The organism is Paraburkholderia aspalathi (assembly GCF_905220735.1).
Classification (GTDB): Bacteria; Pseudomonadota; Gammaproteobacteria; order Burkholderiales; family Burkholderiaceae; genus Paraburkholderia; species Paraburkholderia aspalathi.
Genome location: NZ_CAJNBA010000014.1, coordinates 1 through 56,714 on the forward strand (window position 1 = coordinate 1; position 56,714 = coordinate 56,714).

The window sequence follows — 56,714 nt, forward strand, 5'->3', positions numbered from 1 at the left end:
GGTCAGCCGCCGGCACGATGCGAAGCTTCACTTTTTTAAATATTCCCCTTTCCGGGTGTCCAGGTTTACTTGACCACTACACACTTACTTTCTTTGCCGCCGCAAAGAAAGTAAGCAAAGAAAGCGGCTAGAAGCCCCTGCTAAGCGGGTCCCGCAGCTCGCTCAGGGTAGTGGTGCATCTGGAATCTGTGTTCGTGCCCGGCACGTGCTTGTGACAAGGGCGTCATACTTCCGGCGGCGCTCCGCGCGCCGAAGAGCCGCTCGTAAAACCACCCGTCACGTTTTGACGCCAACGCCTCTCCACCGGGCCGTGACTCGTCATTGCATCACCACCGCAGCCGCACCCGCGCAGTGTCCCTGATTGCGGGGCACCGTCAAATCATTCGAGGTACGGGTTCCGGGTGAATGCATGAGCGCCTCGCCGAGGCGAAGCCGACGGCTCCCACAAACCAAAACCGAAGCCCATGGTTTCCCCTGCATACCCGTCCGCGACGCACGTAGTGCGGAGTGGGAGCTGATGACTCCTTTGTCACTAGCGCGGAATGTACGAGAACACGGATTCCAGTCGCACCACTACCCGCAGCAGACAACGGTGCCCACTTAGCAGGGGCTTCTAGCCGCTTTCTTTGCTTATCTTTCTTTGCGGCGGCAAAGAAAGTAAGTGCCGCCCCGCACAGGGGCAACGCTAATAGACCACTAACAATTCAAGGAAAGGCCAAAGCCCCAGGAACACGGACAATAAGCGCCGAGCAGGCAATCCCCCGCCCGAACGGGCTTAAGCAAACGTATCGACCAACCCAACAGTCCGCCGAACGGCAACATTAGCAACACTAGAGTCAGAATCCGAACCACCGGCGCCGCCTGCATAACCCCCAGCACCGCGCGCCCCAGAGCGCCCCGAATCTGCGCTCTGCTGCTGCCCGCCCTGCCGGGCAAACCCATCGCTAACACTAGCGCTCCCCAACCCGATACCGTTGGACTCCATCGCCTCGCGAAGCTTCGGCAACGCCGCCTCGACGGCCTCACGAACCTGCTGGTGCTGCGAAACAAACAACGCATGTGCATGGTTATCGGCAACCTGCAACACAACCTGTAGCGGCCCCAGATCCTTCGGATTCAAAGTCAGCTCAGCACTCTGCGAATGTGCATTCGACAAAAACACCACCTTCTGACTCAATGCATCTTCCCAATCCGTCGTGCCCACCTGCGGTGACAACGTATTCGCCGCTTCGGCAGCACCGGCACTACCCGTCGTCTGCACGGCCGCCGTCGTACTCGCGGCGCTCGCCGCTGCCTGGCCCGCCGCCAGCGCCGCCGTCGCGGCATCGGACGCACTCTTGAAGGACGCCAGATCGTCAGCTTGCGCACCGCCGGCCGCAGCCGTCGCGCTCAGCGCGTCAGCCGCTGCCTTTGCTGCCGTAGAGGGATCCGCCATCGTTGTGGCCGCCGTCGTCAATGCAGTCTTGCTCGCGTTCGATCCCTTGCCATCGCCGAACAAACCGGCCGCCAGTGTCTTGCCATCCGCCGTTCCGTTGAGTCCGTTGCTCGCGTCAGCACCCAAACCGTTCGCCGCCGTCGCCGCATTCGCCGCCGCGCCGCTCGCCAGTGCCTGCTGCGGAACCACGCCCTGGCCGCTCGCCAGCGCGGCAAGCGCCGCCTGCAAGGCGTCCTGCGCCGACTTCGAATCAGTCGCGCCCGTCTTCTTGCCCGTGGTGGTGCCCGTCGTCGGGTCCGTGCCCGTGCCGGGCAGCGCGGTCGCGGCGTCAGTCAGCGCCGTGGCGGGATCTGCGGTCGTCGGGTCGGTCGCGCTATTCGCGTTGGCCTGCGCTTGAGCCTGTGCCTGGGCAGCCGCAGCCGCTGCTGCCGTGGCGGCGTCGGTCTGCGTGGTCGTGTTGCCGGATTTCGCCGGCGTCGTGTTGGTCTGGTCGGTCGAGCTCTGCTGCGTATTGGCAGACGAAGTGGACGATGAGCTGGATGAGGAAGCGCTCGTCGAGCTGCTGTTGTCCGTGTTGCTGCTCGCGGCATCCTGGCTCTTCGTCGACGGATCGGGCGGCGGCGCGTCATGCACGCTCGACGAATCTGCCGAAGACGACGAATCGGACGCCGACGAAGAGGGCGGCGGAGAGAACGACGGAGTCGGCGGCGTGCTTGCGATCTGCGCGGCCGCGCTGTTTTGCAGGTCGATGCTCTGCTGCAAGGTTTGCGAGAACGGCTTGGCGTTCGCCGCAGCGGCCATCGCCGCGTTGGTGGATGTGCTGCTGGCCGAGCCGAGCAGTGAGCCGATCTGTGAAAGAAGCGACATAGGGAATCCTGTCAATCCGTCAAACGGGGTGTTCTGTCAATCGAGGCTGTGCCCGGGCGCATCAGACGCCTTCGACACGCATCCTCAGAATGCGGGCGGCGTGTTCGTCTGCATCGCGCTGATCACGCCGCGCCATCGTTTTCGCTTCGGCGGCTTCGCCGCGCGCCTGCAGCACTTCATACGAGCCGAGCTTCTGCTTCTGGCGTTGCCAGTCGGGCTTGGCAGCCTCGACGCGCGCATTGGCCGTCACCAGCAGATTGCGCTGCTGTTCGATGGCGGCGTCGAGCGTGTCGATGAATGCCTGGAAATTGCGCATGTTGCCGGCGGGCATGCCAGTCTGAGCGGTCGCCGTGAAACGCGCGTGATATTCGTCGCGGTACTGCACGAGCGAGTCGAGCTGCGACTGCACGTCGTTGCGTTCGCGCTGCGCGCGGCCCAGGCGTTGTGCGGCGGCGTCCACATCGTCCTGGGCGAGGCCGATGAGCGTCTTGATCGGAAAGTGTTTCGCCATCGTCAGCCTCCTTGGGCAAACAGAGCGTCCAGCATTTCGAGACTTGGTTCAAAGTTCGCGCATTCGCGAAAACCCTGCTGCAAAAAGGCTTCCATCCGCGGATACAGCGCAATCGCCCGGTCCAGCAGCGCGTCGCGCCCGCTCGAATAGGCGCCGACGTTGATCAGATCGCGGTTGCGCTGATAGCGCGACAGCATCTGCTTGAACATACGCGTCTTCTCGAGATGGTTATCGTCGATCAGCGCGGTCATTGCCCGGCTAATCGAGGCTTCGATGTCGATCGCCGGATAGTGGCCGGCCTCGGCGAGCGAGCGCGACAGCACGATGTGGCCGTCGAGAATCGCGCGTGCGGAGTCGGCGATCGGGTCCTGCTGGTCGTCGCCTTCGGTCAGCACGGTGTAGAACGCGGTGATCGAACCGCCGCCCGCCGGGCCGTTGCCGGTCCGTTCGACGAGCGCCGGCAGCTTGGCGAACACCGAAGGCGGATACCCCTTGGTGGCAGGCGGCTCGCCCACGGCGAGTGCGATCTCGCGCTGTGCCATCGCGTAGCGGGTCAGCGAATCCATCAGCAGCAGCACGTGCTTGCCCTGATCGCGGAAATATTCGGCGAGCGAGGTCGAGTACGACGCGGCCTGCATCCGCAGGAGCGGCGAGACGTCGGCGGGCGCGGCGATCACCACCGAGCGCGCGAGGCCTTCCTCGCCGAGAATCTGTTCGATGAATTCCTTCACTTCGCGGCCGCGTTCGCCGATCAGGCCGATCACGATCACCTCCGCGCTGGTGTAGCGCGCCATCGTGCCGAGCAGCACCGATTTACCGACGCCCGAACCGGCGAACAGGCCCATGCGCTGGCCGCGGCCCACGGTCAGGAGTGCGTTGATCGCGCGCACGCCGACGTCGAGCACCTTGTGAATCGGCTCGCGGTTCAGCGGGTTGATGACCGGTGAGGAGAGCGGCGCATCGGCATGCGCGCCGAGTGGGCCGAGGCCGTCGAGCGGGCGGCCCGATGCATCCAGCACGCGGCCGAGCAGTTCCCAGCCGACCGGCAGGCGCTTCGCGCCCGCCATCGGATCGGCGATCGGCGCGCTTTCGAGCGGATACACGCGTGCGCCGGGCAAGAGGCCGATCACTTCGGTGGTCGGCATCAGAAACAGTTTGTCGCCTGAGAAGCCGACCACTTCGGCTTCGGCCATCGCCAGCGAACTGCCGAATGGCAGCTCGATCATCACTTCGGCGCCCACCGACAGGCGCAGACCGACCGCTTCGAGCACCAGGCCGGCGGCGCGCGTCAAACGTCCGCAGGCGCGCATCGGCTTGGCGATTGCGTTGCGGGCGCGTAGCGCGTCGAGCCGGCCGCGCCAGGCTTGCATGTGCGGATTGCTGTCGAGGGCGGGATCGTACGGGGCAGGGGCGGGAGGGGGTGAAACGGGACTCGAAGAAACGGCGGATTCGCGGCTCGCCGCCGCGCCCTTCGCAGGGTGCCCGGCGTTAGGGTGCCCGTGAGCGGGATCGCGTAGCGCGGCGTCGATGGCCGCGACGGCAGCCGCAGCGGGCGTCACCGTGGCCGGTACATCCGCCAGCGCCTCGGCGCCGAACGACGCCAGCGCCAACTCACGTTCGAGCGGTGTCAGATCGCTGGCGCGGATCTCTTCGAGTGTCGGCTTCACCATGTGCTCACCTTGCCGAGTGCGGCGGCGACGCGCTCCCAGCGCGTGTCGATGCCGGCGTCGACTTCACCGGTGCCGGCTTGCGCGCGGCAGCCGCCGCGTTCGACCGACGGATCGGTACGCACGGTCCAGCCACGCGTTTGCAGTTCTTCCATCAGATAGGCTTCGACGACCGGCAGGTCGGCGGGGCTGACGATCAGCGCCGGCGCGCCGACCAGTGCCGGTTCGGTGGCCAGCACCTCGCGGGCGGCGGCAATCAGCGCGGTCGGATCGTGCTGCACATGCTGGCGCACCACCTGTTGGGCGATGTCGAGCGCCAATGCGACCAGCGTTTCCGAGATCGCGCCTTGCGTGCCGTCGAGCGCTGCCTTGAAGGTTTCGGCGAGCGCGGCGAGGCGTGCCGCTTCTTCACGTGCTTCGCTTTGACCCTGCTCGAAACCCTGTGCGTGGCCTTGCTCATAACCGGCCTGATAGCCGAGCGCCTGCCCGGCCACGTGACCCGTCGCGATGCCCTGTGCATGCGCGGCGTCGCGCAGACGTTCGAGTTCGGCTTCGAATGCACCGTCGTCGACTTCGGGTGCGGGCGGCGCCGGCGGCACCGGATCGAACGAGGCCATCTCCCAGCGCTGGTAGGCCGAGAGGCGCTCCTTCGCTGCGGAGTTCTGATCAGACATACGCATCTTCCGCCTTGCCGCCTAGAACGATCTGGCCGCTTTCCGCCAGATTGCGCACGATCTGCAGGATGCGGCGTTGCTGCGTCTCGACTTCGGAGACGCGGACCGGGCCGCGCGCATCGAGGTCTTCGGCGAGCAGTTCGGCAGCACGCTGCGACATGTTCGACAAGAACTTCTGGCGCAGCGCGGGCGGCGCGCCCTTCAGCGAGATGATCAACGCCTCGGACTCGACTTCCTTCAGCAACAGCTGGATCGCGCGGTCTTCCAGATCGAGCAGGTTCTCGAACACAAACATCTGATCAATGATCTTCTGCGCGAGTTCCGCGTCGTATTGACGAACATTCTCGATGACGCCTTCTTCATGGTTGCTCGACATGAAGTTGAGAATTTCGGCCGCCGTGCGGATGCCGCCCATCGGGCTGCGCTTGAGGTTGTCGCTGCCGGACAGGAGGCCCGTCAGCACGTCGTCGAGTTCGCGCAGCGCGGCCGGCTGGATGCCGTCGAGCGTGGCGATCCGCAGCAGCACGTCGTTACGCAGCCGCTCGGTGAAGCAGGCGACGATTTCCGAAGCCTGATCGCGGTCCAGGTGAACGAGAATGGTCGCGATGATCTGCGGGTGCTCGTTCTTGATGAGCTCGGCCACCGCCGCGGAGTCCATCCACTTGAGGCCTTCGATACCGCTGGTATCGCTGCCCTGCAGAATCCGGTCGATGATCGCACCGGCCTTGTCGTCGCCGAGCGCCTTGGTCAGCACCGAGCGGATGTAGTCGCTCGAATCGAGCGAGAGAGCGGTGTGCTTCTCGGCCTCACGCACGAACTCCTGCAGGACCTCGTCGATCTGCTCGCGCGTGATGTTCTTCAGCGCGGCCATTGTCACGCCAATCTTCTGGACCTCACGCGGCCCGAGGAATTTGAACACCTGCGCGGCTTCTTCCTCGCCGATCGACATCAGCAGGAGCGCGCTCTTCATTACGCCTTCAGCGCTCATCGGACACCCAGTTTTTCACGACGGTTGCAACAATCTTCGGATCCTGGCGCGCGATGTTGCGCGCGAATTCCAGATTCCGTTCGTATTTGTGTTTCGAGTTTTCCAGCGCGAGCAATTCGTTGTCGCTTTCCAGTTCGGCGACGGTCGGCGCACCCGCACGCTCGGCGGCGGGGATGCCGTCCAGCAGCACCGGCTCGTCCGGCGACGGCAGCGCCGCGGCGGCAACCGGCTCCGGCGGCGGGAAAGCGCGGCGCAGCGCCGGCTTCACCATCACGAAGTAGAGGAACAGGGCGACTGCGGCGATGCCGAGGTAGGTCGCGATCTGCTTGGCAAGCGCGATCATGTCCGGCGTGCGCCACCACGGCAGATCGGCGTCCGGGTCGACGTCGGCGGTGAACGGGCTGTTGACCAGGTTGACGGAGTCGCCGCGCGCCTGATCGAAGCCCATCGCGTCTTTCACCAGCTGAGTGACCTGCGCGAGCTTGTCGGCAGTGACCGGTTGCATCGTCGCGTGGCCCTTGGCGTCCACCACCCGCAGATAGTTGACCACCACCGCCACCGACAGACGCTTGATGCCGCCCATCGGCTGCTCCAGATGCTGCACGGTCTTGTTCAGTTCGTAGTTGGTGGTCGAATCCTTGCGGTCGCTGACCGGCGTCGTGGTCACGCCGCTCGCGCCGTTGCTCGCCGTGATCGGCGCGGAGGCCGGTTGCGGCGGCTGGTTCGACAGCGCGCCCGGCACGCCGGAGGCCCCGGCTTGCGACATTTCGGTCGCGGTGCTCGTTTGCTGGCTGCGGATCGCCGACTGCTGCGGGTTGCCGTTCGGGCCGTAGTTTTCCGAGGTCTGCTCGGTGTGCGAGAAGTCGATGTCGGCGCTGACCTGCGAGTGCGCGTTGCCGGAACCGAACAGGGGCGACAGGATCGCGTCGATGCGTTGCTGCGTGTTGCGCTCGATCTGCTGGCGGTACTTGAGTTGCGAGGCGTCCAGACCGCTGCCGGTGGACGGCTGCGTGAGCAGGTTGCCGTCCTGGTCGAGGATGGTCACGCCCTTCACCGGCATATCCGGCACCGCCGAGGACACCATATGGGTGATCGCCAGCACCTGGCCTTCGTCGAGTGCGCGGCCCGGGTAGAGGTTGACCAGCACGGAAGCCGACGGCGCTTCCTTGTCGCGCACGAACACGGAAGGCTTCGGAATGGCCAGATGCACACGCGCCGACTTCACCGAGGAAATCGACTCGACCGTGCGTTCCAGTTCACCTTCGAGCGAACGCTGGTAATTGATCTGCTCGGCGAACTGGCTGATGCCGAACTTCTGGTTGTCCATCAGTTCGAAGCCGACCGAGCCGCTCTTGGGCAGGCCCTGCGAAGCCAGACGCAGACGCATTTCATGCACCTGCTCGGCCGGCACGAGGATCGCACCGCCGGCGTCGGAGAACTTATAGGGGATGTTGGCCGCCTGCAGCGCGGTGATGATGGCGCCGCCGTCGCGGTCCGACAGGTTGCTGTAGAGCACCTTGTAGTCCGGTGCGCGCGACCACAGGAACAGACCCGCGACGATAGCGACCAGCAGCGCGACCGCGAAAATCAGCGGCGCGCGCGGGTTGCCGCGCATTTGCGCGAGGCCTGACAGACGCTGGCCGAAGTTGCCGCCCAGGTTGCCCCCAAGGCCGCCGAGGTCCGCGGCACCGCCGGCCTGGCCGGTGCCGGCAGCACCGGCGCCGGGCTGCGCGCCGGCGAGGCCCATGCGGGCGTCGGGGTTGATCAAAGAGTTGGCTGACGAATCCATGCGTCGGGTATCTCCGGGATGCCTTTGCGTTCTGCCGCTTCTGCGCGCCGAGGGTCGGCGGGCGTGCGGACAGAGACTTTCACCATTGAAATTATCCGCAGCGCGGCTCAACCCGATTGCTTGAATAGAGCCGGGTTTCCCCCCTAGTTTCGGGGCTTTCCCGGATGACCCACTGCTATGCTTTCGTTCAGATCGGTACGGTTTCTGGCATCCCGGTCGTCAATCCCTGGAGAGAACATGACTTTGCCCGTGAACGCGCTCTCGTCGGCGCTGCAACAGATGCAGTCGATGGCGGCGCAAGCGGCCGGCGGCAACACCCCGGTGGCCGAGCAGTCCGGCGCGGCGACGGCCGGCGGTTTCGCCTCGGCGCTGAAGGCCTCGTTGGACAAGATCAGCGGCGATCAGACCAAGGCGGCCGGCGAATCGCAGGCGTTCGAGCTCGGCGCGTCGAATGTCTCGCTGAACGACGTGATGGTCGACTCGCAGAAGGCCAACATCGGCTTCCAGTTCGGTCTGCAGGTGCGCAACAAACTGGTGTCGGCCTATAACGACATCATGCAGATGTCGGTGTAAGTGCGGCTCGGGCGGCAGGGCTGTTCCGCCCGCCCGAACGCATGCGCCCAGATGCAACGCTGTGTGGTTTCACGGCAGGACAGCCGGCCCGGCGCGCCCACGAGGCGCTTCGTGGCGGGCGGCCTTGCCACGCTCAGCGCGATATCGCCCCTTTCGGCCCCTTAATCCCCCTTACAACGGCCTAAAGCTTTCCCGCTGCCTATCCGATAACCAGATACAGGCAGAAATCCGGGTGCGGCAACGTGCACGGATGGGGTGCCGCGACCAACCGAAGTGCAAGAGAGGAGGAGCGCCGATGTTTTCCCCAGGACACTCTGGAGCCAATGCGTACGCGCGCGTCGGCGTCGAGACAGGGGTGATGGGCGCGAGTCCGCATCGTCTGATCGTGATGTTGTATCAGGGCGCCCGGCAGGCGATTGCGCAAGCGCGCATGCATGTGCAGCAAGGCAATGTGTCGGCGCGTGGTGAGGCGATCGGCAAGGCGATTCAGATCGTCGAAAGCGGGCTGCAACTATCGCTGAACCTTGAGGTGGGCGGCGAGATTGCAGAGCGGTTGGACGCGCTATATAGCTATATGTCGCGCCGGCTGCTCGAAGCCAATATAAAACAGAGCGAGGCGATGCTGGTCGAAGTCGACGGCCTGCTGGCGACACTCGAAGAGGCATGGATCGGGATCGCCCCGGAGATCGCGCGGATGGCAGCCCAGCCGGCCGCGGAAAGCATGAGATGACATCGAACGCAGAATATTTCGCCCGCTACGAGGCGATTGCAGCGATTTCCCGCCGCATGCTGACAGCTGCCCGGCGAGCCCTGTGGAATGATCTGGTCCACTTGCAGGAGGAATATCGGAATCTGGTGGACGCGTTGAAAGACGCGGAAGCCGGGGTCAGACTGGACGATGCGGAGCGCCTGCGCAAATACGCGCTGATCCGTCAGATTCTGGCCGACGACGCTGCGATCCGCGATCTGGCGAATCCGCGTATGGCCAATCTGTCGGCGCTGTTCGCCGGACGGCCGACTCGTGTGCTCAAGGAACTGTACGGGGCACGCTGAGTTTGCCCGCGAGCAAGGCGCTGCTTGAGTCCGCCTGACTGGATTTGAGCGCGTTGCTGCCAATGTGACCAAGGAATCGGTATGAACGGAATCGACGCGGTCGTCACTTCGCTGCTCGCGAACCGGGTCGACAGTCTGCTCAATCTCGCGCCGGGTAGTGCGACCGCCTCGCAGACCGGTGCGGCGGGCGTCGATACCGAGATTCTCAATACCACCCCCGTCGCGCCCCCCGCGCCAGCGCCGGCTTCCGCGCAAACCGCGCTGTCTGCCGTTGCGCTCACGCTTAATGCGATTGTGAATTCCGGCGGCGAGGCGACTCCGGCGGTGCTCGGCCAGTTGCCGATCTGGCCGGCCGCGCCGGCGCTCGACGTCGAAGGCGACGGCTTGTCGCTCTTCGATACGACAGCCACGCCTGCTGCTTCATCTGCCAATCCGAATACCGCTGCTACCACCGGTACCGCCGGTACCGCGGCCACCGCCAATGTGGCGGCGGCTCAGGTGCCGGTCGCCGCGCTCGCGGCCGCACTTCAACAGACGGTCGGCGATAGCGGCCTGTTCTACGAATCCCATCTCGCGCAATGGCTGGCCGGGCAGCGGCCGCCCGCGGCCCTCGCCAGCGAGGCGCAAAACAAGCTGGTGGCCGCCGCCGCGCAATTGCCGCTCGACTGGGCGAGCGACGCCGATCCGGCTTCTTCCTCGAACACGACAACCCGGCAGGGCACGGGCGCCGCGCCCAACGGTCCGGGCAACGGCGCGCCGGAAGGCAACGCGGCCGCCCGCGCGATGCCGTCGATCCAGACCGCGCAGGCCGCGCGCTTCGTGGCCGGCGAGGTGCTGGCAAGTTCTCTGTCCGACCTGAACGGCCAGCCGGCGCACGCGAGCGCGCACAGCGCCGCGGCGCAGCTGGCCGACGACGGGTCGTCGCAAAGCTCGCAATCGATGGCGGCCGCGGTTCATCCCGCGACCGTTCCTCTGGTGCGTCAGCAGCTCGATCTGCTTGCTACCGGGCAGTTTCGCTGGACCGGCGAAGCGTGGCCTGGCGCCAAGCTCGACTGGACCATCGAACAGGAAGGCGACGAATGGGACCGCAGCGGCGGCGGCACGGCGAGCGAGGACGGCCAGCCGTGGCGTACGCGGCTGACGCTGTCGCTGCCCACGCTCGGCACTGTGGATGCGGACCTGACGCTGACCGGCATGCGGCTGGTCGCGCGCGTGCAGGCGAGTCCTGCCGGCGCGGCGCGGCTGGCGGCGCAGGGTGAGAACTTTCGTCAGCGGCTCGCGGCAGCGGGTATCGAACTGAACGGATTGACGATTCGCGAGATCGGCGGCGGCATACCAGCTACCGCGGCGGGTGCTGCTGGTGCGTCGGCGGCCGGGCAGGCAGCGGCGTCTGCTTATGCGCGTTCGGCGTCGGCTGCCGCAGCGGCCGCAGCGACCGACAAAGTGTCGGCGGGGCGCCGCACGGCGCGTGCCGCACGCCCGGGAGCCGCGCCGGTCGACGATTTCGATTGGGATATGTGATGAGCCGCAAACATCGCCGCAGTGCGGCCGCGCTCGTCTACGACGCACAAGGCAACGATCCCGCACCACGCGTGATCGCCAAGGGCTACGGCATGCTGGCCGAGATGATCGTGCAGCGCGCCAAGGAAGCCGGCCTGTATGTGCACGAGGCGCCGGAAATGGTCTCGTTGCTGATGCAGGTCGACCTCGATACACGGATTCCGCCGCAGCTTTATCAGGCGGTGGCCGAGTTGCTCGCGTGGCTGCATCGGCTGGAAAGCGGGGCCGAGCATGCGCCCGAGAGCGGCGTGGCCGCCGCGCAGGACGTCACGGATGTCGTCGCTACGGATATTGCGGACGCTTCGGGTGGGGCGCCCAGGCGCTGAGTGCTGAACGCGGGCCGCTTACTTCGCGGCCGTCGTCGCAGTACGCTGCCCCACGGATGGCCGTCCCGTCAAAACCTCATCATCAGCTTCAGCAGCGCATTCACCCGCTTGCCGTACGGCGGCGAGATCCATCCGCGCGCGTTCAGCCGCGCCTGCGTCAGCACCGGCTTCATCTTCGAGAAGGTCACGAAGCCTTCGTAACCGTGATACGCACCCATGCCGCTCGCACCGACGCCGCCGAACGGCAGGCTTTCGCACGCCAGATGCATCAGCGTTTCGTTGATCGCCATGCCGCCCGCGATGGTGTCGCGCGTGACGCGGTCGATGGTCGCACTGTCGTCGGCGTAGAGGTACAGCGCGAGCGGGCGGGGACGCGTGTTGATCCACGTGATCGCATCGTCGAGCGTGTCATAGGGGATGATCGGCAACAGCGGGCCGAAAATCTCCTCCTGCATCAGCGCGCTTTCATCCGGCGCATTCGTCACGGCGATCAGCGGAAAGCGGCGGCTTGCCTCATCGGGCGTGCTGTCGGTGAGCGTGTGCAGTTGCGCGCCGGCGGCCTGCGCTTCGTCGGCGAGACGTTGCAGCCGAGCGAAATGCCGCTCCGAGATGATCGATGTGTAGTCGAGGTTGCGCGCAAAGTCGGGGTACATCGTCGCCATCCGCGCGCGTGCCCGTTCGATGAACGCCTGCTCCTTGCCGCGCGGCACCAGCACATAGTCCGGCGCGACGCAGGTCTGGCCTGCGTTGAGCGTCTTGCCGGCGACGAGGTTATCCACGGCGTTGTCGAAGCGTGCGTGCTGACCGATGATCGCCGGCGACTTGCCGCCGAGTTCGAGCGTGACCGGTGTGAGATGTTCGGCGGCGGCGCGCATCACTTCATGGCCGACCTTGGTCGAGCCGGTGAATAGCAGATGGTCGAACGGTTGCGCGCTAAACGCGGCGGCCAATGCAGCATCGCCGTTCACTACGGCGACGTGGTCGCGCGAGAAGGTCTGACCGATCAGCTGTTCGAATAGCGCCGAGGTGCGCGGCGTCAACTCGGACATCTTGATGATGGCGCGGTTGCCGGCCGTCAGTGCGCTGATCAGCGGGCCGACTGCGAGCAGCACCGGATAATTCCACGGCACGATGATGCCGACCACGCCGAGCGGTTGCGGCACCACTTTCGCGCGCGCCGGCATCAGCCATTTGTTGGTGCTGCGACGTTGCGCTTTCATCCACCGTTTGCCGTGTCTGAGCGCGGCGTCGATCTCACCCTTGATCAGCAGGAATTCGGCGAGCAGCACTTCCTGTTTCGCGCGATTGCCGAAGTCGGCGTTCATCGCGGCGGCGAGTGCGTCGCGGTTGTCGAGCATGACTTTGCGCAGCGCTTTCAGATGGCCGGCGCGCGCATCCCATGACGGATACGGCGCGCGCAAATACGCATGGCGTTGATCGCGCAGCAGCGCTTCGAGCGCGACGACTTCTGGCAAATCGTTCTTCATGTGTGTCCACTCCCTGATGGATAACGTGCGCGTTGGGTCGCGCTTATTGGTGTGTTGTGCTGTTCAAGCGGGAAATGCCCGCTCGATGATCGCGGCGTGATCGAACGTCGCCGGCAGCGTGCCGTACACGCGGCCGCTCTCGCCGCAGCCGTCGGCGAGACGCGTTGCGATGAAGGCGTCGGCGACTTCCGGCGGCGCGTGCTTCACCAGCAAGGTGGCCTGCGCGATCAGCACGATCTGCTGCGCGATCCGTCGCGCGGAGGCTTCGCGATGTTCGGCGGGCCCGTTGAGCGTGGCGGCGAGCTTGCCGAGCGCGGCGCTCAGAGCCGGGTGCCCTTGCGCATCCGCTTGCCACGCTGCGAACAGGGCCTGCGCCGCTTCGGGCTCGCGTTCCATGGCGCGCAGCACGTCGAGGCACATCACGTTGCCCGAGCCTTCCCAGATCGAATTCACGGGCGCTTCACGATAGAAGCGCGCCATCGGACCGGTTTCGACATAACCGTTGCCGCCCCACACTTCCATCGCCTCGCCGGTGAATTCCAGCGCGCGCTTGCAGACCCAGTACTTCGCCGCCGGCGTGACGATCCGGCGCCACGCGCGCTCGGCGGGCGCGGTCGACGATGCATCCGTCGACGCTTCGAAAGCGCGTGCTAGTCGCATGAACAGCACCGTCGCGGCTTCCGATTCCAGCGCCAGGTCGGCGAGCACATTGCGCATCAGCGGCTGATCGGCCAGTTGCCGGCCGAAGGCGCTGCGATGCCGTGCATGGTGGATCGCCTGCACCAGCGCCGCACGCATCAGGGCCGCGCTGCCGATCACGCAATCGAGCCGCGTGTAGTTCGCCATTTCGATGATGGTCGGCACGCCGCGGCCTTCGTCGCCGATCATGATGCCGAACGCGTCGAAGAATTCGACTTCGCTGCTGGCGTTCGAGCGGTTGCCGAGCTTGTCTTTCAGGCGCTGGATCTGCACGGCGTTCTTACTGCCGTCCGGCGCGAAACGCGGCACGTAGAAACACGACAGGCCTTCGTGATCGTCGGTGCGGGCGAGTACCAGATGCGCGTCGCATTGCGGCGCGGAGAAAAACCATTTGTGGCCGACAAGGCGATATTCGGCGCCACGGCCGCTGCCGCGCGTGGCATAGGCACGGGTCTGGTTGCTGCGCACGTCCGAGCCGCCTTGTTTCTCGGTCATGCCCATGCCGATCATCGCCGAGGTTTTTTGCGTGAGCGGAAGGTCGCGTGGATCGTGTTCGCGGGCGTAGAGCTTGTCGCGCAGTGTCTCGAACAAAGCCGGTTCGCGTTGCAATACCGGAATGCTCGCGAAGGTCATCGTCAGCGGGCAGAGGGAGCCGGATTCGAGTTGTGCGTGCAGGAAGTAGCCGGCGCAACGCGCGACCATGGCGCCGCTCTGCGGGTCCGAAAACGGCAACGCGTGCAGGCCTTCGCGGCGCAACAGCGACAGCAGCGTGTGCCACGAAGGGTGAAACTCCAGTGCGTCGATGCGTTCGCCGCGCGGGCTGTGCGTGACAAGTTCGGGCGTGTGGCGGTTCGCCAGTTCGGCAAGCGCGAGTGTCTCCGGCGTGGTGAGCGCTGCGCCGTGCCGTAGCAGCGCCTCGCGATGCCACGCGGCGCCGTCGCGTTCGAGGGCGGCGGACAACGCCACGTCGCTCGCAAACAGGTTGTAATCCGTGAGCGGAGGCGCCTGATTTGTCACGTCGTGAGTGTGGCCGAAGCTGTGCCGTTCCATCTGCTGTCTCCGTTCGCCGGATGTCCGCCGATCGTTGATCGACGCTGTGCTGTTTTATCGTGGCGTGTCGTACCGCACGCTTTGAGGACGGCGCACCGGGCGCCGTGTTTGAATGCCCTGCGCGGCGGCCTGACGGGCGCACGCGCGCCTTTCATCATAGGGTCGCGGGAGGGCTTTCGTTTAGAGGGATCGCTCTGACACGAACCCGCCGTCGCAACCGAACGCTCCCTACAATGCCGATAAAACACACGTAGACAAGTGTGTACTAGACAGGGTCCGCGAGCAACGCGGCCCCAATTGGAGGAGCGGATGCAATACGACTACATCATCGTCGGTGCGGGCTCAGGCGGCTGCTCGCTCGCGAGCCGTCTCGCGGATAGCTGCCCGGACGCCACGATTGCCCTGATCGAAGCCGGTCCGCATACGGACCGCAATCTGTTCGTGAACATGCCGGTGGGGGTGGCGGCCGTCGTGCCGCACAAACTCAAAACCAACTACGGCTATCTGACGACGCCTCAGCCGGGGCTCGCCGGCCGCCAGGGCTATCAGCCGCGTGGGCGCGGCTTCGGCGGATCGAGCGCGATCAACGCGATGATCTACACGCGCGGCCATCCGCTCGATTACGACGAATGGGCGCAGCTCGGCTGCGAAGGCTGGTCGTGGGCCGACGTGCTGCCGTATTTTCGGCGCGCGGAGGGCAACGAGCGCGGCGCTGACGCATGGCATGGCGCGGACGGCCCGCTGACAGTGTCCGATCTGCGCTATCGCAATCCGTTTTCGAAGCGTTTCGTGCAGGCCGCGATCGAAGCCGGTTACAAATCGAACAGCGACTTCAACGGCGCGGACCAGGAAGGCATCGGCTTCTATCAGGTGACGCAGCGCGACGGACGGCGCTGCAGTGTTGCGCGCGCCTATATCTATGACCGCGCGCGCCCCAATCTGCACACGATCGCCGATGCGACGGTGCTGCGCGTGACCTTCGACGGCAAGCGCGCGAGCGGCGTCGAGATCGTGCGCGGCGGCCGTACCGAAACGCTGGAAGCGCGTGCGGAAGTGGTGCTGGCCGCGGGCGCGTTCAATTCACCGCAACTGCTGATGTGCTCGGGCATCGGGCCGGCGGCGCATCTGCAGTCGCTCGGCATCGCCGTGCTGCACGATGCACCCGAGGTCGGCCAGAACCTGATCGACCACGTCGACTTCACGATCAACAAACGGGTGTCGTCGATCGAGCCGACCGGCTTTTCGATTCGCGGCATTGCGCGGATGCTGCCGCAGTTCGTGACCTTCATGCGGCATGGGAAGGGCATGCTGTCGAGCAATGTCGCGGAAGCGGGCGGCTTTCTGAAGAGCCGGCCGACTCTCGATCGCCCGGACCTGCAACTGCATTTCTGCGCGGCGATTGTCGATGACCACAACCGCCACATGCACTGGGGCCACGGTTATTCGCTGCACGTGTGCGTGCTGCGACCGCATAGCCGCGGCACGGTGACGCTCGCGAGCGCCGACGCGCGTACCGCGCCGGTGATCGATCCGCGTTTTTTCAGCGACTCGCGCGATCTCGACCTGCTGGTGGAAGGCGCTCAGATGGCGCGGCGCATTCTCGACGCGCCGTCGCTCGCGCTGCATGGCGGCAAGGAGCTGTACACGCATGTCGGTCAGACCGAGGAGGAATTGCGCCGGACCATCGCCGAGCATGCCGACACGATCTACCACCCGGTGGCAACGTGCCGGATGGGTGGCGACGCGCAATCGGTGGTCGATCCGCAATTGCGCGTGCGCGGCGTGACGGGGCTGCGGATCGTCGATGCCTCCGTGATGCCGACGCTGATCGGCGGCAACACGAATTCGCCCACGGTGATGATCGGTGAGCGCGCGGCCGAACTGATCGCGGCGAGCCGGCGTGAAGGGCAAACGGCGCCGGCGATGAAGTCGACCGGCGTCACCGGCGTGGCGGCTTGATCGGACATCAACTTTCTTAATCTTGGTCGCAAATATAAGAATATTTTGGCGAACGTCGGCTAATTCGTCATAAATTGTGCCGCTTCGTTTATGAGATTTCCACAAACCTATAATCGCGCCGCGAAAAAGGACGCGTCAGGTGATGCGTTCGGGAAATCAAGGAAGCGAAGCGATGAGTATCAATGTGATTCAGCTGATTCAGTCCGCGTTGACGGACGGTGTCGTGCGACAGATGGCGGCCCGCTTCGGGCTGCCGCCGGACGCGACCCAGAAGGTGCTTGCAACAACCGGCCCGGCGCTGGTGGCCGGTCTGATGCAGAAGGGCGCGACGCTCGATGGCGCGCGTTCGCTGTTCGCAACGATTCTCTTGCCTGAGGTGAACGGCCACATCGCCGAGCAGTTGCCGCAACTGCTCGGTACCACTACCGGCGTGAGCCAGCTGGAAGGCGTGGGGCGGCAATTGCTCGAGCGCGCATTCGATCGCCGCGTCGACACGCTCAGCGACGAGGTGGCCACCCAAACCGGCGTCCCGGCGCATGCAACGCACGCCATGACGGGCATCGTCGGCGCTACGTTGCTGGGTTTGCTGAAGCGGCATTTTCTCGAAGGTCAGGGCAATGTCGGCCAGTTGCCGACGCTGCTCGGCCATCAACTGCCGGCCATTGCGCCGTACCTGAACGATCGTCTGATGGCCGGCCTTGGGCTGAGCGGACTCGGCGCGTTCACCGGCAATATTCTGTCGCAGCTGAAAGCGGTCTCGGCGCACATCGATCATCCGACGCCTGCTGCCAAACCCGTGGCCGAAGCCATGTCGAGCATCCGCGTGCCGGCCGACGCGGTGGTGCGCGAAGAACGCCGTCCGCGCAAGTGGGTGTGGTGGCTGCTCGCGGCGATTGCCGCGGTGCTGGCTTTCCTGTTCCTGCGTGGTTGCCATGGCGAGAAACGAGGCGAACAAAGCGGTGAGCGCAGTAGTGCGGAAGCCGCGGCAACCGTGCAGCCCGCTTCCGCACTGGCTGGGGCTTCGGCCGCCGCGCCCGCGGCCGCTGATGTCGCTGCTTCGACGCCTGCCGCCAGTGCCGTCGCAGCAAGCGCCGCCAGCGACACGCAGCAACCTGCCGCCGCGCCCGCGCCGACCAAAGACAGCCAACTCAGCTTCACAGTCGACCCCGCCGGCAAGCCGACGCTCACCGCCACGGTTGGCAGCGAAGCCGAAAAGACCCAACTAATCGACGCGCTGACAAAGCACTTCGGCGCTGACCGTTTCGTCGCGAACGTCACCGTCGATCAGGACACCAAGCAAGCCGACTGGCTCGTTCATCTGGACGGCCTGCTGCCGCTGATGGCATTGCCGGGCGCCGAGGTGAAAGTGGGTGGCGTGCACATCGAACTGAGCGGCAGCGCGGCAAACGCGAAGCTCGGCTGGCTCGACAAACTCAAATCTCTGTTCGGCGCCTCGTATCAGATCGGTTCGTTCAACGTCGAACAGGCGGTCGCCAACGCAACGGAAAACTTCCGCAGCGCGATCAAGGGCCTCCTCGCGCCGGATAGTTCGTGCGTGACAGCAGACGTGGTCAAGGTGCTGAACCTGCAGGTGATCAACTTCGCAAGCGCCGGTGCTCGCGTGCCGGCCTCGGCGCTGGAAGATCTGAATCAGTCGGCGCAAGTGTTGAATGCCTGCGCGCGCGACGGCAAGACGGCCAAGCTCGAAGTAGCCGGCTATTCGGACAATGTCGGCGGTGCACAAGGCAATCTGCAACTGTCGAAGAAGCGCGCCGAAGCGGTTCGCGCGTATCTCGTGAAGACGGGTGTGCCGGCGGATTCGCTGGTCGCGCAAGGTTATGGCGATGCCAATCCGGTCGCGAGCAACGACACGGCGAGCGGCCGTTTTGCCAATCGCCGCATCGAGTTTGTCGCGCAGCAGTAATGATGGGGCTTAGTGAACCTTGGAGATAACCCGCTGAGATGCACCCTCGACAGGCTTCTGAGGTGGACTTTTGAGCCAAGCCGTCAAGGTCGGCTTAGCTAGGAAGGCATGCCGCCCGGTTCACACCGGGCCGCATGTCGTCACTTAGCCGGTCGCGTTTCCGACGGTGGTGTCTGAATGGGCGCAGTGATGCCGGACACGCCGATGCCCGGCCCCAGCATGAAATCGTCACCGGCCTGGCCCGGCAGCGTCTCGCGCGCCACCTCCAGCCACGCGCGCGCCGCGTGTGACAGGTAGCCATTGCGGCGCCAGCCGATTGCCATTTCCCACGGAATCTCCGGTTCCACCACGGGTCGGCAGGTGAACTGCGCCGCGTCGAGCCGCCGGCAGTACGGCGCCGGCAACAGCGCGATACCGACACCGGCCAGCACCAGCGCGGCCATGAAATCCCAGTGGCCGCTGCGCCCGACGATGGTCGGCGCAAAGCCGGCGGTGCGGCACGCGTTCAGCACGACGTCGTTGAGCGCGAGGCTCTCGCCGTAAAACACGAATGGCTCGTTGGCGAGCTCGACGAGCGGCACTTCGTGCAGATCGTCCCAGCGCGAGCCGGTGCGGGCGACCAGCCACAGCAATTGCCGGGTCATCGGCAGCACCTCGATGTTTTCCGGGTCGACCGGCTGTAACACGCCGCCTAATTCCAGCTCGCCGTGGATCAGTGCGGTCTCGATCGCGCGCGAACCCTGCTCGAACAGCTTCAGCTCGATTTTTGGGTAGCGCTGGCGGAAGGCGGCGATGGCCGGCGTGAACAGCGAGCCGCCCATCGGCGGAATGCCGATGGTCAGCTCGCCGCGGCCGAGCGTGTCGAGGTCATTCAACTCGGCCTGCAACTGCGCGTGCGCGGCCAGCACATCCTGACCGCGCTGATAGACGATCCGGCCGGCGTCGGTCAGCACCATCTGGCGCCCGTCGCGTAGCAGCAGCGGCGAGCCGATTTCGTCTTCCAGCGACTTGACCATCTTGCTGATGGTCGGCTGCGTGACGAACATCTGCTCGGCGGCGACGGTGAAGCTCTGTTGACGGACCACTTCGACGAAGTACCGCAGCGCGCGTAGTTCCACGATCTCAGGCTCCAGAATTCCAATTTGGAATGACCCGAGCGATTGTAAGTCATCGTATTTATGTTGAGGGGCAGGCGAATGGCGTTTCGTGTCGACGCCGTTTGCGCGCAGTGCGTTGGTCGGCACGGCCGCGCACGCCGCTTTTCCAGGATGGACCCGACGGGAAGCGGGCTACCATCGACGGTTCTCTACCGTTTGGCCCGCAGCGCCCGTTTCAATTCATGACGTCCATTTCGATCATCATTCCCTGCTACAACGGCGCGGCGACGCTCGGCCGTGCGCTCCAAAGTTGCCTGATTCAGCCGGAACCCGCGCAGATCATTGTGGTGGACGACGGCTCGACCGATGCATCCGCCGACGTGGTCGCTCATTACGGGCGTCTCGACGCACGTGTGTGCTTGCTGCAGATGCCGTACAACGGCGGCCCGGCTCGGGCGCGCAACTGGGGCGCGATGCATGCGGCTCACTCTCTGCTCGCTTTCCTCGACGCCGACGACGAATACCTGCCCGGCGCGCTGGCCGCCGCGAGCGCGTTTCTTACGCAGAACCCGAATGAAGTGTCCGTGCGACTCGACGTCGAGTACACGGATTTTCCGGCTGAGCTCACCGGGCATGGTGACTTCGCCCAGCACGCCGCGACGCTTAGCAATACGGTACCGAGCAGCCTGATCATCCGCCGCGCGGTGTATGCCGCGCTTGGCGGATTTCCGATGGACGACGCGTTCCGCCGCATCGGTGGCGAAGACGGCGCGTTTTCATGGGCTCTGCGCGACATTTTCGGCAACAGGCGCCTGGATGACGCGAAACGCGTGCGTATGCATTACCACGCGGGCATTCACGCCGAACGCTATTTCCGTATCGTTCTTGGTTTGCAGACACCGGATCCCGCCGACGTGGCCGACGCGTTCCGTTTTTCGAGGCAGTTTCTCGAAACCGCCCGCGCGGGCATCGAGCAGTTGCGCACGGCCAGCGTCGCTACCGTGCCAGCCGCCTCTGCCCTCCCGAATCACGCCGCGTAATCACCCACCCGGCACCACCCCGAAGCCATCTCGATTTGCTACAATCGCCGTTCGTCTTCGAGGAGCGTTGCGACGGGTACCGCGAATCAGCATATTCGCTGGCCGCCCGCCAGGCTCGGAGGCTTCAATCGGAGGGCCAGGATGCGCATTGCGCTCCCATCCACCGCATCGAACCGCGCTCACGTCAAATTTCTAGTCAATTTTTTAGAAAGGAGGGCGTGATGAACGCCGCAGTTCTCGATTCAAAGCAAGATTTCCTCGTCGCCGATATGTCGCTTGCAGCCTGGGGCCGCAAGGAACTGAATATCGCTGAAACCGAAATGCCCGGCCTCATGCAGACGCGCGAGGAATACAAGAGCTCGCAGCCGCTGAAGGGCGCGCGTATCGCGGGTTCGCTGCACATGACGATTCAAACCGGCGTGCTGATCGAAACCCTGACGGCACTCGGCGCGGACGTGCGCTGGGCATCGTGCAACATCTTCTCGACGCAGGATCATGCAGCCGCCGCGATTGCGCAAGGCGGCGTGCCGGTGTTCGCGTTCAAGGGCGAGTCGCTCGACGAATACTGGGAATTCTCGCACCGCATTTTCGAATGGCCGAATGGCGAATTCGCCAACATGATCCTCGACGACGGCGGCGACGCCACGTTGCTGCTGATCCTCGGCTCGAAGGCTGAGAAAGACCGTTCGGTGATCTCGAAGCCGGAAAACGAAGAAGAAGTCGCGCTGTACAAGTCGATCGCCAAGCATCTCGACGCCGATCCGGTGTGGTACTCCACGCGTCTCGTGCACATCAAGGGCGTGACCGAAGAAACCACGACCGGCGTGCACCGTCTGTATCAGATGGAAAAGGAAGGGCGCCTGCCGTTCCCGGCCATCAACGTGAACGATTCGGTCACGAAGTCGAAATTCGACAACCTGTATGGCTGCCGCGAGTCGCTGGTCGACGGTATCAAGCGCGCAACCGACGTGATGATCGCGGGCAAGATCGCGGTCGTGGCGGGTTATGGCGACGTGGGCAAGGGCTGCGCGCAATCGCTGCGCGGTCTCGGCGCGACGGTGTGGGTCACGGAAATCGATCCGATCTGCGCGTTGCAGGCAGCGATGGAAGGCTATCGCGTCGTGACGATGGAATACGCGGCGGACAAGGCCGACATCTTCGTGACGGCAACGGGCAATTTCCACGTGATCGGCCACGATCATATGGCTGCCATGCGCAACAACGCGATTGTCTGCAACATCGGTCACTTCGATTCGGAAATCGACGTTGCCTCGACGCGCAAGTACCAGTGGGAAAACATCAAGCCGCAAGTCGACCACATCATTTTCCCGGACGGCAAGCGCGTCATCCTGCTGGCTGAAGGGCGTCTGGTGAATCTGGGTTGCGCAACGGGCCATCCGTCGTTCGTGATGTCGGCATCGTTTACGAACCAGACGATCGCGCAGATCGAACTGTTCGTGCACGGCGACAAGTATGAAAACAAGGTCTACGTGTTGCCGAAGCACCTTGATGAAAAGGTGGCGCGTCTGCATCTGGGCCGTATCGGCGCGGAACTGACGGTGCTGTCGGACTATCAGGCTAGCTATATCAGCGTCGACAAGAACGGTCCGTTCAAGCCGAACCACTACCGCTACTAAGTAGCATCAAGCGCGCGGGCGGTTTTAAAGCATGACAGTTTGACGACGAGGCGGCGCGTAAGGCGCCGCTTTGTTCGCCATGCTCGCCCGTTTCCGTTCAAACGGACACCCTGCCAAAGGAGCTCTACATGACCGTGCTGCTGACCTGGCTGATCAACGCGCTTGCGCTCCTGATCATCACCTACCTCGTACCGTCGATTCATATCCGTAGTTTCGGCACCGCCTTGATCGTCGCGGTGGTGCTCGGATTGATCAATACGATCCTGCGTCCGGTGCTGATCCTGTTGACGCTGCCCGTCACGATCGTCACGCTCGGACTCTTCATTCTGGTGGTCAATGCGCTGTGCTTCTGGCTGTGCGCGTCGCTGCTGAAGGGATTCGAGGTGTCGGGTTTCTGGTCGGCCTTCTTCGGCTCGATTCTGTACAGCATCGTTTCCTGGCTGCTGTCCGCGCTTATTTTCGGCAACCGCAGTCTCGGTTGATCTACTGAATCATGAACCCGATCGAACTTTCATTCGAATTCTTCCCGCCGAAAACGCAGGAAGGCGTCGACAAGCTGCGCGCCACCCGCGGGCAGCTTGCGTCGCTCAAGCCCAAGTTCGTGTCTGTCACGTTCGGCGCCGGCGGCTCGACGCAACAGGGCACGCTCGACACCGTCGTCGAAATGGCGAAGGAAGGGCTCGAAGCGGCGCCCCACGTCTCCTGCATCGGCTCCTCGAAAGAGAGCCTGCGCGCGATCCTCAACGAGTACCGCGCGCATGGCATCCGCCATATCGTCGCGCTGCGCGGCGATCTGCCGTCCGGCATGGGCGAAGTCGGCGAACTGCGTTACGCGTCGGAACTGGTGAGCTTTATCCGCGCCGAATTCGGCGACTGGTTCTGGATCGAGGTGGCCGGCTATCCGGAGTACCACCCGCAGTCGCGCTCGCCGCGTCACGATCTGGAAAACTTCGCCCACAAGGTGAAGGCCGGCGCCAATTCGGCGATCACGCAGTACTTCTTCAACGCGGATGCGTACTTCCGCTTCGTCGACGACGCGCGGAAGCTCGGCGTCGACGTGCCGATCGTGCCGGGCATCATGCCGATCACGAACTTCTCGCAGCTGATGCGTTTCTCCGAGATGTGCGGTGCGGAAGTGCCGCGTTGGGTCGCGCGCCGTCTGGAAAGCTTCGGCGATGACCGCGAGTCGATTCGCGCCTTTGGGCTGGACGTGGTGACCGACCTGTGCGGGCGTCTCATCGAGGCGAAGGTGCCGGGCCTGCACTTCTACACGCTCAATGGCGCCGCGGCGACCAAGGCGATCTGCGAACGGCTGGGCGCTTAAACTTTAGGCGCCGTTGTCCAGAAACCGCGCGGCTTACCTGCCGCGCGTTTTTTTTATGTGGGTGAAATCCGACGCGGCCGCGCCTCGCGCCTGAAATGTGCCCGCGCATTCTGTGCCTTACGTTGCACCGGCGTGCAGTGCAGTGCAGCGCCAGCGGCGCGGGCAATCCGAGCTCCGCGTCAGGCATCACATCCTGCTGCGACGCAACAAACATGCCCATTGGGGCGTTTCTTGCGAAGCGTAAGCCCGCATTGAACCCGATTTTTGCACTGTCTATGATCGAAGCGCAGCTGACTTGGCTGCTGTGCGGAGAACGTGATGACAGTATCCCGATTGCTGTTTGCAGTTCGCCATACCTGTTTGCCAGTCTTGAGCGCCTGTGCGGTGCTGGCTGCCGGCCTCGCGCCCGCCGTAGCCGACGCGGCCACGCTGCCCGACAAAACCCTCGTGTTTTGCTCCGAAGGCAGTCCGGCGGGTTTCGACACCGCCCAGTTCACCACCAGCGTGGAATTCACCGCCGGCTCGTACACGGTCTATAACCGGCTGATCGAGTTCGCGCACGGCAGTACCGATATCGAGCCTGGCCTTGCCGAGAAATGGGACGTATCGCAGGACGGCCTGACCTACACTTTCCACCTGCGGCACGGCGTGAAGTTCCAGACCACCTCGTTCTTCAAGCCCACTCGCGAATTCAACGCTGACGACGTCGTCTTTACTTATCAGCGGATGCTCGATCCGGAACAGCCGTTCCGCAAAGCCTACGCAGTGCCGTTTCCGTATTTCACCGACCTTGGCCTCGCGAAAAACATCACCAAGGTTGAGAAGCTCGATCCGTATACGGTGCGTTTCACGCTGAAGGAAGTCGATGCGCCGTTTTTGCAGCAGATCGCAATGCCGTTTGCGTCGATTTTGTCGGCTGAATACGCCGATCAGTTACTGAAAGCAGGTAAAGCGTCCGATATGAATCTATATCCGGTCGGTACCGGTCCATTCATTTTCCGCAGCTATACGAAGGACGATTCAATTCGGTTTGACGGCAATCCCGATTACTGGAAACCGGGCGTCGTCCGAATCAGCAAGCTGATATTCGCGATTACCGTCGACCCGGCCGTACGGTTGCAAAAATTGAAGCGCGGTGAGTGCCAGGTGATGTCGTATCCGCGCCCCGGCGATATTCCAGCGGTTAAAGCCGATGCATCGCTCGCTATTCCGAGTCAGGTCGGTTTCAATCTCGGCTATATCGCGTACAACAACACCAAGAAGCCGCTCGACAATCTGATGGTGCGCCGCGCGCTTGATATGTCGATCAACAAGAAAGCGATTATCGAATCGGTGTATCAGGGCGCCGGCCAGGCGGCGACCAATCCGATGCCGCCGACGCAATGGGGTTACGACAAGAATCTGAAGGACGCCCCGTACGACGTCGACAAAGCGAAAGCGCTCCTCAAGGAGGCGGGCTACCCCGACGGCTTCGATCTGACGCTGTGGGCCATGCCGGTTCAGCGGCCTTACAACCCGAACGCGCGTCTGATGGCGGAAATGCTGCAGGCGGATTGGGCGAAGATCGGCGTCAAGGTGAAGATCGCTACTTACGAATGGGGTGAATATATTCGCCGCGGTCATTCGGGCGAGCATGAGGCAATGCTGATCGGCTGGACCGGCGACTATGGCGATCCGGATAACTGGCTGGGCGTATTGCTCGGCTGCGACGCGGTGAACGGCAGTAATTTTTCCAAATGGTGCTACAAGCCTTACGACGATCTGATCCGGAAGGGTCGCGGCACGACCGATCTTGCCGAGCGCACCAAGGCTTATACGGAAGCCCAGGAAATCTTCAAGGAGCAGGTGCCGTTCACGCCAATCGCCCATTCCACGGTGTATCAGCCCATCAGCAAGAACGTCACGGGCTTCAAGATCGACCCGTTCGGCCCGACGCAATTCTTGAACGTCGGCCTGAAGTAAGAGCAGGCGGGTGGTTTTCCGGTCGAACCCGCCTCGCCTCGCAACTGCCGTACGCTCCGGCCAGCGCCGGCGTACGGCCGCCCACATGCCCTAACTGTTTCCGATCGTCAACAGGGGTATTTTCCTCCGCTTGTTGCTGTGAGCCAAGCTCAAGTAAGATCGCGCTACGCCGGCGGAAGCCGGCCCCGAACCTGGAGGAAACATGAAGCAAAACAACCTGTTGCGCGCCGCGCGTGTTACGACGCTCGTCGCAGCTGCAGCGGCATCGATGCTGGGCGCTACGAGCGCGCATGCCGAGATTCCGAACAAAACACTCGTCTACTGCTCAGAAGGCAGCCCTGCGGGTTTCGATCCGGCCCAGTACACCACGGGCACCGATTTCACGGCTAACACGTTCACCGTCTACAACCGCCTCGTCGAATTCGAGCGCGGCGGCACCAAGGTCGAGCCGGGCCTCGCCGAAAAATGGGAAGTCTCCGCGGACGGCAAGACGTACACGTTCCACCTGCGTCATGGCGTGAAGTTCCAGACCACGTCGTTCTTCAAGCCAACGCGCGAATTCAATGCGGACGACGTCGTGTTCACGTTCCAGCGCATGCTGGATCCGAACTCGGCCTTCCACAAAGCTTACCCGGTGCAGTTCCCGTACTTCACCGACATGGGCCTCGACAAGCTGATCACCAGCGTCGAAAAGGTCGATCCGTACACGGTCAAGTTCACGCTGAAGGAAGTCAACGCGCCGTTCATTCAGAATCTGGCGATGGAATACGCGTCGATTCTGTCGGGTGAATACGGCGACCAGTTGATGAAGGCCGGCAAGGCCGCCGACATCAACCAGTACCCGGTCGGCACGGGTCCGTTCATCTTCCGCAGCTACACGAAAGACGCGACGATCCGCTTCGACGGCAATCCGGATTACTGGAAGCCGAACGCGGTGAAGATCTCGAAGCTGATCTTCTCGATCACGCCGGACGCCGGCGTGCGCGTGCAAAAGATCAAGCGCGACGAATGCCAGGTGATGAGCTATCCGCGTCCGGCCGACATCGCACCGCTGAAGGCTGAAGCGAATATCGACATGCCGTCGCAACCGGGCTTCAACTTGGGCTATCTCGCGTACAACGTGACGCACAAGCCGGTCGACAAGCTCGAGGTGCGTCAGGCGCTCGACATGGCGATCAACAAGAAGGCGATCATCGAGTCGGTGTATCAAGGCGCAGGCCAGTCCGCGACGAACCCGATGCCTCCGACCCAATGGTCGTACGACAAGAACCTGAAGGGCGCATCCTTCGATTCGGACAAGGCCAAGGCGCTGCTGGCCAAGGCCGGTTATCCGAACGGTTTCGACATCACGCTGTGGGCGATGCCGGTGCAACGCGCTTATAACCCGAACGCCCGCCTGATGGCGGAAATGATCCAGGCCGACTGGGCCAAGATCGGCGTGAAGGCGAAGATTGTCACGTACGAATGGGGCGAGTACATCAAGCGCGCGCACGCAGGTGAAGACGACACGATGCTGATCGGCTGGACCGGCGACAACGGCGATCCGGACAACTGGCTCGGCACGCTGCTCGGCTGCGAAGCGGTGAACGGCAACAACTTCTCGAAGTGGTGCTATAAGCCGTTCGACGATCTGATCCAGAAGGGGCGCGTCACGTCCGATCAGGGCGCACGTACGACGGCTTACATGCAGGCGCAGCAGATCTTCGCGCAGCAACTGCCGTTCTCGCCGATCGCTCACTCGACCGTGTACCAGCCTGTCAGCAAGAAGGTGGTCGATATGCGTATCGAACCGCTGGGTTATGCGCGTTTCGACGGCGTCAGCGTCAAGTAACAGTCATACAGTCAAGCTTACGCAGTAGCTTTTCGCACGGTTAGAAAACTGGTCGAAATGGTCCGGCGACCGGGGTCACAAGCCCTCGTCGCCGGTTGCGTTTTTTCTTCATCAAGACCATAGGGACGAACCATGTTCCGCTTTGTTTTGCGCCGCATCGGCATGGTGATACCGACGTTCATCGGCATCACGATCCTCGCGTTTGCGCTGATTCACCTGATACCGGGCGACCCCATCGAAGTGATGATGGGCGAGCGCGGCGTCGATCCCGCCATGCACGCCGCCGCGATGCACCGCCTCGGGCTCGACGAGTCCTTGCCGATGCAATACGTTCATTACATCGGTCGCGCCATGCACGGCGACCTCGGCACCTCGATCATCACCAATACCAGCGTGATGGGCGAATTCCTCGCACGTTTTCCCGCTACCGTCGAACTGTCGATCTGCGCAATGCTGTTCGCGTTGATCGTCGGCTTGCCCTCGGGCGTGTTCGCGGCGCTCAGGCGCGGCACGGTGGTCGATCACGGCGTGATGGGCACGGCGCTCACGGGCTACTCGATGCCGATCTTCTGGTGGGGCTTGATCCTCATCATGTTTTTTTCCGTCGACCTGGGCTGGACGCCGGTGTCGGGCCGCATTGCCGTCGAATACGACATTCCGCACGTGACCGGCTTCATGCTGATCGACGCGTTGATGTCCACCGACGAAGGCGCGTTCAAATCCGCGGTCAGTCATCTGATTTTGCCGGCTATTGTGCTCGGCACGATTCCGCTGGCGGTCGTCGCGCGCATGACGCGTTCGTCGATGCTCGAAGTCCTGCGCGAAGATTACATTCGCACTGCGCGTGCGAAGGGTTTGTCGCCGGGCCGCGTGATCGTCGTGCATGCATTGCGTAATGCGCTGATTCCGGTCGTGACCGTGATCGGCTTGCAGGTCGGCACCTTGCTCGCAGGCGCCGTGCTGACGGAGACGCTGTTTTCGTGGCCAGGTATCGGCAAGTGGCTGATCGACGCGATCGGCCGGCGCGACTATCCAGTGGTGCAGGGCGGTATCCTGATGATCGCTACGCTGGTGATCGTTGTGAACCTCGTCGTCGATCTATTGTACGGCGTGCTGAATCCGCGCATTCGCCATACGAGGTAACCTGACCATGGCAGACATTCAAAATACAGTCCCCACAGCAGTAACGCCGCCCAGCGGCCGCGCCATCGCCGCCCGCGAATTCTGGGCGAATTTCTCGCGTAACCGTGGTGCGGTCGCTGCCGGCATCATCGTGCTGGTGTTGATCTTCATCGCGATCTTCGCGCCCTTGATCGCGCCGCATAGCCCGATCGAGCAGTATCGCGACTCCGTGAAGATCCCGCCCGCCTGGCTCGACGGCGGTAACTGGAAGTTCGTTCTCGGCACCGACGAAGCAGGCCGCGATATCCTCTCGCGTCTGATGTACGGCGCGCGGCTGTCGTTCTGGATCGGCTTCGTCTCGGTGGTGCTCGCGCTGATTCCGGGCATCGTGCTTGGCTTGATCGCGGCGTTCTTCGAGAAATGGGCCGATACGCCGATCATGCGCATCATGGACGTGCTGCTCGCGTTGCCCTCGCTGCTGCTGGCAGTCGCGGTGGTCGCAATCATCGGCCCGGGTCTCGTCAACACGATGCTGGCGATTGCGATCGTCGCGCTGCCGGGTTATGTGCGTTTGACGCGAGCGTCGGCGCAAGGCGAATTGCAGAAGGAATATGTGACGGCTTCGCGCGTCGCCGGCGCGGGCACGCTGCGTCTGATGTTCTCGCAAGTGCTGCCGAACTGCACCGCACCGTTGATCGTGCAGGCTACGCTGGGTTTTTCGTCGGCGATTCTCGATGCTGCCGCGCTCGGCTTCCTCGGTCTCGGCGTGCAACCGCCGTCGGCGGAGTGGGGCGCGATGCTGGCCTCGGCGCGCGACTATATCGACAGCGCCTGGTGGATCGTCACGATGCCGGGTCTTTCCATCCTGATCTCGGTGCTCGCGATCAATCTGCTCGGCGACGGGCTGCGCGACGCACTCGATCCCAAACTGAAACGGATGGCATGACATGAGCAACTTATTGACCATCCGCAATCTGGCGGTGAATTTCAACGGACTGCCCGCAGTCGATCGGATCAATCTCGATGTCGCGCCCGGCGAAGTGGTCGGCGTAGTCGGCGAATCGGGTTCGGGCAAGAGCGTGACGATGATGGCGCTGATGGGCCTGATCGACGCGCCCGGCAAAGTCACCGCTGATGAAATCACCTTCAACGGCAAGGATCTGCTGAAGGCGTCGGCCAAAGAGCGCCGCAAGATCATCGGCAAAGACATCGCGATGGTGTTTCAGGACGCGCTCACCAGTCTGAATCCGAGCTACACGGTCGGCTATCAGATCAAGGAAGTGCTGAAGCTGCACGAAGGCCTGCGCGGCAGTGCGTTGGACAAACGCGCGCTGGAGTTGCTCGACCAGGTCGGTATTCCTGACCCGAAAGGCCGCATCGGTTCATTTCCGCATCAGATGTCGGGCGGCATGAACCAGCGCGTGATGATCGCGATGGCGATTGCCTGCAACCCGAAGCTGCTGATCGCCGACGAACCGACCACCGCGCTCGACGTGACGATCCAGGCGCAGATCATGGAACTGCTGATCAAGCTGCAGAAGGAACGCGGCATGGCGCTCGTGCTGATCTCGCACGATCTGGCGGTGGTGTCCGAGGTCGCGCAGCGAGTCGCGGTCATGTACGCTGGCGAAGTGATCGAAACGAACCGCGTGCCGGACATCTTCGCGGCGCCGCATCATCCGTACACGGAAGCGCTGCTGGCGGCGATTCCGGAACACAATGTCGGCGCGGTGCGGCTCGCCGCACTGCCGGGCATGGTGCCGGGGCGTGATGATCGTCCGAAAGGGTGTCTCTTCGCACCGCGCTGCAAGTACGTGGTCGACGACTGCATGAAGGCGCGACCGGCATTGACACCGATGCAAGGTCACGCAGAAGTGGCGCGCGTGCGCTGCATCAAACCCCTGAACCTGAGCGGCGACGCCAACGTTCACACCCATGGAGGCGCACGATGAACGCAGTACTCGAACCGCGGCGCCAGTCGGACCATGCGGGCGATCACGTCCTGGTTGCCGACAAACTGGCGCGCTACTACTCGGTGAAGCGCAGCATGTTCAGCCAGGGCACGGTCAAGGCTTTGAACGGCGTGTCGTTTGCGCTCGAACGCGGCAAGACTCTGGCGGTGGTGGGTGAATCCGGTTGCGGAAAATCCACCCTCGCACGTCAACTGACCATGATCGAAAAGCCCAGCGCGGGCCGTCTGTTGATCGACGGTGAAGACGTAGCGGGCGCCGATCATGCGAAGATCGCAGCGTTGCGGCGGCGCGTGCAAATGGTGTTCCAGAATCCGTTTGCCTCGCTGAATCCGCGCAAGACAGTCGAGCAGACGCTTAGCGAACCGCTCGCGATCAACACGCAACTGAGCACGACCGAACGCGCCGAACGGATCGCGCAGATGATGCGCACGGTCGGCCTGCGTCCGGAGCATGCCAAGCGTTATCCGCACATGTTCTCGGGCGGTCAGCGGCAGCGTGTGGCGATTGCGCGCGCGATGATCCTCGATCCGCAAATCGTGGTCGCCGATGAACCGGTGTCCGCGCTCGACGTGTCGATCCAGGCGCAGATTCTCAATCTGTTCATGGATCTGCAGGAGCAGTTCAAGACCAGCTACGTGTTCATCTCGCACAATCTTTCGGTGGTGGAACATATCGCCGACGATGTGATGGTGATGTACTTCGGTGGCGTGGCGGAGCTTGGCGACAAGAAGCGGATTTTCTCGAATCCGCGACATCCGTACACGCGTGCGTTGATGTCGGCCACGCCTTCGATCTTCGAAGCGGATCGCACGATCAAGATCAAGCTGCAAGGCGAAATGCCGTCGCCGCTGAATCCGCCGTCGGGCTGCACGTTCCATCAGCGCTGCCCGTACGCGATCGACCGTTGCCGCAGCGAAGAACCGAAGTTGCGTGAAGTGGATGGCCGTCAGGTGTCGTGTCACCGTGCCGAGGAGGTGGGGGACATGGATGCCTGATGCAGTGGCGGCGCGTCGTCTTGCGCGCCGCTCGCGTGATGGTGGCCGCCACACTGCTTTCGCGCGGCGCTGGGGAGCGTTTGCACTGACCGGTGCCACGCTCCTCGGCGTATGTTCTGCTTTTCACCTGAGCGCAGGGCCGATCGGCCTCGCGCATGCTGCTGGCGCGGCCGCCAATGCGCCCGCTCAGGCGGGGCGGCCGGCGGTGCCGGTGCCCAGTCTGCCGGCGCCGCCACGCAGCACCTTGCCCGGCTTCAATCCGCCGCCCGCTACGCCTGGTACCACGGCGAGCGGTCCGGTACGCGCGCAGCCGGCGCGCATGCCGTTCTATGTCGCGACGCGCGGCACCACGACCATTTACGTGCTTGGCACGTTGCATGTCGGCGACCCGGCCGACTATCCGCCCGGGCAACCGTTCCGCGCGCCGATCCTCGGCGCCCTGGCGGCCTCGCCGACGCTGGCGCTCGAACTTTCACCCGACGAACTGCTGGTCTCGCAAGACGATGTGTCGAAGTACGGCGTATGCCGGCGCGACTGTTTGCCAGGTCTGTTGCCGGAGCCTTTGTGGCGCAAACTGGCCTTGCGCCTGCGCGGCAATCCCGCGGCGCAGGATGAAATCAAGAAGATGCGGCCGTGGCTCGCGTCACTGGTGGTCGAAACCTACGATTCGTTGAGTGCCGGCTTGCAGACTGAGTACGGCACGGAAGCGCAATTGCAGAACGTCTATATCAGGACGCGCGGCAAGATCGTCGGGCTCGAGACGTTGCCACAGCAAATGCGTGCGTTCACCGGACTCACGCTTGCGCAGCAACGCGAAATGCTCGCCCAGGACCTGGTGCAGACGCCCGCGGAAAACGTCGACGATGTGAAGACGTTGCATCGTCTGTGGCGCGTGGGCGATGCCGATGCGATTGCGGCGTGGCAAGCCGCGAAGTCCGAAAAGCTGGCGCACGACAAGCGGATTTCCGATTCGATCGACAACCGGATCGTGTACGAGCGCAACCGGCGCTTCGTATCGCGGATGCTGCTGGTCGCCGGGCCGAACAAGCCGGTGTTCGTGGCGATCGGCGCGTTGCATCTGGGTGGCCGCAAGGGCGTGCTGCAGCTTTTGCGGCAGCACGGGTTCGTGGTGGATGCGGGGTGAGACCCACCTCAGCCTTACGCTGCGAAATCTGCGGCGTGGTTGGTCACAGTCCTAACCGGGGTAGGCCGTTCGGCCAGATCAGGAACCGGTAATTTCACAGCCAGTCCGATGCTGACGTGTGTCGCAAACTGCTCGCGGCTCACGCGGACATAGCTACGCGTGCGTGCTATGATGTATGTACAGATGTCAATACAGGTGCTGTGTGCGGTTTGAATGGGACGAACTCAAGAATCAAATCAACATTCGTAAGCATGGCATCGATTTCCGGGATGCTGTCGACGTGTTCGATCATCCGGTGCTGACGGCGATAGACCAGCGGGAAGACTACGGCGAGGAACGCTGGATCGCGCTGGGTTGGATGGCCGCCATCGTAGGCGTGGTGGTGTACGTCGAACGCAATGCCGATGTGATCCGTATCATTTCGGCCCGCAAGGCGACGAAGCACGAGGTCAAACGCTACAAGTACAGCGTCTGGAATTGACTGGCACGGTGGGTAGCGTGGGAATGGCTGAAAAGGAGCAGAGGCGAAATCATGGGTAAAGCATCAGGAACCGACTGGAAGCGACTTGCAAAAGCAGGTGACGCGCAAATCGACACGAGCGACGTGCCCGAATTGGGTGACGACTTTTTTGACCGTGCCGAGCTGCACGTTCCGCCGAAACAGGCTGTGACCATGCGACTGGACGCGGATGTACTGAGCTGGTTCAAAGAGCAGGGGGCGGGCTATCAAACGCGCATCAACAAGTTGTTGCGCGCTTACATGCTGGCGCAGCAGCGTCGCCGTTCTTAAGGCGCGGCGACGCGGCATTCTGTCTGCGTACGAAGGTGTGTTCGAAGGGATTGAGAAAGCGCTGCGCAGAAACGTCTGAAATCTGCGCAGCGCAGGTTTTATAGGCCGCCGTCGCGTAGTTCTTCCGATACGCGTTCGACCACCGGCGCCCAATCGCCCAACCTGGTCTGCCGGAACAACTTCATCGCCGGATACCACGGCGAATCGCTGCGCTCTTCGAGCCAGCGCCAGTCCGAGTTGGCGGGCAGCAACACCCACACCGGCTTGCCTAGTGCGGCCGCCAGGTGCGCCACGCCGGTGTCCACGGCGATCACAAGGTCGAGATTCATGATGAGCGCGGCGGTGTCGTCGAAGCTCTTCAGATCTACGGTGAAATCGTGGGCGCGGAAAGCTTCAGGCGCATCAGCCAACTGAGCGTGCGCGGCGCCCTTTTGCAGCGCGTACCACGCGATGTCCTTCAGCTCGGTTAGTGGGCTCAGGGCGGCCAAAGCCATCGAGCGATAACGATCGTTGCCGAACGTCGGGCTGCCGGACCACACCAGGCCCACTTTGCGTTTTGCTTTGCCGGCTGCGTCCACCCGCTTGCGCCATGTTTTGATCTTTGCTTTGTCGGCGAACATATACGGCACGTCCACGGGAATGGTCGACAGTTCGGTGCCGACACACGACGGCACGCTCATCATCGGCACCCAGAAATCGTACGGGTCTTCAGGCTTGCCGCTGAACGCGCGATGCACGCCCGGGATGCGTTCGACCAGCGGCAGAAGCGGCTCGCGCACACAAAGATCGACCGCGGCGCCGAGTTGCTCGAGGACGCGCGCATAGCGCAGGAACTGGAAATGGTCGCCGAAACCCTGTTCGCCGACCAGCAACAGACGGCGCCCGTCGAGCGGCTCGCCATGCCACTCGGCAACGCCCGGCACGGCGATCGCCTCGTAGTCGCTCTTGCGCCAGCGCTTCGCAAATTCGGCCCAACCCTGCTTGTAGTCGCCGCGCTTGAGCAACAGCCACGCGAGGCCCTGATGCGCGTCCGCGTAGTTGGAATCGTGCGACAGTGCGTGGCGGTAGAAGCCTTCTTCTTCATCGAGGCGACCCTGCGCGCCAAGCGAGCCGCCGAGGCAAACCAGATTCGTCGGGTTCGGCTTGAGTGCGACCGCACGCCGATACTGCGATTCGGCGCCGACGTAGTCGCCGAGCTTGCCGATCAGGCTGCCCAGGTTGATGTGAGCCTCGGCATAGTCGCCGCGCAGTGCCAGTGCCCGCTCGAAACTGGCGATGGCCGCCGCGTGATCGCCTTGCGCGTTGTACGCATTGCCAGCATTGAAATGCGCTTCCGCCGATTGTGGATCGAGCGACAGCGCGTTTTGATAGCAGGCCAGCGCTTCGTCGTAGCGGCCGAGCTTGTTCAGCGCCGTGCCGAGATTCAGATGTACGTCGGCCAGCGAGGGATTGACCGCCAACGCCAGCCGATACTGTTCGATCGCTACTTCGAATGAGCCTTGCGCTTGCAGCGCGACACCGAAGTTGTTGCGCGCGTCGGCGAAATCCGGTTGCAACTGCAGCGCCTGGTCATAGCAGATCATCGCTTCTTCGCGATGGCCGAGCGCAGCGGCGACGAGGCCACGGTTGCTCCAGCAGGCGGCATCAGTGCGATCGAGTTTGAGCGCTTCGCTCATCAACTCGGCGGCGAAAGCGTGGTCGCCGCGCTGATGCTGCAGCACGCCGAAGTAATGCAGCGTTTTGGCATGCGTTGGGTCGAGTGCGAGGGCTTCGCGGTAGAAAGGCTCGGCGGTATCGAGACGGCCGGCCTGGTGTGCTTCGAGCGCGGCCTCGATCAGAGAGGTGAGGTAGGCGGAGGGCGGCGTGTTGGTGGGGTGGGAGTGGTGTTCCATGAGGGACCTGCTGGAAAGCGCTGACGGCGCGCGTTGCGCGCGTCGCCAGCGCATGTGGATGGAAGAGCATCCACCAGCTTATGTTCAGGCCCCTTGCCAGACGATCGGACGCTTCCGAATTCGGCGGCGTCCATTTGCCGCGGACTCACGCGCATGCATGGACCAGAGCGAAAGTCCTACGCGATGTTGGCATTTGCCACGCGGCTCGGCCAACGGCCCTACAGGAACATCAGGAAATTCAGCAGGAAGATGTTCACAACCAGCAAGCTCAGCGCAGTGGGCACCTGCACCTTGATCACCGCATTCTTATCTGGCAGTTCGAGCAGCGCGGCCGGCACCATGTTGAAGTTCGCGGCCATCGGCGTCATCAGCGTGCCGCAGTAGCCAGAGAACATGCCGATCGCGACCATCACCGCCGGGTTGCCGTGAAACACGCCGACCAGGATCGGCACGCCGACGCCGCCGGTCATCACCGGGAACGCGGCGAAGCCGTTACCCATCACCATCGTGAAGAGCGCCATGCCGATGCAGTACACGGCCACCGCGATAAAGCGGTAGTCGAGGCTGATGTAGGCCGTGGTCACGTGAGCGACCGCCTTGCCGACGCCGGCGTCCGAGAACACGAGGCCGAGCATGCCGAGCATCTGCGGCAGCACCGCGGCCCATGACAACGCATCGACGAGGCGGCGCGCCTCTTTCATCGACTGACCGACGGTATCGCGCGTCAGCACGCACGCAATCGCAAGTGCAATCACGCAGCCGATGCCGAAGCCGATCAAAGTCACGTTGGCCTTCTCGATCAGCGGCATGCCGCCGAAAATCAGATGGCTGGCCGACAACGTAATGATCACGGTGACGACCGGAATCGTCAGCGCGGGCACGAACAGCTTGTTGCCCAGACGCGCGGCGCTCGCCTTGCGCGCTTCGAGCGACAGCAGTTTCGGCTTGGCCGCGGTCACGCCGCCGAAGCCTGCGGCCAGCGCCATCACGATCACCAGCACGCCGACCACGGAGGGCGGCAACTTGTCGCCGATCAGGAAGATCAGCGCGTAGAGAATCCAGAAACCGCCGGCAGTGAAACGGCGCGGGTGTTCCTTATCCGTGACGATCATGCCGCCGATCACAAGCAGCACGACGCCGAGCAGCCAGAACAAATAGGTAATCGTGAACGTCATGCTTTGTCTCCTGCGGCGGGTTGCGTCGGCGCAACGGAGGCGGTGTTCGCTGCGGCATTGCCGCGCAGTTCGCGTTCGAGCCTGCGGTCGAGCAGATAGAGGCGGAAACCGTGAATGATGAACGCGCAGATCGCGGTCGGAATGCCCCAGACGGCCACGTGAATCGGCTCGACGATGATGCCGGCTTCTTTCAGGAAGGTCGTCATCAGCACGATTGCGCCGAACGCGACGAAGATGTCTTCACCGAAGAACAGGCCGACGTTGTCGGTCGCCGCGGAGAAGGCGCGCAATTTGAAACGCACGGCGTCGCTGATCTTGCCGAAGCGCGTTTCAGTCGCGCCTTCGGCCATCGGTGCGATCAGCGGACGCACCATTTGCGGATGGCCGCCGAGACCGGTCAGGCCGACAGCGGCGGTCAGTTCGCGCACCAGCAGATAGACGATCAGCAAGCGCCCTGCGGTCGCGGCCTTGATGCCGCCGATCCACGCTTGCGCGCGCTCGCGCAGGCCATGCCGTTCCAGCAGGCCGATCACGGCCAGCGGCAGCAGGATGATCAACGGGATATTGCGGGTCTTGATGAAACCGGTGCCGATTTCAGCGAGGATCTTTTCAGGCGGGAAGTGCGCGGCCAGGCCGGTGATGATCGCGGCCACCGCCACGATCAGCATCGGATTGAACCGTAATAAAAAGCCGACGATGATGACGGCCACGCCAATGAGCGGCCATAGACTGACTGTTGTCTGCATCTGGATCTCCAAACAGGGTTTCAACCTCGCCGCTTCTGGCGGCTAACGTGGGCCGGCGCCTGATGATCCACGCGCCGTCTTGCTGCTACGGCTCTTGATGGCCGCGTTGCTTCGACTACACCTGCACCTGCATTTGCTGCTTGTTTGCTTTTCCACTGCGGGTACTGCAATGCGTCGTCGTGTACCTGGCAAACGCCCCGCACGGAGCGGGGCGTTCGGGGTTGGGCAACAGTTGAATCGCGCTGTCTGGCTCGCGCCGATTGACGCGCGGATCAGACGCTCGCGGCGCCGGCCGCGTGAACGTCAATGCCCGCGTCCTCCAGCGCGCTGCGGATGCGCCGCGCGAACGCCAATGCGTGCGGACCGTCGCCGTGCAGGCAGATGGTTTGGGCGTTGAGCGGCACCCAGTGTCCGTCGACGGCCTGCACGCGGCGCTCGCGCACCATGGCGAGCGTGCGCTCCAGCACCACGTCTTCGTCGTCGAGCAGCGCGCCCGGCTCCTTGCGCGGTACGAGCGAGCCGTCGGCGCGATAACCGCGGTCGGCGAATACTTCTTCGATGGCAGTCAGGCCGGCTGCCCGGGCAGCCGTCACGAGTCCGCTGTTGGCGAGCGCGAACACCGCCACCGACGGGTCGAAATCGTGAACCGCCGAGACGATCGCATCGGCGATCTTCGCGTCGCGCGCGGCCTGGTTGTACAGCGCACCGTGCGGCTTAACGTGCGCGATGCGCCCGCCCTCGGCCTGCGCGATCGCCGACAGGGCGCCGAGCTGATACAGCACGCCCGCGTAGATATCGTTGGCCGGCAGATCCATTTCCTTGCGGCCAAAATTCTCAGGATCGTTAAAGCTCGGATGCGCGCCGATCGACACACCCTTTTGCACCGCCCAGCGCACGCAGTCGCGCATAGCGTTGGCGCCGCCCGCGTGCCAGCCGCACGCGATGTTGGCCGAGCTGACGAGGTCGAGCAGCGCCTCGTCGGAACCGCAGCCTTCGCCGAGATCGGCGTTCAAATCGATTTCCATGGTGTTCCCCTACTTAGTGTTACAGCGCTGCGACCGCCGGCTGGCGCGCGCAACGTTCTTCGTGCATGGCAATCGCGGCGTCGATCTGCCGCAAGTACGTGCGTTCTTCCAGCAAAGCCTGGCGTGCCTCATAGGGCGTCGTCGGGATGAAACGGATGGCGGCGTTCAGGCGAACCTGCGCGAGCTTCCATAGATCGGCCTGGATCACAGCGCCGATCTTCGGATAGCCGCCCGTGGTCTGCGCATCGCTCATCAGCACGATCGGCTGGCCGTTCGGCGGGACCTGAATCGTGCCAGGCAGCACCGCGTGCGAGAGCAGATCGTTTTTCCGGGTGCGCTTCAGTTCCGTGCCGGCGAGGCGGTAGCCCATGCGGTTGCTGTTCGGTGTGACCAGCCATTCATCGGACCAGAACGATTCGTGCGCTTCTTCAGTGAAGCTATCGTATTCCGGGCCTTGCAGCACGCGGATCGGCACAGCCCACGGCACGCCCGATGGATGCCGGCCGCGCCGCAGCGGTTCGTGAACCAGCACGAACTTGCACCAGGCGGGCGCCTTCACGCCGAACTCCGGCGCTTCGGGGGTAAAGCCGAGATGGCCGCGTTGCGGCGGCGCGCCGACCGGCAGACGGTCGCCGTCGCGCAACGCCCGGCCGCCGAGTCCGCCGAAATGGCCTGCGAGATCCGTGCTGCGCGAACCGAGCATCGGCAACACGTCGATGCCGCCCGCGATGCAGACATAGCCGCGCATGCCGCGTTTGGCCGCTTGCAGAACCAGCTCCTGGCCTGCCTGAACCGGCAGGCTCCACCATGAATAGACCGGCTTGCCGTCGAGCGTTGCGCCGAATTCGGTGCCGGTGATGGCCACGCGTGTGGCGCGCAGAAAGCGCAGCACGGTCGGTCCGAAGGTAATTTCCAGGCCGGCCGCATCGGGCCGGTTGCCTACCAGCCGGTTGCCGACTTCGAGCGACAGACGGTCGAGCGCGCCACCCATCGCGACACCGAGGTGCCGGTAGCCGTGACGGCCAAGATCCTGAATCGTGGTCAGCAGACCCGCGCGAATCACATCGATCATGCGTGTATCCCCGCGACGGTAAAGCGCACCCGGTCGCCCGGTTGCAATAGCGTGGGCGGACGGCGGGACGGATCGAACAGCGGCAGTTCGGTGCGCCCGATCAACTGCCAGCCGCCGGGGGAGGTCGCCGGATAAATGCCGGTCTGCTCACCGCCGATACCGACCGAACCGGCCGGCACTTCCAGCCGCGGCGATGAACGGCGCGGCGTGTGCAGCGCTGTGTCGAGCCCGCCCATATAGGCGAAGCCCGGCTGAAAACCGAGGAAGAACACCACGTACTCGCCATCCGCGTGACGTTGCACGACCTCGCGCACGCTCAGGCCGGTGTGATTGGCGACCACTTGCAGGTCGGGTCCGAACTCGCCGCCGTATTGCACCGGGATTTCGACTTCACGGCCGGCCGCGGGCACGTCGCTCACCGCGTTCCAGGCTGCTTGCAGAAGGCCCACCAGCGCTTCGCGATCGGCTTCGAGCGAATCGAATACGAGCGTCAGATTGTTCATACCCGGCACAACCTCGAGCACGTGCGGCCAGTCGCGCGCAGCCTCGGCGGCAGCCCACACGCGCCGCTGGCAGTCCAGCGTGGCAGGCGGCGGCGCCTCGCAGACAAGCGCGGCGTCGCCGAGCGGGAAGATTCTTGGTTGGCTCATCACTTAATGGCCCAGGTTGAGTCCGGAATGTCGAACATATCGGACCCTATACCTGGTTATCGGCATCGGGTCCACGATGTATGAAGCGTACATTATCAATAAAATATCAACAATTTATCTATAAGCGTTTTCGCCAGGCTCCCCGGAATGGGTGGCTCGTCGTACACTCCCGACACCTTCCCATCCTGTTTCTCGAGAATTTTCACCATGTCGCGCCACCCCACCAAGATCGTTTCCTCGGAACATCTCGTGTCCGACACCAGCGCGGAGCTGTCCGAACTGGAGTACGCACTCATCATGGCGGGCAACGCATTCAACCGATGGATGGTGCGCTGCATGTCGGCGGCGGGCGAAAAGGACATGACCGCGATTGAAGTCTCGTTGCTGCATCACGTCAGCCATCGCGAGCGGCGCAAGAAGCTGGCGGACATCTGCTTCGTGCTGAACATCGAAGACACGCACGTTGCCACTTACGCGTTGAAGAAGCTCGTAGCTAGAGGGTATGTAAAAAGCGAAAAGACCGGCAAGGAAGTGTTCTTCTCGGCGACCGATGCGGGCCGCGAGCTCTGCCTGAAATACCGCGAAGTGCGCGAGAGTTGCCTGATTTCGACGCTGAAGGAAAGCGGCCTGACCAACGAACAGATTGGCGAGGCGGCGCAATTGATGCGCAATGCGTCCGGGCTGTACGACACGGCCGCGCGGGCGGCGGCGTCTTTATAACGGGGTTCGGCCTCGGTAGTTATTGAAGGGGGCGCCTCGCAGGGCGCTCTTCAAACGCTTAATCCGCCGGCTGTGGATAGATACTGGCTTCTGTCACGATCAGATCGAGCGGGATGTCGTGAGCCTCGCGCTGCAATGCGTCCGTGCGGCACGCTTCATAGGCGATGCCGACCGTGACCGGCTTCTTCGGCCCCGGCCATGTGGCCAGCGTGCGATCGTAGTAGCCACCGCCGTAACCGAGCCGGAAGCCGTTGGCGTCGAAACCCACGCACGGCACGAACAGCAGATCGGGAACCACCACGCGCCCCGAAGTAGGCTCGGCAATCTTGTGATGGCCGATCTTCATCGCCATATCCGGCGCCCATGCGTGAAATTCGAGCGGCGCGCCGCGTTCCTTGACGATCGGCAAACCCGCCTCGCGTTGCGAGTCGGCCGCGAGCCAGATCGCAATCGCGGCGCGCGCGTCGAATTCGCCCGCCAGCGGCCAATAGAACCCCACACTGCTCACGCCGTAGTGTTTCAACGCATCGAGAACGCGACGGTTGAGCGCGGCGTTGTGCGCCGGCTCGGAAGCCGCTTGTAGCCTTGCTTCCAATAGCATTCGACGCAGCGCCTTTTTCGATTCTGCGACAGGGTTGCATGCTATGCTTGGGTTCAATTCGCGCTCCAGAAACAACGATGTCAATACGCCTCTATCGAGTATATCGCGCGGCCGGTCTGGCGCTTGCCGCTGCGGCACTCGTCGCGTGCAGCACGGCCTCCGCCGTCAAGCCCATTCCCCTTTCGCAACTCACGAACGACGACCAGACCTTCGTCCAGCTTCGCGAAGCCGCCCGCAATAATGACGCGGCGCGCGCAGCGCAACTGGCGAGCATGATCCCGAACTATCCAGCGCCTTCGTATCTGGAGTACTTCCAGCTCAAGCCGCAATTGTTCGATTCCAGCGGCCACGCGCGCATTGACGCGCCGGATGCGCCGGTGCTGTCGTTCCTGCAGAAGTACGACGGCCAGGCCATCGCCGACCGCATGCGGAACGACTACCTCACGGTGCTCGGCGCACGTCACGACTGGCGTAACTTCGATCAGCAATACGCGCGTTTCGTGCTGAACGACGATACGCAGGTTAAGTGCTACGCGCTCGAGTCGCGTGCCGCGCGGGGTGAAAACGTCGCCGACGCGGCGCGTGCGCTGCTCGTCGACCCGAAGTCGTACGGCGACGGCTGCGTCGATCTGATCACCGCGCTCGCGGTCAATCAGCAATTCAGTTCCGACGACGTGTGGCAACAGATCCGCCTCGCGTACGAACAGAACTACACGAGCACGGGCAGCAAGCTCGTCGATGCGCTTAGCAACCAGCCGCCCGATCCGGTGCTGTTCGGCCAGGCCACGAGTACGCCGCCGTTGTTGCTGGCGCGCGGCGTCGGTCCGGATACGCAATCGCATCAACTCGCGTTGCTCGCGATCACGCGCATGGCGCGCAACGATCCGGCCATGGCCGCGGCCACTTTCGCCTCGGTCGCGCCGTCGTTGAGCTCGCCCGAGCGCGCAATCGGCTGGGGCACGATTGCCTATCAGGCCGCCGCCAAGCAGATGCCGAGCGCGGTCGACTGGTACCGGCTCTCGGCGAATGCGCCGCTGTCGAACCCGGCGTACGAATGGCGCACCCGCACCGCGCTGCTCGCCGGCGACTGGACCATGGTGCGCTGGTCGATCGAACAGATGCCGGCGGCGCTGCGCAATCAGCCGTCGTGGGTGTACTGGCATGCCCGTGCGCTCAAGCAGGCTGGCGACACAACCACGGCCAACCAGGAATTCGAGTCGATCTCGCAGGGCTTCAACTTCTACGGCCAACTGGCTGCGGAAGAGCTCGGCCAGAAGATCACCGTGCCGCCGAAAACCACCGTGACCGACGCCGAAATCCAACAGGCCGGCAACACGCCGGGTCTCGATCTGGCGCAGCGCTTCTACGCGCTGAATCTGCGGCTCGAGGGCAATCGCGAATGGAACTGGCCGTTGCGCAATATGAGCGACCGGCAGCTGATCGCCGTGGCCGAATACGCGCGCCGTATCGAGTTGTATGACCGCACCGTGAACACGGCGGACCGCACGAAGAGCGAACACGATTTCTCGCTGCGTTATCTGTCGCCGTTCAAGGATATCGTTGAGCGCGATGCGCAGTCGAATGGACTCGACGTCGAATGGGCATACGGGCTGATCCGCCAGGAATCGCGCTTCATCATGAACGCGCGCTCGGAAGTCGGCGCGAGCGGTCTGATGCAACTGATGCCGGGCACCGCGCAACTGGTGGCGAAGAAAATCGGCCTCGGCCCGATTTCGCGCGAGCAGATGAACGATATCAACACCAACATCCTGCTCGGCACGAACTACCTGTCCATGATCTACAATCAGTTCGACGGGTCTGCTGTGCTGGCCACCGCCGGTTATAACGCCGGTCCCGGCCGTCCGCGCAACTGGCGGCAATCGTTGCAGCATCCGGTTGAAGGCGCGATCTTCGCCGAGACGATTCCGTTCCAGGAAACGCGCGACTACGTCAAGAATGTGTTGTCCAACACGGTCTACTACGCGGCATTGTTCGAAGGCCGTCCGCAATCGCTGAAGGCGCGTCTGGGTTATATCGCGCCGTAAGCGCCGTGCCGCCGCCGCGTCAGGTTTTCTGATGCGGCGGTGCGCCACGCCAGCCGTTGCCGCGGCTTCCACCAGGGAGTCGAAAATGCGACATCAAGCCGTTGCGGTCGTCGGCGGTTCCGGTTTTATCGGCAGCCATCTCGTCAATGCTCTGGTTGAAATGGGCAAAGACGTGCGCATCGCCACCCGGCGGCGCTATAACGCCCGCCATCTCACCCTGCTCCCCATCGACGTGATCGAAGCTGACGTGTTCGATCCGGTTCAGCTTGCGCGTTTCGTCGAGGGCGCCGATTGCGTGATCAACCTCGTTGCCACGCTGCATGGCAAACGTGGCACGCCTTATGGCCCGGAGTTCGCCCGCGCGCATGTCGAATTGCCGACCAAAATCGTTGCGGCTTGCGAAGGCAAGGGCGTGCATCGGCTGATTCATATCAGCTCGCTCGGCGCCGACTCGAACGGGCCGAGCATGTATTCGCGCTCGAAGGGCGACGGGGAAAAGGCCGTGCATGCGGCGAATCTGGCGTGGACGATTTTCCGTCCGTCCGTGGTGTTCGGTCCTGAAGACCAACTGCTCAACAAGTTCGCGTTCCTGCAGCGGATGTTCCCGGTGATTCCGCTTGCGATGCCGGACGCAAAATTCCAGCCGGTGTACGTCGGCGACGTGGCCAAAGCGATCTGCAACGTGCTCGATCTCGACGCGGCGAGCGGCCATACCTACGAGCTGGGCGGGCCGACCGTCTATACGCTCGAAGACCTCGTCAAGTATTGCGGCGACGTGATCGGCCGGCATGCGCGAATCATTCGCCTGCCGGAGGCGCTGGCGCGCTTGCAGGCGTTGACGTTTGAAATGGCGCCGGGCGAACCGGTGATTTCGCGCGACAATCTCGATTCGATGAAAGTCGACAACGTGTTGAGCGGACCGCTTGCGCCTGAACTCGGCATCGAACCCGCCAGCATTGAAACGATCGCGCCCGTGTATCTGACCGGCGCGTCGTCGCGTTCGCGCTTCGACACGTTTCGCGCGAGCGCGGGGCGTTGAACCTTTTCTAATCTCTACCTTTTATACCAGGCATGAAGCTGCTTATCGGTGACAAGAACTACTCGTCATGGTCGATGCGTCCGTGGTTGCTGGTCAAACATTTCGGCATTCCATTTGAAGAGGTGCTGATTCATCTGAATGAAGCCGGCACGAAGTCCGCGATTCTGGCGTATGCGCCGACCGGTCCGGGCAAGTTGCCGTGCCTGATCGGCGAAGATGGATTGGCCACCTGGGATTCGCTGGCGATCGCCGAGACACTGGCTGAGCGCTTCCCGCAGCATGTGCTGTGGCCGCGCGACCCGGCGGCGCGCAGTCACGCGCGCAGCATCAGCGCCGAGATGCATTCGGGCTTCGGCGAATTGCGCTCGAACATGTGGATGAACATTCGCGCGTCGTTTCCGGGTAAGAACGCCACACCGGGCGCACTGGCCGACATTGCGCGTATCGACGCGATCTGGAGCAGGTGTTTCGATACCTACGGCGGTCCTTTCCTGTTCGGCGAGTTCAGCATTGCTGACGCGATGTACGCACCCGTCGTGATGCGCTTCAACACGTGGCAACCGGCGCTCTCCGAGGCCGCCGCGGCTTATGTTCGTCGCGTGACGGCGTTGCCGGCGGTGAAGTCGTGGATCGACGACGCGCTGCGCGAAACGCATGCCATTCCGTACCAAGACGTATGCCCATGAATATCTACGCAGTAGGCGGCGCGATCCGCGACGAGTTGCTGGGCGTACCCGTGCAGGACCGGGACTACGTGGTGGTGGGCGCGACGCCCGAGCAGATGGTGGCGCAGGGCTATCGTCCGGTGGGCAAGGATTTCCCGGTGTTTCTGCATCCGCAGACGCACGAGGAGTACGCGCTTGCACGCACCGAGCGCAAGACGGCTGCGGGCTATCACGGCTTCCAGTTCTTCTACGCGCCGGACGTCACACTCGAAGAGGACCTCGCGCGCCGCGACCTGACAATCAACGCGATGGCGCGCGAAATGCGCCCGGACGGCGAACTGACCGGCCCGGTGATCGACCCGTTCAACGGCCGGGGCGATTTGCAGGCGCGGCTGTTTCGTCACGTCAGCGATGCGTTTCTGGAAGACCCTGTGCGGATTTTGCGGATTGCGCGATTTGCGGCGCGTTTCGTCGATTTCACGGTGGCTCCGGAGACGATGGCGCTGATGCGCAAGATGGTGGCCGAGGGTGAGGTCGATGCACTGGTCGCCGAGCGCGTATGGCAGGAGGTGTCGCGCGGATTGATGGAGAAGAAGCCGTCGCGCATGTTCGAAGTGCTGCGGGAATGCGGCGCTTTGGCGCGGATTCTGCCGGAGATCGATGCATTGTTCGGCGTACCGCAGCGGGCTGACTATCATCCCGAAGTGGATACGGGCGTGCACGTAATGATGGTGGTCGACCATGCCGCGCAGCAGGGTTACGCGTTGCCGGTGCGGTTTGCGGCGCTCACGCATGATCTGGGCAAAGCGACGACGCCGGATGACGTTTTGCCGCGGCATATCGGGCATGAGGGGCGCAGCGTGGATTTGCTGAAGCCTTTATGCGAGCGGCTGCGGGTGCCGAATGAATGCCGTGATCTGGCGCTGCTGGTTGCGCGGGAGCATGGGAATATTCATCGCGTGATGGAGATGGGGGCCGCCGCGTTGGTGAGGCTGCTTGAGCGCAGCGATGCGATTCGGAAACCTGCGCGGTTTGCTGAAGCCTTGCAGGCATGCGAGGCGGATGCGCGCGGGCGGCTTGGGTTTGAGATGCGGGAGTATCCGCAGGCTGAGCGGCTGCGGGTTGCGCTTGTTGCTGCGCGGGGGGTGGATGCTGGGGCAGTGGCTAGGCGGCTCGTTGACTCGCCTGCGGGGATTAAGGATGCAGTGCATCAGGAGCGCGTTCGCGCTGTTGAAGGGGCTCTTGTTGTTTGAGGTTTTTTTGCCTGTGCGGCGCTTGTTTGTCAGTGTTCTTGGAGCGTTGGCCTTTCCTTGATCTGGCTTTGGTGCCTTTCCTTGAATTGTTAGTGGTCTATTAGCGTTGCCCCTGTGCGGGGCGGCACTTACTTTCTTTGCCGCCGCAAAGAAAGATAAGCAAAGAAAGCGGCTAGAAGCCCCTGCTAAGTGGGCACCGTGGTCTGCTAGGGGTAGTGGTGCATCTGGAATCTGTGTTCGTGCCCCTGCACGTGCTTGTGACAAGGGCGTCATACTTCCGGCGGCGCTGCGCGCGCCGAAGAGCCGTTCATAAAACCTATCGCTACGTTTTGGCGTTGACGCCTCGCCACCGAACCGTGGCTCGTCATTGCACCACCATCACGATTGCAACTGCAACTGCAACTGCAACTGCAACTGCAACTGCAACTGCAACTACGGCTGTGATCGTGATCGGGACGGTGATTCAGCACACCGACATATCATTGAGGCAGGGTTTCCGGGGAAGTGCAGGAACGCCTCGCCGAGGCGAAGCCGACGGCTCCCACAAACCAAAACCGAAGCCCATGGTTTCCCCTGCATACCCGTCCGCGACGCACGTAGTGCGGAGTGGGAGCTGATGACTCCTTTGTCACTAGCGCGGAATGTACGAGAACACGGATTCCAGTCGCACCACTACCCGCAGCAGACAACGGTGCCCACTTAGCAGGGGCTTCTAGCCGCTTTCTTTGCTTATCTTTCTTTGCGGCGGCAAAGAAAGTAAGTGCCGCCCCGCACAGGGGCAACGCTAATAGACCACTAACAATTCAAGGAAAGGCCAAAGCCCCAGGAACACTGACAAACAAGCGCCGCGCAGACTACAAAACCCTCGCGATCAGCGACAAAACCATCGAAAGAACAAGCGTCGACATAAACGGAAACGGATACTCCCGCCCGAAGAGGCGCAACGTGACATCCCCGGGCATCCGCCCAACCCCAATCTTCCTGAGCCACGGCCAGCAGGCCGACAACACCGCCACCGCAACAAACGTAGTCAACAGCCAGCGGATCATCGCCAACCCCTAAGGCAAAAAATCACAACGTATGTGACCGGTCGCCGCTCGAAAACGCCTGCAGCGTGTCATCCAGCCCGCGCGAAAATGCGATCACCTTGAACAGCTCGCCCATCTCCGCCTCGGACAACAACTTCTGGACCGCATTCGCCGCAGGCAAAAACTTCGCCGTGTCCGAAGGATCGAGCGCCGATAACGTCTCGGTAATCCCCGCGTTCAACAAGAACCGCGCTTGCGAAGTGAAGCCCAACAAATCGGCGCCAGCCTCGACACCGGCTTCGGCAATGCCGGTAAATTCCACGTGCGCGGTAATGTCCTGCAAACCCGGATAAACAAACGGGTCACCATGCGCCCGGTGCCGGTAATGGCACATCAACGTGCCCTGCGCACGCTGCTCATGGTAGTACTCGTGGCGCGGAAAACCATAATCGATAAAGAACGCCGCGCCACGCGCAAGCATCGTGCAAATGGTCCGCGTGAATGCCCGGGCGGCGTCGTGCGTTTCGGTCACGTAGTCGTCGCCGATAGTTTCGATCTCAGCCAGAAGCGCAATGTCCGCAGCTTCCGATACCAACCGGTCGTCGAACGCAAAGGCCTCGTCGCGCCACGTCACGCCGCGTTCATGCCAGGCGCCGTCGGTAAATGCGAACAGCCGCACCGGCATCGCGTCCAATACCTCATTGCCGATCACCACGCCTTCGAATTGCTCCGGCAATGCGTCCAGCCAGCGCACTTTCGCGGCCAGCGCCGGTGCCGCGGCTTCGATCGTCTCGCGTTGGCGTTCGCGCAATTCACCGGACAAATCCACGATCGAGTAGCTGTCGAATTCGACGCCCAGCGTGTCGAGCGCATTCAGCAGGCCGGCGGCGAGTTTGCCCGTGCCGGCGCCGAATTCCATCAGTTCGCGCGTGCCGCTCGCCTCCAAGGCCTCGGCGAGCGGGCGCGCCAGCGTCGCGGCGAAGAGAGGCGACATTTCCGGCGCCGTGACGAAGTCGCTGCCGTCGTCGCCGCGCAGGCCGAATTTGCGGGCGCCGCCGCTGTAATAGCCGAGTCCCGGCGCGTAAAGCGCGCGCTCCATGTAGCGGTCGAATGGCAGCCAGCCGCCGGCTGCTTCGAGCTCCGCGCGGACCTGTGCGACCAGCGCTTCGGACTGCGCAAGCGCGCTCGGGCCGGGAGCAGGTAAACTATCGGGTTGGTGAGCTTTCGGATTCATCCCCGCATTGTAAATGACCGCCTCTATGGACAACGCCGCCGCCCGCGCGCCTGAAACGCCGCGCATCGTGCTGATTACCGGCGCCGCCCGCCGCATCGGGCGCTCGCTCGCGCTCGGCTTCGCCGCGCGTGGCTGGGACGTGGCGGTCCATTACGGCGCGTCGCGCGGGGAGGCTGACGAAGTAGTCGCGGAAATCGTCGCCATGGGCCGCCGGGCGGTGGCTTTGCACGCTGAATTGGGCGACGAGGGCCAGGTCGAGCAGCTTCTGCCCGCCTGTATGGCCGCGCTGGGTCGCCCGTCGTGTATTGTCAACAATGCGTCTCGCTTCGAGGAAGACACGGCGCAGAACGTTGGTTACGACCTGCTGCTGAAGCTGACCGCGATGAATCTCGGGGCGCCGCTCGTGCTGGCGCGTATGCTGTTCGAGGCCACGCCGGAAGCCGCGCGCACCGATGAAAGCCAGCGCGGCGTGGTCATCAATGTGCTGGACCAGAAGCTGTACAACATGAACCCGGACTACCTGTCCTACACGCTGTCGAAGGCAGCGTTGCAGACGGCGACGGTGGCGCTGGCGCAGGCCTTGGCGCCGAAAGTGCGCGTGGTCGGGCTTGCCCCTGGTCTGACGATGCAATCCGGCGATCAAACGCCGGCCGGTTTTGAAGAAGCTCACCGTGCTACGCCTTTGGGCCGCGCGTCGCGGCCGGAGGATATTGTCGCCGCCGCGCTGTATCTCGCCGATGCAGCGGGCGTCACCGGAACGACGCTGGTGGTCGACGGCGGGCAGCACCTCGTGCCGCTGCCGCGCGACGTTATGTTTTTGACGGGCGCCTGAAGCGCCCACTTGAGTGCTCCGCACTCTTTTTTCGACTGGAACGAACATGTTTGCCGCTCTTTCGCATCCCCGGCTCGTCGATTGCCGCCGGCTCTTTCTGCGCAATTACGAAGTGCACATCAACATCGGCGTGCACGACTTCGAAAAGCGCGGCGAACAGCGCGTCGTGATCAACGTCGAACTGTTCGTGCCGCTCGCGCTGTCCACGCCGGTTCAGGACAAATTGAACGAAGTGGTCGACTACGACTTCATGCGCTCGACCATCGCGCGCCGCGTCGACCAAGGTCATATCCACCTGCAGGAAACCCTCTGCGATGACCTCGTCAAGGCGCTCCTCGATCATCCGCAGGTGCGCGCCGTGTGCGTGTCGACCGAAAAGCCGGACGTTTATCCCGACTGCGATGCCGTGGGCGTCGAAGTCTTCCGTATCAAAGAGGATTGAGCCATGAATGCTCAGGAAATCCTGAACGACACCGCGGCCCCAGGGCCTGCACAAGCTGTGCAGGCCTCAGCGGTCAAAGCGCCGCTCACACGTCGCGAGCAGAAAGAAGCGTACGAGAACAACAAGCTGTTCAAGCGGCTCGCGCGCCAGGTCGGTGAGGCGATCGGCGACTTCAACATGATCGAGGAAGGCGACAAGGTAATGGTGTGCCTGTCGGGCGGCAAGGACAGCTACGCGATGCTCGAAATCCTGATGCGGCTGCGCGAACGCGCGCCGATCAACTTCGACATTGTCGCGGTGAATCTCGACCAGAAGCAGCCGGGCTTCCCGGAACACGTGCTGCCCGAATACCTCAAGCAACTCGACATTCCGTTTCACATCGAGAACCAGGACACCTACAGCATCGTCAAGCGGCTGGTGCCGGAGGGCAAGACCACCTGCTCGCTGTGTTCGCGGCTGCGTCGCGGCATTCTGTATCGTGTGGCGGGCGAGCTCGGCGCCACCAAGATCGCGCTCGGCCATCATCGCGACGACATTCTGCAAACGCTGCTGCTGAACATGTTCTACGGCGGCAAGCTGAAGGGCATGCCGCCCAAGCTGCAATCGGACGACGGCAAGAATATCGTGATCCGTCCGCTCGCCTACGTGAAGGAAACCGATCTGGAAAAGTACGCGGAGCTGCGCGAATTTCCGATCATTCCGTGCAACCTGTGCGGCAGCCAGCCGAACCTGAAACGCGCGGAAATGAAGGCGCTGATCCGCGATTGGGAGAAGCGCTTCCCGGGCCGCATCGAGAACATGTTCAACGCGTTGTCGAACATCGTGCCGTCGCATCTGATGGATCACAAGCTGTTCCCGTTCGCCGGCCTGCGTGCAAGCGGCGAGGCCGATCCGCAAGGCGATATCGCCTTCGACGAAGAGCCGTGTTCGACCGATTCCGGTGACGGCGCAACCTTCAACGGATCGAAGCCGATCTCGATCGTTCAGTTCGACGATATGTAACCAGTCGTGAAGTGCCCTGAAATCAAAGGTTTCCGGGTGTTTCGGGAAGGTAATAGGGCCGCGCGAGCGGCCTTATTCGTTATGGGCTGCATGATAGAATCGTCGGCTCCAAACTTGTCTGATTGCCGACGCCATGAACATCGTGATTTTGGCGGCAGGCACCGGTAAGCGCATGCGGTCCGCGCTTCCCAAGGTGCTCCATCCCCTGGCCGGCCGGCCGCTCCTCGCTCATGTCATCGACACTGCTCGTGCGCTCAAGCCCACGCGTCTGGTCGTGGTGGTCGGTCATGGCGCCGAAGCCGTGCGCCAGGCGGTAGCCGCGCCGGACGTCCAGTTCGCCGCGCAGGAGCAGCAACTCGGCACGGGCCACGCGGTGCAACAGGCGCTGCCGCTGCTCGATCCGTCCGAACCTACGCTGGTGCTGTACGGCGATGTGCCGCTTACGCGCGCCAGCACGCTGCAGGCGCTGACCGATCGCGCGGGCCGAGGCGGCTACGGCGTTCTCACCGTCACGCTTGACGACCCCAGCGGTTACGGGCGCATCGTGCGCGATCAGCACGGCAAGGTGTCGCGCATCGTCGAACAGAAAGACGCCACGCCCGAGCAGCTCAAGATCGCCGAGATCAACACCGGCATCATCGTCGCGCCGACCGAGCGTCTTGGCGGCTGGCTCGCTGCGTTGAAGAACGACAACGCGCAAGGCGAGTTTTATCTGACCGACGCGGTCGAGATGGCGATCGAAGCCGGACTCGAAGTCGTCACCACGCAGCCTGACGAAGAGTGGGAAACGCTCGGCGTGAATAGCAAGCAGCAGCTTGCCGAACTCGAACGGATTCATCAGCACAATGTCGCCGAGACCTTGTTGGTGGCCGGCGTAACGCTTGCGGATCCGGCTCGAATCGACGTGCGCGGCACGCTCGAATGCGGCCGCGACGTCTCGATCGACGTGAACTGCGTGTTCGAAGGCCGCGTCACGTTGGCTGACAACGTGACGGTCGGGCCGAACTGCGTGATCCGCAATGCGACGATCGGCGCCGGAACGCGCGTCGATGCGTTCACGCATATCGAAGGCGCTGAAGTCGGTGCAAACGTCGTGCTCGGCCCTTATGCGCGGCTACGTCCGGGCACGTCGTTGCAGGATGAGTCGCACGTCGGCAACTTCGTCGAGGTGAAGAACTCGGTGCTCGGTCATGGCTCGAAGGCGAACCATCTGACGTATATCGGCGATGCGGATGTCGGGGCGCGCGTGAATATCGGCGCGGGTACCATCACCTGTAACTACGACGGCGCGAACAAATTCCGTACGGTCATTGAAGACGACGTGTTTGTCGGTTCGGACACGCAACTCGTTGCGCCCGTGCGCGTCAAGCGCGGCGTGACGATCGCCGCGGGCACCACGGTCTGGAAGGATGTCGAAGAAGACATGCTGGTCCTGAACGATAAGACTCAAACAAGCAAGTCGGGCTATGTACGCCCGACCAAGAAGAAAGGTTGATGGGCGTGACGCGCACGTGAAGCGCGCTCCCTGAAACCCAGCACTGAAAAGGAATAAGCCATGTGTGGCATTGTCGGCGCGGTTGCGCAACGTAACATCGTTCCCGTCCTGATCGAAGGGCTGCGTCGTCTCGAGTATCGCGGCTACGATTCGTGCGGCGTGGCGGTACTCGGTAATGACGGGCCGCGTCGTGCGCGTAGTGTCGCGCGCGTGGCGGATCTGGACGAGCAGGTGAAGGAGAGCCACCTCGAAGGCATCACGGGTATCGCGCATACGCGCTGGGCGACACACGGCGCGCCGGTGACCGACAACGCCCACCCGATTTTCTCGAAAGACGCCCTCGCGTTGGTACACAACGGCATCATCGAGAACTACGAGTCGCTGCGTGAAATGCTGCGGGGTAAGGGTTATGTGTTTGTCTCGCAGACCGACACGGAGGTTATCGCTCACCTGATTCACAGCCTGTATCGCGGCGATCTGTTTGCCGCGGTGCGCGAAGCGGTCGGGCAATTGCACGGCGCGTACGCGATCGCGGTACTGCATAAGGATCAGCCGCATACGGTGGTCGGCGCGCGGCAAGGTTCGCCGTTGGTAGTGGGGCTCGGCAACGGCGAGAACTTCCTCGCGTCAGATGCGCTGGCGCTTGCCGGCAGCACCGAACGTTTCATCTTCCTCGAGGAAGGCGACGTCTGCGAACTGTCGCTCGAGGGCGTACGTATCACCGATCGTGACGGCTACGATGCGCAGCGCGAAGTGCGTCAGGTCGCGGCGTATGGCGGCGCGGTCGAGCTCGGCCCGTATCGCCACTTCATGCAGAAGGAAATTTTCGAGCAGCCGCGTGCGATTACGGACACGATCCCGCAAGGCGATTCGTTCGACGCGGCGCTATTCGGCGAGGGCGCCGGCAAGGTGTTCGCCGACATCGACAACCTGCTGATTCTCGCGTGCGGCACGAGCTACTACTCGGGACTGACCGCGAAGTACTGGCTCGAGTCGGTCGCGAAGATCCCGACCCAGGTGGAAATTGCCAGCGAGTATCGCTATCGCGAGTCGGTGCCGAATCCGAAGTCGTTGGTGGTGGTGATCTCGCAGTCGGGCGAAACGGCCGATACGCTGGCGGCGCTCAAGCATGCGCAGTCGTTGGGCCATAAACATACGCTGGCGGTGTGCAATGTCGGCACAAGCGCGATGGTGCGCCAGACGGAATTGTCGTTCCTCACCCATGCGGGTCGCGAGATCGGTGTGGCGTCGACCAAGGCATTCACGACGCAACTGGTCGCGCTGTTCGTGCTCGCCGCGACGCTTGGGAAGCTGCGTGGGCAGGTGAGTGCGGAACAGGAAGCCGTGTATCTGAAGCAGTTGCGCCACTTGCCTGCGGCGTTGAATAGCGTGCTGGCGCTGGAGCCGCAGATCATCGCGTGGTCGGAAGAGTTTTCGCGCAAGGAGCATGCGTTGTTCCTCGGGCGCGGGCTGCATTACCCGATCGCGCTCGAGGGCGCGTTGAAGCTCAAGGAGATTTCCTATATCCACGCGGAAGCGTATCCGGCCGGCGAGTTGAAGCATGGGCCGCTGGCGCTCGTGACTGAGGCGATGCCGGTGGTCACGGTGGCGCCGAATGACGCGCTGCTGGAGAAGCTGAAGTCGAATATCCAGGAAGTGCGTGCGCGAGGCGGTGAGCTTTATGTGTTTGCGGACGCGGATACGAAAATCGTCAATGACGAAGGCCTGCATGTGATCCGGATGCCGGAGCACTATGGCTTGCTGTCACCGATCCTGCATGTGGTGCCGCTGCAGTTGCTGGCGTATCACACGGCTTGTGCGCGAGGCACGGATGTGGATAAGCCGCGAAACCTGGCGAAGTCGGTGACGGTGGAGTGAGGGTGAAAGTCTAGCCTCACGCCAGAAAAACCGGTCGCCCGAAGGCGGCCGTTTTTTTGCCTCAACAGCTCACCTCACTTCCTCACCACCTCCACCGCAGCCGCCGACACAAACTCCGCGCGCACACTGTCCCCGACTTTCAACTGATCGAGCGGAATACTCTCCGCCGCCCTCAGTACTTGCTGATGCTTTGGCCCACGCAGCGTCACCATCCGGCTCTTGCGGTCGATCTTCAACACCGTCGCGACAACCTGCACCCTATGCGCCGACGATGCGTATCCCGCTGAGGCCGGTATCGCCACCGTCGTCTCGATGCGTTCGCGCACACCTTTGGTGGTCACCTTGTCGACTTGAAGCAGCAGTGCCTGCTGGTATGCAACGTTCAGTTTGTCGCCGACCCGCAGTTTCCTGACGTCGGCCAACTGGGGGTTGACGTCGACATCCGCAAGATTGCCGTGCGGACCGCGTAGCGTGACGCTGTTGGTGGCCGGATAGATCGCTACGACACGGACCTGGGCGTGAACGACCTCGGCTTTGCCTAGCGCGGTCTGACCGGCATCGGCATCGGCGTCCGGCGTCTGAGCGAAGCCGGATTGACAGAGCGCGGCCATCAGCACTGCCGCACTTCCCACAACAGCGGCCGATGAGCCCATTTTGCGCAGACGAGGCATCCGTTGCTCCCGAAGTGATCACCTCAATTGACGATCCCGAGTAACTAACCCAAGCAACCCGCCAAAGGGACCAAAGCGCACCTGCCACGCGCCCGCGCTTACAACTCCGGACGCGCCAGGTCGCTGGTCACGATGTGCTCGCCATACACCTGCGCCGCCGCGACGGCTTCCAGCTTGGTCGCGTAAGGTCCGAGTTCCGGCGCGCCGTCGAATGGGAACAGCACGCGGCCATCGGTGGTTCGAACCACTTTCAACACGCCGAAAAAACGCCGGTAGCCGGCGAGTTTCGACGTCGCCGACACTTCGAAATCCTCCTCCGACGTCGCAGGGACGCTGGGAATGAATACGGTCTTGCTCATACCTGAAAACATCTCTTGTTCAATGGGCCGACGCCTGCTGAAAAGGTCAAGGCGCGCCCGGTTGTCCCGGGAAGACATTCACCGGCGGCCTTCATTGTCTCAAATCCCGGCGCATCGAGCCGGATGCCGGACCGGCAGGCCGCTCAACTGGCCAACAGGCCAGGCGCCAGCACCGCTGATCGCCGCGCGCAGCATCCCCGGCAACCCGCTCTCAACATCAAGCCCCTTTGACCGCCGCTTCATGCTCGGCCGCCAGCGCAACATCCCGCTCGCTCACCTTCACGAAGCTCGGCCGCGAGCAGACGCGCTGGGTGTACTCGAGCACGGCCGGCGTCTCAGGCACCAGCTTGAACATCATCCCCCAATGCAGCGCGATGCCCCACAAAATATCCGCGGCCGACATCTTGTCGCCGAGCAAATAGGGCGACGCCTGCAACTGGCTCGTCACGGTCCCGAGCATCGAATCGAAATCGCCGTACGGCGACGTGGCGAGCGGCGCCGGTTCGCGCTTCATCGCCTTGTCGACCAGCCCCGGTTCGTAGCAGGCCGCGTAGTACACCAGCCAACGCAGATACGGCCCGCGCGACGGATCATTGAGCGCCGGCGCGAGACCTGCTTCGGGAAACAGATCGGCCAGATAGATAAAGATGGCGACCTGTTCGGTGATCAGCGCGTCGCCGTGAAGAATCGCCGGCACTTTGCCGAGCGGATTGATCGCAAGATACGGCGCCTTGCGCTGCTCGCCGGCCTTTATGTTCAGCACCTTCAGCTGATACGGCGCGCCGAGTTCCTCGAGCAGCGTGAGTACGCTGACGGAGCGGCATTGCGGTGAGTGGAACAGCGTGATCGTGCGGTCGGTGGTCATGGGGGGAGCCTTCTGGGTGAACGTCTCGTTGGAAAAGCCAGCGTCCATCTGGCGCCGGGCGTCCCCATCCTAAGCGCCCATACCTGTCAGTTTGTGTCAGGTATGACTACACTTGTCCGCATGAGAGCCAGCCGCCTCCTTTCCATCCTGATGACCCTGCAAGCGCGCGGACGCGTGACCGCGCAGTCGCTCGCCGACGAATGCGCGGTCTCCCTGCGCACGATCTATCGGGACATCGACGCCTTGAGCGCCGCGGGCGTCCCCGTCCAGAGCGAACGTGGTGCGGAAGGCGGCTATCGTCTGCTCGACGGATACCGTACGCGTCTGAACGGTCTGTCGTCGCAGGAAGCAGAGGCATTGTTCCTCGCCGGCTTGCCGGGGCCGGTGCAGGCGCTTGGGCTCGGCGCCGTCATGGCCGGCGCGCAAACCAAGTTGCTTGCCGCGCTGCCGGTCGAATTGCGTTCGACCGCGGAGCGCATGCGCTCGCGTTTTCACCTCGACGCTCCAGCATGGTTTTCCGACGCGGACCAGCCCGCGAATCTGCCGTT

The 56,714-nt window shown here is 63.2% G+C and carries 52 protein-coding genes and 1 riboswitch (1 of these 53 running past the window's edge); of the genes, 31 read left to right on the forward strand and 21 right to left on the reverse strand.

Translation table 11 applies throughout. The annotated features are described in order from the left end of the window. Positions 1-775 precede the first annotated feature (775 nt). The 6 genes from KHO30_RS36930 to fliF all read right to left on the reverse strand — a co-directional run bounded on the left by KHO30_RS36930 (position 776) and on the right by fliF (position 7,931). On the reverse strand, positions 776-2,302 hold the full coding sequence (locus KHO30_RS36930) for a flagellar hook-length control protein FliK (protein ID WP_211703894.1): 1,527 nt from the start codon (positions 2,300-2,302) through the stop codon (positions 776-778). A gap of 61 nt (positions 2,303-2,363) precedes the next feature. Next, a complete protein-coding gene (fliJ, locus tag KHO30_RS36935) occupies positions 2,364-2,813 on the reverse strand; it encodes a flagellar export protein FliJ (RefSeq protein WP_097390669.1) in 450 nt (149 codons plus the stop codon). 2 nt (positions 2,814-2,815) lie between these two features. Then, complete coding sequence (fliI, locus tag KHO30_RS36940) at positions 2,816-4,483, reverse strand: flagellar protein export ATPase FliI (protein WP_093640899.1); 1,668 nt, start codon at positions 4,481-4,483, stop codon at positions 2,816-2,818. After that, on the reverse strand, positions 4,477-5,160 hold the full coding sequence (gene fliH / locus KHO30_RS36945) for a flagellar assembly protein FliH (RefSeq protein ID WP_208620711.1): 684 nt from the start codon (positions 5,158-5,160) through the stop codon (positions 4,477-4,479). Before fliH ends, fliI begins: the two co-directional genes overlap by 7 nt. After that, positions 5,147-6,142 carry a flagellar motor switch protein FliG gene (gene fliG, locus KHO30_RS36950; RefSeq protein ID WP_093640905.1) on the reverse strand — a complete coding sequence of 332 codons (996 nt, stop codon included), beginning with the start codon at positions 6,140-6,142 and terminating at the stop codon, positions 5,147-5,149. Before fliG ends, fliH begins: the two co-directional genes overlap by 14 nt. After that, positions 6,132-7,931, reverse strand: a complete 1,800-nt coding sequence (gene fliF / locus KHO30_RS36955; RefSeq protein ID WP_093640908.1) for a flagellar basal-body MS-ring/collar protein FliF — start codon at positions 7,929-7,931, stop codon at positions 6,132-6,134. The genes fliG and fliF overlap by 11 nt, the downstream gene beginning before the upstream one ends. Before the next feature lie 237 nt (positions 7,932-8,168). Here fliF and fliE point away from each other — a divergent pair, with 237 nt between their 5' ends. The 5 genes from fliE (at position 8,169) to KHO30_RS36980 (ending at position 11,443) form a co-directional block, all read left to right on the forward strand. Then, positions 8,169-8,504, forward strand: coding sequence for a flagellar hook-basal body complex protein FliE (fliE, locus tag KHO30_RS36960; protein ID WP_093640911.1), 336 nt, complete (start codon positions 8,169-8,171; stop codon positions 8,502-8,504). Positions 8,505-8,799: 295 nt separating this feature from the next. Beyond that, the gene (fliS, locus tag KHO30_RS36965; protein ID WP_093640913.1) at positions 8,800-9,234 is read left to right on the forward strand and encodes a flagellar export chaperone FliS; all 435 of its coding nucleotides are present in this window, start codon (positions 8,800-8,802) and stop codon (positions 9,232-9,234) included. Beyond that, positions 9,231-9,557, forward strand: coding sequence for a flagellar protein FliT (locus tag KHO30_RS36970; RefSeq protein WP_093640916.1), 327 nt, complete (start codon positions 9,231-9,233; stop codon positions 9,555-9,557). Before fliS ends, KHO30_RS36970 begins: the two co-directional genes overlap by 4 nt. Positions 9,558-9,638: 81 nt before the next feature. Next, positions 9,639-11,078, forward strand: a complete 1,440-nt coding sequence (gene fliK, locus KHO30_RS36975) for a flagellar hook-length control protein FliK (RefSeq protein WP_211703895.1) — start codon at positions 9,639-9,641, stop codon at positions 11,076-11,078. Further along, entirely contained in the window at positions 11,078-11,443 is a 366-nt protein-coding gene (locus KHO30_RS36980) for an EscU/YscU/HrcU family type III secretion system export apparatus switch protein (protein WP_175053982.1), read from the forward strand. Before fliK ends, KHO30_RS36980 begins: the two co-directional genes overlap by 1 nt. Before the next feature lie 68 nt (positions 11,444-11,511). Here KHO30_RS36980 and KHO30_RS36985 read toward each other — a convergent pair whose 3' ends face one another. Together KHO30_RS36985 and KHO30_RS36990 are read right to left on the reverse strand one after the other, a co-directional pair. Then, complete coding sequence (locus KHO30_RS36985) at positions 11,512-12,930, reverse strand: coniferyl aldehyde dehydrogenase (RefSeq protein ID WP_211703896.1); 1,419 nt, start codon at positions 12,928-12,930, stop codon at positions 11,512-11,514. A 63-nt stretch (positions 12,931-12,993) separates the two neighbouring features. Continuing rightward, positions 12,994-14,679 carry an isovaleryl-CoA dehydrogenase gene (locus tag KHO30_RS36990; protein WP_211703897.1) on the reverse strand — a complete coding sequence of 562 codons (1,686 nt, stop codon included), beginning with the start codon at positions 14,677-14,679 and terminating at the stop codon, positions 12,994-12,996. 309 nt (positions 14,680-14,988) lie between these two features. Between KHO30_RS36990 and KHO30_RS36995 the strand changes: the two genes are divergently transcribed. Continuing rightward, a complete protein-coding gene (locus KHO30_RS36995) occupies positions 14,989-16,638 on the forward strand; it encodes a GMC family oxidoreductase (RefSeq protein ID WP_211703898.1) in 1,650 nt (549 codons plus the stop codon). Positions 16,639-16,810: 172 nt separating this feature from the next. Then, positions 16,811-18,562 (forward strand): OmpA family protein, encoded by a 1,752-nt coding sequence (locus KHO30_RS37000; RefSeq protein ID WP_211703899.1) that lies wholly within the window; start codon positions 16,811-16,813, stop codon positions 18,560-18,562. Positions 18,563-18,702: 140 nt separating this feature from the next. Here KHO30_RS37000 and KHO30_RS37005 read toward each other — a convergent pair whose 3' ends face one another. Further along, entirely contained in the window at positions 18,703-19,680 is a 978-nt protein-coding gene (locus KHO30_RS37005; protein WP_200653127.1) for a LysR family transcriptional regulator, read from the reverse strand. A gap of 221 nt (positions 19,681-19,901) precedes the next feature. On the opposite strand from KHO30_RS37005, the gene KHO30_RS37010 reads away from it, so the two are divergent. The 13 genes from KHO30_RS37010 to KHO30_RS37070 all read left to right on the forward strand — a co-directional run bounded on the left by KHO30_RS37010 (position 19,902) and on the right by KHO30_RS37070 (position 33,477). Next, positions 19,902-20,699: a glycosyltransferase family 2 protein gene (locus KHO30_RS37010; protein WP_211703900.1), complete on the forward strand. Its 798-nt coding sequence runs from the start codon at positions 19,902-19,904 to the stop codon at positions 20,697-20,699. Positions 20,700-20,752: 53 nt separating this feature from the next. Next, positions 20,753-20,887: riboswitch (S-adenosyl-L-homocysteine riboswitch) on the forward strand. Positions 20,888-20,920: 33 nt separating this feature from the next. Then, complete coding sequence (gene ahcY / locus KHO30_RS37015) at positions 20,921-22,336, forward strand: adenosylhomocysteinase (RefSeq protein ID WP_211703901.1); 1,416 nt, start codon at positions 20,921-20,923, stop codon at positions 22,334-22,336. A gap of 128 nt (positions 22,337-22,464) precedes the next feature. Continuing rightward, positions 22,465-22,818 (forward strand): phage holin family protein, encoded by a 354-nt coding sequence (locus KHO30_RS37020; RefSeq protein ID WP_054040830.1) that lies wholly within the window; start codon positions 22,465-22,467, stop codon positions 22,816-22,818. An 11-nt stretch (positions 22,819-22,829) separates the two neighbouring features. Then, complete coding sequence (gene metF / locus KHO30_RS37025; protein ID WP_093640943.1) at positions 22,830-23,660, forward strand: methylenetetrahydrofolate reductase [NAD(P)H]; 831 nt, start codon at positions 22,830-22,832, stop codon at positions 23,658-23,660. A gap of 318 nt (positions 23,661-23,978) precedes the next feature. Then, entirely contained in the window at positions 23,979-25,622 is a 1,644-nt protein-coding gene (locus KHO30_RS37030) for an ABC transporter substrate-binding protein (RefSeq protein ID WP_211703902.1), read from the forward strand. Between the two features lie 202 nt (positions 25,623-25,824). Next, positions 25,825-27,453 carry an ABC transporter substrate-binding protein gene (locus KHO30_RS37035; RefSeq protein WP_093640949.1) on the forward strand — a complete coding sequence of 543 codons (1,629 nt, stop codon included), beginning with the start codon at positions 25,825-25,827 and terminating at the stop codon, positions 27,451-27,453. 132 nt (positions 27,454-27,585) lie between these two features. Continuing rightward, the gene (locus KHO30_RS37040) at positions 27,586-28,596 is read left to right on the forward strand and encodes an ABC transporter permease subunit (RefSeq protein WP_093640952.1); all 1,011 of its coding nucleotides are present in this window, start codon (positions 27,586-27,588) and stop codon (positions 28,594-28,596) included. A 7-nt stretch (positions 28,597-28,603) separates the two neighbouring features. Further along, the gene (locus KHO30_RS37045) at positions 28,604-29,521 is read left to right on the forward strand and encodes an ABC transporter permease subunit (protein ID WP_200620603.1); all 918 of its coding nucleotides are present in this window, start codon (positions 28,604-28,606) and stop codon (positions 29,519-29,521) included. 1 nt (position 29,522) lies between these two features. Then, positions 29,523-30,527, forward strand: coding sequence for an ABC transporter ATP-binding protein (locus KHO30_RS37050; RefSeq protein ID WP_054040839.1), 1,005 nt, complete (start codon positions 29,523-29,525; stop codon positions 30,525-30,527). After that, positions 30,524-31,543 carry a peptide ABC transporter ATP-binding protein gene (locus KHO30_RS37055; RefSeq protein ID WP_093640961.1) on the forward strand — a complete coding sequence of 340 codons (1,020 nt, stop codon included), beginning with the start codon at positions 30,524-30,526 and terminating at the stop codon, positions 31,541-31,543. The genes KHO30_RS37050 and KHO30_RS37055 overlap by 4 nt, the downstream gene beginning before the upstream one ends. Then, entirely contained in the window at positions 31,536-32,687 is a 1,152-nt protein-coding gene (locus tag KHO30_RS37060) for a TraB/GumN family protein (RefSeq protein WP_211703903.1), read from the forward strand. The genes KHO30_RS37055 and KHO30_RS37060 overlap by 8 nt, the downstream gene beginning before the upstream one ends. Positions 32,688-32,889: 202 nt before the next feature. Further along, positions 32,890-33,168 carry a BrnT family toxin gene (locus tag KHO30_RS37065; RefSeq protein ID WP_093640967.1) on the forward strand — a complete coding sequence of 93 codons (279 nt, stop codon included), beginning with the start codon at positions 32,890-32,892 and terminating at the stop codon, positions 33,166-33,168. 51 nt (positions 33,169-33,219) lie between these two features. Next, positions 33,220-33,477 carry a BrnA antitoxin family protein gene (locus KHO30_RS37070; RefSeq protein WP_093640970.1) on the forward strand — a complete coding sequence of 86 codons (258 nt, stop codon included), beginning with the start codon at positions 33,220-33,222 and terminating at the stop codon, positions 33,475-33,477. 98 nt (positions 33,478-33,575) lie between these two features. Here KHO30_RS37070 and KHO30_RS37075 read toward each other — a convergent pair whose 3' ends face one another. The 6 genes from KHO30_RS37075 to pxpB form a co-directional block, all read right to left on the reverse strand. Next, the gene (locus KHO30_RS37075; RefSeq protein ID WP_211703904.1) at positions 33,576-35,369 is read right to left on the reverse strand and encodes a tetratricopeptide repeat protein; all 1,794 of its coding nucleotides are present in this window, start codon (positions 35,367-35,369) and stop codon (positions 33,576-33,578) included. A gap of 218 nt (positions 35,370-35,587) precedes the next feature. Further along, positions 35,588-36,544: a DUF979 domain-containing protein gene (locus tag KHO30_RS37080; protein ID WP_175053966.1), complete on the reverse strand. Its 957-nt coding sequence runs from the start codon at positions 36,542-36,544 to the stop codon at positions 35,588-35,590. Further along, on the reverse strand, positions 36,541-37,290 hold the full coding sequence (locus tag KHO30_RS37085) for a DUF969 domain-containing protein (protein WP_093640979.1): 750 nt from the start codon (positions 37,288-37,290) through the stop codon (positions 36,541-36,543). Before KHO30_RS37085 ends, KHO30_RS37080 begins: the two co-directional genes overlap by 4 nt. 272 nt (positions 37,291-37,562) lie before the next feature. Next, positions 37,563-38,315, reverse strand: coding sequence for a 5-oxoprolinase subunit PxpA (gene pxpA / locus KHO30_RS37090; RefSeq protein ID WP_093640982.1), 753 nt, complete (start codon positions 38,313-38,315; stop codon positions 37,563-37,565). Positions 38,316-38,334: 19 nt separating this feature from the next. After that, positions 38,335-39,387 carry a 5-oxoprolinase subunit C family protein gene (locus KHO30_RS37095; protein WP_093640985.1) on the reverse strand — a complete coding sequence of 351 codons (1,053 nt, stop codon included), beginning with the start codon at positions 39,385-39,387 and terminating at the stop codon, positions 38,335-38,337. Further along, entirely contained in the window at positions 39,384-40,037 is a 654-nt protein-coding gene (gene pxpB / locus KHO30_RS37100; protein WP_211703905.1) for a 5-oxoprolinase subunit PxpB, read from the reverse strand. Before pxpB ends, KHO30_RS37095 begins: the two co-directional genes overlap by 4 nt. Before the next feature lie 207 nt (positions 40,038-40,244). Here pxpB and KHO30_RS37105 point away from each other — a divergent pair, with 207 nt between their 5' ends. Further along, entirely contained in the window at positions 40,245-40,757 is a 513-nt protein-coding gene (locus KHO30_RS37105) for a winged helix DNA-binding protein (RefSeq protein WP_054040851.1), read from the forward strand. A gap of 58 nt (positions 40,758-40,815) precedes the next feature. Here the strand turns inward: KHO30_RS37105 and KHO30_RS37110 are convergent, their stop codons facing one another. Beyond that, complete coding sequence (locus KHO30_RS37110) at positions 40,816-41,358, reverse strand: 5-formyltetrahydrofolate cyclo-ligase (protein ID WP_234487889.1); 543 nt, start codon at positions 41,356-41,358, stop codon at positions 40,816-40,818. A 77-nt stretch (positions 41,359-41,435) separates the two neighbouring features. Between KHO30_RS37110 and KHO30_RS37115 the strand changes: the two genes are divergently transcribed. The 4 genes from KHO30_RS37115 (at position 41,436) to KHO30_RS37130 (ending at position 46,360) form a co-directional block, all read left to right on the forward strand. Next, entirely contained in the window at positions 41,436-43,403 is a 1,968-nt protein-coding gene (locus KHO30_RS37115) for a lytic transglycosylase domain-containing protein (RefSeq protein WP_211703906.1), read from the forward strand. 85 nt (positions 43,404-43,488) lie between these two features. Next, positions 43,489-44,442, forward strand: a complete 954-nt coding sequence (locus KHO30_RS37120) for a complex I NDUFA9 subunit family protein (RefSeq protein WP_211703907.1) — start codon at positions 43,489-43,491, stop codon at positions 44,440-44,442. A gap of 32 nt (positions 44,443-44,474) precedes the next feature. Beyond that, positions 44,475-45,128: a glutathione S-transferase family protein gene (locus tag KHO30_RS37125; RefSeq protein WP_211703908.1), complete on the forward strand. Its 654-nt coding sequence runs from the start codon at positions 44,475-44,477 to the stop codon at positions 45,126-45,128. Beyond that, positions 45,125-46,360 carry a multifunctional CCA addition/repair protein gene (locus KHO30_RS37130; RefSeq protein WP_211703909.1) on the forward strand — a complete coding sequence of 412 codons (1,236 nt, stop codon included), beginning with the start codon at positions 45,125-45,127 and terminating at the stop codon, positions 46,358-46,360. Before KHO30_RS37125 ends, KHO30_RS37130 begins: the two co-directional genes overlap by 4 nt. An 854-nt stretch (positions 46,361-47,214) precedes the next feature. Here the strand turns inward: KHO30_RS37130 and KHO30_RS37135 are convergent. Both KHO30_RS37135 and KHO30_RS37140 read right to left on the reverse strand, forming a co-directional pair. After that, complete coding sequence (locus tag KHO30_RS37135) at positions 47,215-47,409, reverse strand: DUF2905 domain-containing protein (protein ID WP_093641003.1); 195 nt, start codon at positions 47,407-47,409, stop codon at positions 47,215-47,217. A 22-nt stretch (positions 47,410-47,431) separates the two neighbouring features. Further along, on the reverse strand, positions 47,432-48,622 hold the full coding sequence (locus tag KHO30_RS37140) for a class I SAM-dependent methyltransferase (protein ID WP_093641005.1): 1,191 nt from the start codon (positions 48,620-48,622) through the stop codon (positions 47,432-47,434). 13 nt (positions 48,623-48,635) lie between these two features. On the opposite strand from KHO30_RS37140, the gene KHO30_RS37145 reads away from it, so the two are divergent. The 5 genes from KHO30_RS37145 (at position 48,636) to glmS (ending at position 54,271) form a co-directional block, all read left to right on the forward strand. Next, entirely contained in the window at positions 48,636-49,454 is an 819-nt protein-coding gene (locus KHO30_RS37145; protein WP_211703910.1) for an SDR family oxidoreductase, read from the forward strand. Between the two features lie 46 nt (positions 49,455-49,500). Further along, on the forward strand, positions 49,501-49,896 hold the full coding sequence (locus tag KHO30_RS37150; protein ID WP_211703911.1) for a dihydroneopterin aldolase: 396 nt from the start codon (positions 49,501-49,503) through the stop codon (positions 49,894-49,896). Between the two features lie 3 nt (positions 49,897-49,899). Beyond that, positions 49,900-50,898, forward strand: coding sequence for a tRNA 2-thiocytidine(32) synthetase TtcA (ttcA, locus tag KHO30_RS37155; RefSeq protein ID WP_211703912.1), 999 nt, complete (start codon positions 49,900-49,902; stop codon positions 50,896-50,898). 133 nt (positions 50,899-51,031) lie between these two features. Continuing rightward, positions 51,032-52,393, forward strand: a complete 1,362-nt coding sequence (glmU, locus tag KHO30_RS37160) for a bifunctional UDP-N-acetylglucosamine diphosphorylase/glucosamine-1-phosphate N-acetyltransferase GlmU (RefSeq protein WP_200653049.1) — start codon at positions 51,032-51,034, stop codon at positions 52,391-52,393. Positions 52,394-52,453: 60 nt separating this feature from the next. Continuing rightward, positions 52,454-54,271, forward strand: coding sequence for a glutamine--fructose-6-phosphate transaminase (isomerizing) (glmS, locus tag KHO30_RS37165; protein ID WP_175053952.1), 1,818 nt, complete (start codon positions 52,454-52,456; stop codon positions 54,269-54,271). Between the two features lie 74 nt (positions 54,272-54,345). On the opposite strand, the gene KHO30_RS37170 is transcribed toward glmS, so the two are convergent. The 3 genes from KHO30_RS37170 to KHO30_RS37180 form a co-directional block, all read right to left on the reverse strand. Then, positions 54,346-54,942: a hypothetical protein gene (locus KHO30_RS37170; protein ID WP_211703913.1), complete on the reverse strand. Its 597-nt coding sequence runs from the start codon at positions 54,940-54,942 to the stop codon at positions 54,346-54,348. Positions 54,943-55,040: 98 nt separating this feature from the next. Beyond that, positions 55,041-55,301, reverse strand: a complete 261-nt coding sequence (locus tag KHO30_RS37175) for a DUF6723 family protein (RefSeq protein WP_093641155.1) — start codon at positions 55,299-55,301, stop codon at positions 55,041-55,043. A gap of 217 nt (positions 55,302-55,518) precedes the next feature. Next, positions 55,519-56,166 (reverse strand): glutathione S-transferase family protein, encoded by a 648-nt coding sequence (locus tag KHO30_RS37180; protein ID WP_211703914.1) that lies wholly within the window; start codon positions 56,164-56,166, stop codon positions 55,519-55,521. 102 nt (positions 56,167-56,268) lie between these two features. On the opposite strand from KHO30_RS37180, the gene KHO30_RS37185 reads away from it, so the two are divergent. Next, on the forward strand, positions 56,269-56,714 hold the 5' end (the start) of the coding sequence (locus tag KHO30_RS37185) for a helix-turn-helix transcriptional regulator (protein WP_244864236.1). Its footprint extends 538 nt past the window's final position; only the first 446 of its 984 coding nucleotides appear in the window; the start codon lies at positions 56,269-56,271; its stop codon lies beyond the right edge, outside the window.

Excerpts from the sequence above, each read along its gene's own strand:
- glmS (WP_175053952.1), top strand. The coding sequence starts at position 52,454 with ATGTGTGGCATTGTCGGCGCGGTTGCGCAACGTAACATCGTTCCCGTC.
- KHO30_RS37175 (WP_093641155.1), bottom strand. The coding sequence starts at position 55,301 with ATGAGCAAGACCGTATTCATTCCCAGCGTCCCTGCGACGTCGGAGGAG.
- fliJ (WP_097390669.1), bottom strand. The coding sequence starts at position 2,813 with ATGGCGAAACACTTTCCGATCAAGACGCTCATCGGCCTCGCCCAGGAC.
- KHO30_RS37050 (WP_054040839.1), top strand. The coding sequence starts at position 29,523 with ATGAGCAACTTATTGACCATCCGCAATCTGGCGGTGAATTTCAACGGA.
- KHO30_RS36930 (WP_211703894.1), bottom strand. The coding sequence starts at position 2,302 with ATGTCGCTTCTTTCACAGATCGGCTCACTGCTCGGCTCGGCCAGCAGC.
- fliH (WP_208620711.1), bottom strand. The coding sequence starts at position 5,160 with ATGCGTATGTCTGATCAGAACTCCGCAGCGAAGGAGCGCCTCTCGGCC.
- KHO30_RS37145 (WP_211703910.1), top strand. The coding sequence starts at position 48,636 with ATGACCGCCTCTATGGACAACGCCGCCGCCCGCGCGCCTGAAACGCCG.
- KHO30_RS37135 (WP_093641003.1), bottom strand. The coding sequence starts at position 47,409 with ATGATCCGCTGGCTGTTGACTACGTTTGTTGCGGTGGCGGTGTTGTCG.
- fliE (WP_093640911.1), top strand. The coding sequence starts at position 8,169 with ATGACTTTGCCCGTGAACGCGCTCTCGTCGGCGCTGCAACAGATGCAG.
- KHO30_RS37170 (WP_211703913.1), bottom strand. The coding sequence starts at position 54,942 with ATGCCTCGTCTGCGCAAAATGGGCTCATCGGCCGCTGTTGTGGGAAGT.
- metF (WP_093640943.1), top strand. The coding sequence starts at position 22,830 with ATGAACCCGATCGAACTTTCATTCGAATTCTTCCCGCCGAAAACGCAG.
- KHO30_RS37035 (WP_093640949.1), top strand. The coding sequence starts at position 25,825 with ATGAAGCAAAACAACCTGTTGCGCGCCGCGCGTGTTACGACGCTCGTC.
- KHO30_RS37130 (WP_211703909.1), top strand. The coding sequence starts at position 45,125 with ATGAATATCTACGCAGTAGGCGGCGCGATCCGCGACGAGTTGCTGGGC.
- fliF (WP_093640908.1), bottom strand. The coding sequence starts at position 7,931 with ATGGATTCGTCAGCCAACTCTTTGATCAACCCCGACGCCCGCATGGGC.
- KHO30_RS37085 (WP_093640979.1), bottom strand. The coding sequence starts at position 37,290 with ATGCAGACAACAGTCAGTCTATGGCCGCTCATTGGCGTGGCCGTCATC.
- KHO30_RS37070 (WP_093640970.1), top strand. The coding sequence starts at position 33,220 with ATGGGTAAAGCATCAGGAACCGACTGGAAGCGACTTGCAAAAGCAGGT.
- KHO30_RS37010 (WP_211703900.1), top strand. The coding sequence starts at position 19,902 with ATGACGTCCATTTCGATCATCATTCCCTGCTACAACGGCGCGGCGACG.
- KHO30_RS37105 (WP_054040851.1), top strand. The coding sequence starts at position 40,245 with ATGTCGCGCCACCCCACCAAGATCGTTTCCTCGGAACATCTCGTGTCC.
- KHO30_RS37030 (WP_211703902.1), top strand. The coding sequence starts at position 23,979 with ATGACAGTATCCCGATTGCTGTTTGCAGTTCGCCATACCTGTTTGCCA.
- KHO30_RS36990 (WP_211703897.1), bottom strand. The coding sequence starts at position 14,679 with ATGGAACGGCACAGCTTCGGCCACACTCACGACGTGACAAATCAGGCG.
- pxpB (WP_211703905.1), bottom strand. The coding sequence starts at position 40,037 with ATGAGCCAACCAAGAATCTTCCCGCTCGGCGACGCCGCGCTTGTCTGC.
- KHO30_RS37110 (WP_234487889.1), bottom strand. The coding sequence starts at position 41,358 with ATGCTATTGGAAGCAAGGCTACAAGCGGCTTCCGAGCCGGCGCACAAC.
- KHO30_RS37180 (WP_211703914.1), bottom strand. The coding sequence starts at position 56,166 with ATGACCACCGACCGCACGATCACGCTGTTCCACTCACCGCAATGCCGC.
- KHO30_RS37020 (WP_054040830.1), top strand. The coding sequence starts at position 22,465 with ATGACCGTGCTGCTGACCTGGCTGATCAACGCGCTTGCGCTCCTGATC.
- KHO30_RS37125 (WP_211703908.1), top strand. The coding sequence starts at position 44,475 with ATGAAGCTGCTTATCGGTGACAAGAACTACTCGTCATGGTCGATGCGT.
- pxpA (WP_093640982.1), bottom strand. The coding sequence starts at position 38,315 with ATGGAAATCGATTTGAACGCCGATCTCGGCGAAGGCTGCGGTTCCGAC.
- ahcY (WP_211703901.1), top strand. The coding sequence starts at position 20,921 with ATGAACGCCGCAGTTCTCGATTCAAAGCAAGATTTCCTCGTCGCCGAT.
- KHO30_RS37080 (WP_175053966.1), bottom strand. The coding sequence starts at position 36,544 with ATGACGTTCACGATTACCTATTTGTTCTGGCTGCTCGGCGTCGTGCTG.
- KHO30_RS37150 (WP_211703911.1), top strand. The coding sequence starts at position 49,501 with ATGTTTGCCGCTCTTTCGCATCCCCGGCTCGTCGATTGCCGCCGGCTC.
- KHO30_RS37060 (WP_211703903.1), top strand. The coding sequence starts at position 31,536 with ATGCCTGATGCAGTGGCGGCGCGTCGTCTTGCGCGCCGCTCGCGTGAT.
- KHO30_RS37095 (WP_093640985.1), bottom strand. The coding sequence starts at position 39,387 with ATGATCGATGTGATTCGCGCGGGTCTGCTGACCACGATTCAGGATCTT.
- KHO30_RS37040 (WP_093640952.1), top strand. The coding sequence starts at position 27,586 with ATGTTCCGCTTTGTTTTGCGCCGCATCGGCATGGTGATACCGACGTTC.
- fliS (WP_093640913.1), top strand. The coding sequence starts at position 8,800 with ATGTTTTCCCCAGGACACTCTGGAGCCAATGCGTACGCGCGCGTCGGC.
- KHO30_RS37120 (WP_211703907.1), top strand. The coding sequence starts at position 43,489 with ATGCGACATCAAGCCGTTGCGGTCGTCGGCGGTTCCGGTTTTATCGGC.
- KHO30_RS36980 (WP_175053982.1), top strand. The coding sequence starts at position 11,078 with ATGAGCCGCAAACATCGCCGCAGTGCGGCCGCGCTCGTCTACGACGCA.
- KHO30_RS37115 (WP_211703906.1), top strand. The coding sequence starts at position 41,436 with ATGTCAATACGCCTCTATCGAGTATATCGCGCGGCCGGTCTGGCGCTT.
- fliK (WP_211703895.1), top strand. The coding sequence starts at position 9,639 with ATGAACGGAATCGACGCGGTCGTCACTTCGCTGCTCGCGAACCGGGTC.
- KHO30_RS36970 (WP_093640916.1), top strand. The coding sequence starts at position 9,231 with ATGACATCGAACGCAGAATATTTCGCCCGCTACGAGGCGATTGCAGCG.
- KHO30_RS37045 (WP_200620603.1), top strand. The coding sequence starts at position 28,604 with ATGGCAGACATTCAAAATACAGTCCCCACAGCAGTAACGCCGCCCAGC.
- KHO30_RS36995 (WP_211703898.1), top strand. The coding sequence starts at position 14,989 with ATGCAATACGACTACATCATCGTCGGTGCGGGCTCAGGCGGCTGCTCG.
- fliI (WP_093640899.1), bottom strand. The coding sequence starts at position 4,483 with ATGGTGAAGCCGACACTCGAAGAGATCCGCGCCAGCGATCTGACACCG.
- KHO30_RS37075 (WP_211703904.1), bottom strand. The coding sequence starts at position 35,369 with ATGGAACACCACTCCCACCCCACCAACACGCCGCCCTCCGCCTACCTC.
- fliG (WP_093640905.1), bottom strand. The coding sequence starts at position 6,142 with ATGAGCGCTGAAGGCGTAATGAAGAGCGCGCTCCTGCTGATGTCGATC.
- ttcA (WP_211703912.1), top strand. The coding sequence starts at position 49,900 with ATGAATGCTCAGGAAATCCTGAACGACACCGCGGCCCCAGGGCCTGCA.
- KHO30_RS37000 (WP_211703899.1), top strand. The coding sequence starts at position 16,811 with ATGAGTATCAATGTGATTCAGCTGATTCAGTCCGCGTTGACGGACGGT.
- KHO30_RS37140 (WP_093641005.1), bottom strand. The coding sequence starts at position 48,622 with ATGAATCCGAAAGCTCACCAACCCGATAGTTTACCTGCTCCCGGCCCG.
- glmU (WP_200653049.1), top strand. The coding sequence starts at position 51,032 with ATGAACATCGTGATTTTGGCGGCAGGCACCGGTAAGCGCATGCGGTCC.
- KHO30_RS37055 (WP_093640961.1), top strand. The coding sequence starts at position 30,524 with ATGAACGCAGTACTCGAACCGCGGCGCCAGTCGGACCATGCGGGCGAT.
- KHO30_RS36985 (WP_211703896.1), bottom strand. The coding sequence starts at position 12,930 with ATGAAGAACGATTTGCCAGAAGTCGTCGCGCTCGAAGCGCTGCTGCGC.